This window comes from Xanthobacter oligotrophicus (assembly GCF_008364685.1).
Taxonomy (GTDB): Bacteria; Pseudomonadota; Alphaproteobacteria; order Rhizobiales; family Xanthobacteraceae; genus Xanthobacter; species Xanthobacter oligotrophicus.
In genome coordinates this window covers 320,543-377,742 of record NZ_VTTL01000004.1, presented here as the reverse complement: position 1 = coordinate 377,742, position 57,200 = coordinate 320,543, and the positions used below count along the sequence as shown (strand labels likewise).

The window sequence follows — 57,200 nt, the reverse complement described above, 5'->3', positions numbered from 1 at the left end:
GTGGTGGAAGAGGTGATTGGCGCGGTGCACCGCCATCTCATCCAGTATCCCGAAGGGACCCGTTCCATGTCCGCCCCCCTTGGCCCCGCCTCCCTTGGTCCCGCCGATCTGGCCCATGCCGAGCCCGAGCCCCTGCCCATGGGCGACATTACCCGCAGCACCGTGCGCGTGGACCTGGCCGGGCGGCCCTACGACATCTATATCGGCCCCGGCCTGCTGGCCGAGGCGGGCACCCATGTGACCGCGCTGCGCAAGGGCGCGCGGGTCGCCATCGTCACCGATGCCAACGTGGTGGCCGCCGGGCACCTGAAGACGGTTCAGGAGTCGCTATCCGCCGCCGGCATCGACCATACCGCCATCGTGGTGGAGCCGGGCGAGAAGACCAAGGGCTGGCCCGGCCTCCAACAGGTGGTGGAAGGGCTGATTTCCGCCCGCATCGAGCGGCGCGACCTGGTGCTAGCGCTGGGCGGCGGCGTGGTGGGCGACCTCGCGGGCTTCGCCGCCTCTGTGCTGCGGCGCGGGGTGGACGTGGTGCAGGCCCCGACCACCCTGCTCAGCCAGGTGGATTCTTCCGTCGGCGGCAAGACCGGCATCAACTCGCCCCAGGGCAAGAACCTCGTCGGCGCCTTCCACCAGCCGGTTCTGGTGCTGGCCGACACCGCAGCCCTCGATACCCTGCCCGTGCGCGAAGTCCGCGCCGGCTATGCGGAAGTGGTGAAATACGGCCTGCTCGGCGACCGCTCTTTGTTCGAGACGCTGGAGCGCGACTTTGCCGGCGTGATCGGCGGCGGACCGGAGCGCATCTCGGCTGTGGCGGCAAGCTGCATGGCCAAGGCCGCCATCGTCGCCCGCGACGAGAAGGAAACCGGCGACCGCGCCCTGCTCAATCTCGGCCACACCTTCGGCCATGCGCTGGAGGCCGGCGCCGGCTATTCCAGCCGCCTGCTCCACGGCGAGGGCGTCGCCATCGGCATGGCGCTGGCCTTCGCCTTCTCGGCGCGGCTCGGCCTGTGCCCGGGGCAGGACGTGACGCGGGCGGTGCGGCACCTCGAAGCCGCCGGCCTACCCACGAAGATTTCCGACGTGCCGGGCGAATTGCCGGACACCGACGGGCTGATGACCCTCATCGCCCAGGACAAGAAGGTGAGCCGCGGCGCGCTCACTTTCATCCTGGTGCGCGGCATCGGCGAGGCCTTCGTCGCCAAGGACGTGAATCCGGACGAGGTCCGCGCCTTCCTCGCGGAAATGCGCTGAGGCGCTCCCCTTCTAAAACCGCTTCTCCGGCCAGCGGCACAGATCGGCGATGATGCAACGGCCGCATTCGGGCTTGGCCGCCTTGCAGATGTAGCGGCCGTGCAGGATCAGCCAGTGGTGGGCGTGCAGCTTGAAGCGGTCGGGGATGCGCGCCTCAAGGCCCAGCTCCACCGCCAGCGGCGTCGGGCCGGGCGCAAGGCCGGTGCGGTTGGCCACCCGGAACAGATGGGTGTCCACCGCGATGGTGGGCGCCCCGAAGGCGATGTTCAGCACCACATTGGCGGTCTTGCGGCCCACCCCCGGCAGCGCCTCCAGCGCCTCGCGGTCGCGCGGTACCACACCTGCGTGGCGCTCCAGCAGCAGGCGGGACAGCTCCACCACATTCTTCGCCTTGCCGCGATAGAGGCCGAGGGTGCGGATGTGGCGGGCCACCTCCTCCTCCCCGAGCGTGACCATGGCGGCGGGCGTGGCGGCGGCGGCGAACAGGCCGGTGGTGGCCTTGTTGACCCCCGTATCGGTGGCCTGCGCCGAGAGCACCACCGCCACCAGCAGGGTGAAGGCATCGGTGTGGTTGAGTTCGCCCTTGGGCTCGGGATCCTGCGCCTCGAAGCGGGTGAAGGCCTCGGCGATCTCCTCCTCGCTCCAGGCGACGAGCGTCTTGCCGTGGGCGGCAGCCGCCGCATTGGCCACTGCCTTGTTGCGGCGGGGCGCGGGGCTGGGCGGCAGGGGCACGGCCGGCTTGCGCTTGCCGGAGAGGGCGGGTTTGGCGGCCAGCTCGGCCGGAGCCTTGGTGGTGCCCTTGGTCACGCCTGTGGTTGCGCCGGTCCCTGCCTTGGCCTTCGCTCCGGGCTTGCTCCCCCCCGTCGCGGCTTTCGCCGCCGGCGAGACCGGCGCCTGTCCGGAGGGGGCGGCCTGCGCGCCACGTGGCTTGGCCGATGCGGGGGCACCGGACTTGGCGTCGCCGGACTTGGCGGCCCCAGACTTGGGAGCACCAGGTTTGGCGGCAGCTGCCTCGGACGCAACGGAAGGTTTGGGCGGGGAGATCTTGCGCGGCATTTTTCCGGTATACTGGTCGCCAATGCCCCAAGCCAGCGACCGTGATACCGCACCCGAAGGGGATGCGGGCTCGCCCGAAGAGCCCGTCGTCTATGCGGTGACGCTTGCCCCGCATCGCTCGCTCACCCCGCGTGGCTTTCGCCTGGTGATGATGGGCGTGGGTGGCGTCAGCCTCGTCACCGGGCTCGCCTTCCTCGCCATGGGGGCATGGCCCATCTTCGGCTTCTTCGGCCTCGACGTGCTGCTGATCTATGTGGCCTTCCGCGCCAGCTTCCGCTCGGCGCGGGCGCGCGAGCACATCCTGGTCACCCCCAGCGTCATCGAGGTGCGGCGCGAGCCGGCGCGCGGACGACGCACCATCACCCGACTCAACCCGTTCTGGACCCGCCTGACGCGGGAGGACGACGAGGACCATGGCACGCTGGATGTCGCCCTCGTCAGCGGTCCGCGCACAGTGCCGGTGGGGCGCTTCCTGGGGCCGGACCAGAAGGCCGAGCTGGCGAGCGACCTGTCCCACGCCCTGTCGGTGGTGAAGAAGGGCGTGCCGCGCAATTCGTTCTGAGCGCGCTCAAAGGAACGGCCGCAGCACAACGCCCAGCAGGCCGCGAAAGCGCAGCCGGCCCTCGAAGGCGGCAAGGCAGATGCAGGTGCCGTCGTCATCCACGCGGGGCGAATGCTCCACGTCCCCGTCCGCCTCCACCAGGTCGCCGGCACCGTAATGGCCGGACGGATCGCTGAAGCCGCCGCAGATGACGTGGGTAAATTCCGTTCCAACGTGGGTGTGCCGGGGAATGGCCCGGCCCGGCCCGATCTGGAACAGGAAGACATTGGACTGCCCGTCCTCGGGCACATGCACCCGCCCCATGCGCACGCCGGGCGCCACCGGCATCATGGCACCGATGCGGCGGGAGGTGAGCGGCCGGGGCAGGCGGACGCCCTCCGGCAGCATCAGCCCTTCCGGAAGGCGCGGCACGGCGGCCGGGCCGGAGAATGCGGCCTCCAGATGATCGCGCCGCGCATCTCCGCCCCTCAGGTCCCCGGACACGGGCGGGGGACCAAGCCGCGCCAGGGTACGGGCGAAGGCGTCGCCGGCGAGGGCCGCCGGCTCGGCCGCATCGAGCAGCGCCCCGCCCACCGCCTCGAAACGGCGCACCGCCGCGCGGCAGTGCGGGCAGCCCTGGAGATGGATCTCCACCAGCAGGGCCGGCCCGGCCGGCAGCGTGCCGGCCGCATAGCGCAGCAGGGCCGCATCGCCGGGATGGGAATGGACGCTCATTTCAAATCTTCCAGCAGCGTGCGCAGGCGGCTCAGCGCCAGGCGGACGCGCGACTTGGCGGTGCCGAGCGGAATGCCCAGCTCCTGCGCGATCTGCGAATGGGGCTTCTCCTGAAAGAAGGAGAGCCGGACGATGGTGGCCTGCTCCTCGGAGAGCTTGGCAAGGGCCGCCCGCACCCGCGCCTCGCGCTCGGCGCTCATGAGGATGGTCTCGCCGGAGGTCTCGTCGGCCTCCTCGTCCGCAGCGTCCACATCCACCGTGCTCATGTGGCGCTCGCGGCGCTTCAGGTCGATGGAGAGGTTGCGGGCGATGGTGAAGATCCAGGTGGAGGCGGCGGCGCGCGTGGGGTCGAAATAGGACGCCTTGCGCCACACCATCAGCAGCGTTTCCTGCGCCAGCTCCTCCGCCGCGTTGGCGGAGAGGCCGCTGCGCATGAGGAAGGCCTTCACCCGTGGCGCGAAGTGGCGGAACAGGAGGGCGAACGCCTCGCGGTCCCCGGTGCGGGCGATGGCGACGACGAGAGCGCTCATGTCGGCTCCGGCGCGGGGCTCGGGTGCGGCAGCGCTCATGGCTGGCAACCCGGCAGGGGTTCCGGCCGCCGCGACCGCAAACAGTGCGCCCGCACGCGCGCTGCCGAGCGAACGCGCCCGGGGCGACGGCAGGAGAGGGGAAACCAACAGGCTGGGCTCGGCGACATCCATGCACTCGATACGAAGCCCGGACGCGATCGGATGATACGAGCCCCCGAATGCGCCGCGCGCGCTTCGACCTTAGCCGAGACCCCGAACGGCCTCCATCAACGTCAGCGTGACCCAAAGCATTTTCCGGCCAATGGGATGACGCCCTCATGAGACTGGAGCACTCGCCGCAGGTAGCGGACGACGGCAACAGCGCCAGCTCGCGTGTTGACATTACTGTCCGACGCGAACCGGAGACCCTGCCCACCCGAGGCAGCGCCTGATCGGGCCACGGCTTCACGCCGGCAAAGATTCCAGCACAGCCCCGGACCCCGCGCGGCGCGGCGGCGTTGCCTCCTCGCGGGCACCTTGAGCCGGGCTGGTGCCGCACGTCCCGCTCGGGCACAAACACACCGCTGCGGCAATGAAATCGGGGGGGCGATGCTGGATCAGGTTCATGGTGTGCAACTGGAGGACGCCTCGGGCGGTCCCCAGGCCGGCGGCCCCTCCCGCCGGGCGGCCTTCGGCCTCGATACCCTCAACCTGTTCCTGGCGGATGTGCGCGACGGCCTCGGGCCCTACCTCGCCATCTATCTCATCGCCGTGCGCGGGCCGGACCAGGGGTGGAACGAGGCCACGGTGGGCCTCGTGATGACCATCGCCGGCCTCGTCGGGCTCATCGCCCAGACCCCCGCCGGCGCCCTGATCGACAACAGCCGGAACAAGCCGGCCATCATCATCGGCGCGGCGCTGGCGGTCACCCTCTCCTGCCTCGCGCTGCCGCTGACCTCCAATTTCTACCTCGTCACCGGCACCCAATCCCTCGCCGCCGTCGCCGGGGCGATCTTTGCGCCCGCCCTGTCGGCCATCACACTTGGCCTCGTGGGGCCGAAGGCATTTTCACGGCGCATCGGGCGCAACGAGGCCTTCAACCACATGGGCAATGCCCTGGCGGCGGCCATCGCGGCGGGAACCGCCATCCTGTTCGGGCCCATCGTGGTGTTCTGGCTGATGGCCGCCCTCGCCGTGCTGAGCATCGGCGCCATGCTGGTGGTGCCGCGGGCGGAGATCGACGACACCCGGGCTCGCGGCCTCGCCCACGAGAGAGACGACGCGGAGAAGCCCTCCAGCCTCGGCGTGCTGCTGGCCAACCGCACGCTGCTGCTGTTCGCCGTGCTGTGCTTCCTCTTCCACCTCTCCAACGCCGCCATGCTGACCTCCACCGGCCAGTTGCTCACCAAGGTGGTGGGGAGCGAGCAGGCGACCTCCCTGATCGCCCTGTGCATCGTGGTCGCCCAATGCGTGATGGTTCCCGTCGCCGTCATGGTGGGCGCCAAGGCCGACGCCTGGGGCCACAAGCCCATCTTCCTCGCCGCCTTCGGGGTGCTGGCCCTGCGCGGCGCCCTGTATCCGGTCTCCAACGACCCGTACTGGCTGTTCGCGGTGCAGTGCCTCGACGGCGTCGGCGCCGGCATCTATGGCGCGCTGTTTCCCGTGGTGGTGGCCGACCTGACCTACGGAACCGGACGCTTCAACATCAGCCAGGGTGCCATTGCCACCGCGCAGGGCCTCGGCGCCGCCCTGTCGGCGTCGCTGGCGGGGGTGACCATCGTGTGGGCCGGCTATTCCGCGGCCTTCCTCACCCTCTCGGCCATCGCCGCCCTGGGCTTCGTGATCTATGCCGTGCGCATGCCCGAAACCGGCCGCAGCATCTGAGCGGGGCTGTGGCCGCGCGCCGGTGCATTCCGCCCGGCGAGGCAAGAGGAGGCCCCGCCTCCTCCCGCCTTGGACAGAGCGCGCTATGCGACCAGATCGCGGCGCAATCCGATCGGCGCGCGCGCCGGCGTCAGTATTCGATCACGCCTTCCAGAGCGTAGTGCTTGACGCTCTTGCGGTTGGCGATCAGCTCGTCGATGGAGGGCTCGCCCTTGATGGCGCGGGAGATGGCGAGCTTGGTCGCCTCGTAATTGGTGCGGTAGAGGTCGGCCTTGTCGAGGTCCGGGTCCTCGGCACAGCGCGGATCGAGCCACACCATGATGATCATGGCCAGTTCGTCCACCTCGTCCTTGGGCAGGATACCCTCGCTGACGCAATCGATGATGGCGTCCCCCATGGCCGCCTGCACCACGCCGCCGAGGAGATCCACATACTCGGCGGTGTGGATGGTGGCCTTGGTGGTCATCATGGTCAGCGGGCGCACCAGCTGGTTCAGGTCGCGCACCACGAACATGCGGGTGTGGCCCTGCACCTGCCCCATCATGGAGGCGACCGCCTGCCCCACCGGGCCGCGCACGGAGCCGATCAGCACTTCCGGCATGGCATCGGTGGCCTGCCCCTCCGCCGCCAGAACCGTCGCTTCACCCGCCTTGAACCAGATATCGGTCATGTTTTCCTCCTGTTTGGGACGGCACAGAAGCACCCCGCTGCCGCCCCGTCCACGGCGACCCAGCGTCGCTGCGCCCGATGGCACCCGGACGCTTTGTCCACCGGCCCAAAACCGGCGAAAACCAAGGCGTGGCCGTATTTATTCGCCTCTTGACTCGGCTGGACTCTAGACAACAGCCCTCCGATTCGATTCCAATGGGCTCGATTCGGAGAGATGCGGCACGTCCCTCCAGATCTAGGACGTGGGGGCTCAAGAGCAGTAGGCCGCTCGACGCCCCCGGACACCCGGAGGAGACCGGCGATGGCACGCGCCAACGCTGCGAGCGTAGGCGCGCGCGACCAAGCCATTCGAGGTCTGGCACGGTCGATCGCGCGCCCTGCCTACCAGCGCCTGCTCGATGCGGAGCCGGTCCTGCGCAGGATCGTCCCGGCGCTCATCGTCACCTTCCTGGTGGTGATCGGGGTCGGCGCGGTGGTGCAGATCCACGCCCACCGGGTGGCCGAGCTCAACAACGCCAAGGACGATCTCTCCCTCCTCGCCCTCGCCACCGCCGAGGGCCTGACCCTGCGCGCCGGCAATTCCCTCGCCCGCGTGCCCTCCGCCCTGGAGGAGAGCCTGCCGCCCCGCGCCACCGAGAGCGGGCGGCGCGCCTATGTCACCGACGCCCAGGGCCGCATCATCGCCTCCGCGCCCCGCACCGAGGCGCCGGCCAGCCTTGCCGACCTGATCGACCCGGCCCAGCCCCTCGTCATCTTCGCCGAGCGCGCCGGCGTGCTGGAGGTGCCCTTCGGCACCGGCACGGCGCTGGCCACCGTGCGCAACCTCAACGCCCCGCTGGGGCAGATCGTGTTCCTCCAGCCCACCGAGCGGGCGCTGGCGGCCTGGTCGGATTCCACCACGCTGACGGTGACCCTGTTCACCACCACCGGCACCGTGCTGCTCATTCTCGGCTTCTCGTTCCACTGGCAGGCGAGCCGGGCGCGCGAGGCGGACGCCATCTACGACACCGTGCGCCGGCGCATCGACACCGCGCTCAACCGCGGCCGCTGCGGCATGTGGGACTGGGACATGGCCCGTGGGCGCATGTACTGGTCCGACACCATGTTCGAGATCCTCGGGCTGGAGCGCAAGGACGAGCTGGTGTCCTTCGGCGAGATCGCCAAGCTGGTGCATCCCGACGACGGCGACCTCTACGAGCTGGCCCAGGAGCTGGCCGAGCGGCCGGGCACGCCGGTGGACCGGGTGTTCCGCATGCGCACCGCCAAGGGCGACTTCGTATGGCTGCGCATGCGCGCCGAAGTGGTCCAGCAGCAGGGCGAGGACGGCCCCCACCTCATCGGCATCGCCATGGATGTCACCGAGGCCCAGCGCATGGCCGAGCGCACGGTGACCGCCGACATGCGCCTGCGCGACGCCATCGAGAGCATTTCGGAAGCCTTCGTGCTGTGGGACAGCCAGAACCGGCTGGTGCTGTGCAATTCCAAGTTCCAGTCCCTGCACGAGCTGCCCGACGAGGCCATCCACGCAGGCACCCCGTTCGAGACCATCGCCTCGGTGGGCCGCCACCCCATCACCCGCACCCCGCTGAAGCCCGAGGACAAGCCCGAGGAGGGCTCGCGCGCCTTCGAGGCCCAGCTCTCCAACGGCCGCTGGCTGAAGATCGCTGAGCGCCGCACCAAGGACAACGGCTACGTCTCGGTGGGCACCGACATCACCACCATGAAGCGCCATGAGGAGCGCCTCATGGACAACGAGAAGCGCCTGATGGCGCTGGTGGCGGACCTGCGCAAGTCCCAGCAGACCCTGGAGCACCAGGCCCAGCAGCTGGCGGAACTGGCGGAAAAGTATTCGGAAGAGCGCAACAAGGCCGAGGACGCCAACCGCGCCAAGAGCGAGTTCCTCGCCAACATGTCCCACGAGCTGCGCACGCCGCTCAACGCCATCATCGGCTTCTCGGAGATTATGGAGAGCGGCATGTTCGGCCCGCTCGGCTCGGAGAAATACGCCGAATACTGCACCGACATCAAAGGCTCCGGCACCTACCTCCTCGACGTCATCAACGACATCCTCGACATGTCGAAGATCGAGGCCGGCCGCATGCAGCTGGAGGTGGAGGACCTGGCCCTCGACGACATCATCGCCGACGCCCTGCGCGTCACGGCCGTGAACGGCGACGAGAAGAACATCGACATGACCATGGCGGCGGCGCACAACCTCGCCATCAAGGGCGATCGCAGGGCACTGAAGCAGATCCTGCTGAACCTGCTCTCCAACGCGGTGAAGTTCACCCCCGAGGGCGGCAACATCGCGGTGAAGGCGCGCATCAACGGCGCGGCGGCGGTGATCGCCATCGAGGATACCGGCATCGGCATCGCCAAGGACGCGCTGGCGCGGATCGGGCGGCCGTTCGAGCAGGTGGAGAGCCAGTTCACCAAGACCCACAAGGGCTCGGGCCTGGGCCTCGCCATCGCCAAGTCACTGGTGGAGCTGCACGGCGGCGCCATGCGCATCCGCTCCGTCGAGGGGCGCGGCACCACCGTCATCGTCCGCCTGCCGGTGAACGGCCGCGCCGCCAACTCCAACGAGACGCCGCGGCTGGCCGCGGTGATGTGAGCGGACGCTCGGACCGACGGCCCCGGTCTCAACCGTTGTCGTTGCCGCCGCGCCCGATCCCGCCCGCCAGAAGCCGCAGCAGGAAGCCGAGGCGCGGCAGGTAATCCAGCGTCCCGTCCGCCCCACCGGCCCGGCGGACGGTCCGAGACCACCAGCGCCGGCCCCTCCACCGCCAGCCCCGACATCCCGCTCGGCTCCCGGCCCTGCCCCGCTCCATCCGCCCCTTGCGGGCCGCCCGCCCCTGCCGTTAAGCCTGGAGCCATAAGCAGCCTGCGCCGGCGCGCGCGGGCGGATGGAGGCAGCACCGATGGCCCACAGGCGTTTCCCACGAACCGGCCGGCGCGCCGGCCTTCCCTCCACAGCCCTCGCCCTCCTCCTCCTCGCCTCCCCCGCCCTCGCCCAGACCCAGATCGACGCCTCCCGGCCGCCGCCGCAGACGTCGGGCGTGCCCATCCCCAAGGGGCAGATCGAGAGCGCGGTGGGCAAGGTCGATGCCCTCGCCCGGGACCTCATGGCGCGCAGCGGCGTGCCCGGCCTCGCGGTGGCCGTGGTGCACGAGGGCAAGACGGTGTTCCTCAAGGGCTATGGCGTGCGCAAGGTGGGCGAGAGCGCGGCCATTGACGCGGACACCGTGTTCCAGCTCGCCTCCCTGTCCAAGTCGGTGGGCGCCGGCGTTGTCGCCCATGAGGTGGGCAAGGGCACGGTGAAGTGGGACACGCCGGTGGAAGACCTGCTGCCCTGGTTCGCCCTGAACGATGATTGGGTGTCCGAGCACGTCACCATCGCCGATCTCTACAGCCACCGTTCCGGCCTGCCGGACCATGCTGGCGACGAACTGGAAGACCTCGGCTACGATCGGCGGCAGGTGCTGGAGCGGCTGAAGAAGCTGCCCCTCGCCCCGTTCCGCGTCTCCTACGCCTACACCAATTTCGGCGTCACCGCCGCCGCCGAGGCTGTGGCCACCGCATCGGGCAGGGACTGGGAGACCCTGTCGGACGAGGTGCTCTACAAGCCGCTGGGCATGGCCTCCACCTCCTCGCGCTTTTCCGACTACATGGCCCGGCCCAACCGCGCCGTGCCCCATGTGCGGGTGGGCAAGATCGGGGAGAGCAAGACCTTCGCCGCGAAGTTCCAGCGCGATCCGCAGGCCCAGTCCCCGGCGGGCGGGGTGAGCTCGTCCGTGCGGGACATGGCCCGCTGGCTCGGCTTCGTGCTGGGCGGCGGCACCTACGAGGGCCGGCAGGTCGTGCCCGAGAAGGCGCTGCTGCCCGCCATGCGGCCGGAGATGATCTCCTCGCCCGCCTATGCCGCTGACGCCCGCGCCGGCTTCTATGGCTATGGCTTCGCGGTGAACGTGTCGCCGGCGGGCCGGGTGATGGTCGACCATTCCGGCGCCTTCATTCTCGGTGCCGGCACCAATTACGTGCTGCTGCCGTCCGAGAAGCTGGGCATCGTGGTGCTCACCAATGCCCAGCCCACCGGCGTGCCGGAAGCCCTCTCCGCCAGCTTCATGGACCTTGCCCAGTTCGGCACGGTGACGCGGGACTGGCTCGCCGCCTATGGCCCCCTCATCGATCCGCTCTACACGCCGCTCGGCGCTCTCGCGGGCAAGATCGCGCCGGCCAAGCCGGCGCCGGCCAAGTCCCTGTCCGCCTATGTGGGCACCTATGCCAATGCCTATTTCGGCGAGGCGCGGGTGAGCGAGGACAAGGGCCGCCTCGTCCTCACCGTGGGACCGAAGCCCCGGGTCTTCACCCTCGACCACTGGAGCGGGGACGATTTCATCTTCCGGCCCGAGGGCGAGGAGACGGCGCCGGCGGGATCGGTGTCGCAGGTCACCTTCTCGGACCGGCGGATGAAGGTGGAATTCTTCAACGACAACGGCCTCGGCACCTTCGAGCGGCGGTGAGGGGGAGCGGATTTCAGGGGGCCATGTCCCGCGTCCCGAACCGGCGCGGCCCCCTCTCCCGCCCTAACTCGGCTGTTGCCGAGTTCGGATCCCCAAGGGTCGAAGCCGGAAACATCCGGCTTCGATGCGGGGGAGGGTTGGGGTGGGGGCAAGACGCCGGAGGCTGAGCCAAAGGCCCCGGAAAGAACAAACCAGGAAACGATAGCAATAACCGATTCGGACACGCTGCGTTCCGACTGCGTGTGGTCCCGGGGCGCGGAGTGTACCGGAATGGGACGTGGCCGTGCCCCCGAAGGGCGGGATTGCGGCAGCCGCCAGCCCCCACCCTGCCCTCCCCCGCAAGCGGGAGAGGGTTCAGCGGCTCGACACTCCCAAGAGCCCCCCTCACGGCCCCAGATAGACCGCGAGGCGGGCGGCGGCGTTGCGCAGGTGCTCCTCGGCGGCGGCGCGGGCGGCGACGGGGTCCTTCTTCTCGATGGCGGCGAAGATGGCATCGTGCTCGCGCTGCACCGCCTGGGCGAGCCCGCCATGGCGGGCCGTGTTCGCCCGCGCCGTGCGGATGAAGTGGCGCACCCGGTGATCGAGGAACTGGGACAGGTCGCGGAAGTAGGGATTGCCCGTGGCCTCCACGATACTGCGATGAAACGCCATGTCCTCGTCCACCCCCGGCTCGCCGCGGACGATGGCATCCTGCATGGCTTCGAGCTGTTCCCCGATGCGGGCGAGATCCTCTTCCGAGCGGCGCACGGCGGCATGGGCGGTGGCGGTGGCCTCCACCGCCATCAGCAGCTCGACGATGGCGCGCATCTCCACCTTGTCGCTGAAATCGGCGATGTCGAGCCGGAAGGTGGAAGCGGCGCCCGGCTCGGCCACGAACGCGCCGGCACCCTGGCGGGTGGTGACCAGGCCGTCATGCTTCAGCCGCCCCACCGCCTCGCGCACGATGGGCCGGCTGACGCCGTAGGTCTCCGCCATCTGGTGCTCGGTGGGCAGCCGCTCGCCCGGCTGGAGGCGGCCGGAGGCGATCTCCTCCCGGAGCCGGTGCGCCAGCGTCTCGGCGAGGGAAGGCGCCCGGCCGATGATGTCGCGGGGTTGGGCCATCCGTTGCTCCTAGCTCAGCCGACCGAGCCGCGCGCAAAATCGCGCGACTCTATCTGCAAACTCAACTCGCAATATAAAGACCACCGTTCACATGGACCGTCTCGCCGGTGACGAAACTGGCCCAGTCGGAGGCAAGGAAGGCCACCACGCGTGCGACCTCCTGCGGCGTGCCGAGCCGCTTCGCCGGCGTTCCCGCGATCAGCGCCGCCCCGTTGGCGTCCATCAGGCCGCGCACCATGGGCGTGTCGATGAGGCCGGGGGACACGGAATTCACCCGCACCCGGGGCGCCAGCTCCATGGCCAGCGTCCGGGAAAAGTTGAGCACCGCCCCCTTCGCCGCCGCATAGTCCGCATGCCCCACGCTGCCGCGATGCCCCGCCATGGAGGCGACGTTCACGATGGCGGCGTTTTCGGAGAAATGGGGGATGGCCGCCCGGCAGGTGTAGAATACCCCGTCGAGATTGACCGCGATGCCGGTGCGCCAGTGGGCATCCGACATCTCCGCCACCTTGCGGTCGCGGTAGAGGCCGGCGGAGGTGACGAGCACGTCCAGCGCGCCGAAGCGCTCCTTCACCAGCGCGAGGGCGCGGTCGGCGTCGGCAGGGTCGGCCGCATCCTGCCGGATGCCGACGGCGCGGGTGCCGCTGGGGTCCAGCTCCCGGGCGAAGGCGGCGATGCCAGCCTCGTCCAGGTCGGTGAGCACGCAATTGGCGCCGAGCGCGAAGAAGGTCTCCGCGATGGCGCGGGAGATGCCGCCGTTGGCGCCGGTGAGCAGCAGGGTCCGGTTCCTGAAGTCGAACATGGAGATCCTCCCGAACTTCAGGTCATCAGCCAGCCGCCGGCCACGTCGATCACCTGGCCGGTGACGAAGGCGGCAGCGTCCGACGACAGGAAGCGGCAGACCTCCGCCACCTCCTCCGGCTGGCCGAGGCGGCGCAGGGGCGTGACGAGCCGCACCGCCTCGTTGGCGGCGGTGGCGGTGCCCCGCACCATGGGGGTGTCGATGCGGCCGGGGGCGATAGCGTTGACCGTTATGCCGTAAGGCCCCAGCTCCCCCGCCAGATGCTTGGTGAAGCCGATGAGGGCGGCCTTGGAGGCGGCATAATGCACCCCCACGATGTCGCAATAGGTGCGCCCCGCCACCGACGAGATGTTGATGATGCGCCCGCGCCCCAACGCCTTCATGCCCGGCGACAGCGCCCGCACGCAATTGAAAGCGCCGGTGAGGTTGACGTCGATCACCCGCCGCCATTCGGCCGGGTCCATGTCCGGCGCCTCGGCCCGGCGCCCGTCGGCCCCGCCCTTGGGCGAGATGCCGGCATTGTTGACCAGCACGCTCACCGGCCCAAGCGCCTCGGTGGCGGCGCGGGCGGCGGCTTCCACGGCCGCATAGTCGGCCACGTCGGCGGCAAGGCCAATGGCCTTCACCCCGCGCTGGATGGCGGCGTTGGCGGCCTCCTCGGCGAGGGCGGGATCAAAGTCCACATAGGCGACGGCGGCGCCAGCATCCGCATGGGCGTCCGCCATGGCGCGGCCGATGCCGCGCCCTGCTCCGGTGACGAAAACGACGGGGGAAGACGACAAGTTCACCGTCCGGTCTCCAGCATGATCTTGCCGAGGTGGGCGCTCGATTCCATGAGCGCATGGGCCTCCCGCGCCTGATCCAGCGGGAAGGTGGCGTGGACGAAGGGCTTGATCTTGCCCGCCTCCAGCAGCGGCCACACGTCCCGCTTCAGCGCTTCGGCGATCTCGGATTTCAGCGCCACGGAGCGGGCGCGCAGGGTGGAGCCGGTGAAGGTCAGGCGCTTCAGCATCACCGGCATGAGGTCGATCTGGACCTCGCTCGGCTGGAGGAAGGCGATCTGCACGAGGCGCCCTTCCACCGCCAGCGCCTGGAGGTTGCGCGCCACGTAGGGACCGCCCACCATGTCGAGGATCTCGTCAACGCCGCGCCCGTCAGTCAGCGCCTTCACCTCGGCGACGAAGTCCTTGGCGCGATAGTCGATGGCGGCGTCCGCGCCCAGCTTCAGGCAGAAATCGCACTTCTCCGGCGAGCCGGCGGTGGCGATGACACGCGCTCCGGCATGGTGCGCCAGCTGGATGGCGGTGGAGCCGATGCCGCTCGACCCGCCGTGGATCAGGATGGTCTCGCCCGACTTCAGGCGTCCGCGGGTGAAGACGTTGTCGTAGACGGTGTAATAGTTTTCCGGCAGTCCGGCGGCCTCAAGCAGCGAAAGCGGCTTTGGAATCGGCAGGCAGAGCGGGGCTTCCGCCACGCAATACTCGGCATAGCCACCCGAGATCACCAGGGCACAGACTTCATCGCCGATCTTCAGAGACTCAACACCCTCGCCGAGCGCGACGACGCGGCCCGCAATCTCGAGGCCCGGAATTTCCGTGGCGCCGGGGGGCGGGGGATAATTGCCGGCGCGCTGGAGGCAGTCGGGGCGATTGACACCCGCGGCCACCACCTCCACCAGCACCTGCCCCGGCCCGGGGCAGGGCACCGGCGCGGTCTCGATGGCAATGACCTCCGGTCCGCCGGCTCCGGTGAATCGGGCATGGCGCATGGAACTGGGAATTTCAACCACCGGCATTCCTCCCTCGGGCCTTCCGCGAGGCGTCTTGTCGGCGCCTCTTCGCGGCGGGCACCTCGATGCGGGAAAACTACAGAAGTCCTACTTGTCAGGCAACTTGGTTATCTGCATTATCCGCAGCGCCAGACGGGCGGCAATGTCCGCCCCACCGCCGTCGGGCACTTAAAAATCGTGCCCGCATAACGGGTTGCAAGAGCCGGCCTCCGATGCGCCGGACGAGGGAGGAGACGATGAAGAGTTTCGCGCGGGCGGCATTGGCCGCCGCACTGCTTGTTGCCGTCTCCCCCTTCGCGGGACCCGCGGCGGCCCAGGGCACGGTCAAATTTGGCGCCCTCTATCCCTTCTCGGGCGGCCTCGCGCTTCTGGGCGACGAGAGCTTCCGCGGCTTCGAGCTGGCGGTTGAAGAGCGCAACGCAGCCGGCGGCATCGACGGCAAGAAGATCGAGTTCATCAAGGGCGACGCGGTCGATCCCAACCAAGCGGTGGGCGAGGCCCGGCGCCTCACCTCCGTGGACAAGGTCTCGGCCATTTTCGGCACTTACTCCTCGTCCCTGTCGCTGGCGGCGACGCAGGTGACCGAGCTCGCCGGCGTGCCCTATTTCGAGCTGGGCGCGGTGTCCGATCCCATCACCGAACGCGGCTTCAAATACGTCTTCCGCACCAATGCCACGGCCCGTGACTTCGCCAACCGCATGGTGGATTCGGTGATCGAGGCGGTGGCTCCGGCCCTCGGCGTGAAGGCGACGGACCTCAAGGTCGGCATCATCCACGAGGACAGCCTCTACGGCCAGACGGTCTCCGGCTATCAGAAGACCCGTGCCAAGGAGAAGGGCCTCAACGTAGTCGAGGTCCTGCCCTATTCGGCGAAGTCCGTGGACCTGACCCCGGTCATCCTGCGCCTCAAGTCGGCCGGTGTGGACGTGGTGCTGCAGACCTCCTACCAGAACGACACCGTGCTGTTCTTCCGCCAGATGAAGGACCAGGGCTACAAGCCCAAGGCGGTGATGGGCGCCGGCGGCGGCTATTCCACCCGGGACACCATGCAGGCCGTGGGCGCGGAGAACATGGAAGGCGCCCTCGACGTGGACTTCACCCAGTTCAACACGAACCCCAAGGCCACTCCCGGCCTCACGGAATTCGTGGCGAAGTACAAGGCGAAGTACGGCATCGATCCGCGCTCCGGCCATTCGCTGGCCAACTATATGGGCGCCAAGGTGTTCTTCGACGCCATCGCCAGCGCCAAGAGCACGGACGCCGACAAGGTGCGCGCCGCCGTGCTGAAGGTGGACATCCCCGTGGGCGAGACCGCCACCGGCTGGGGCGCCAAGTTCTCCGAGCAGGGCCAGAACACCCGCGCCCAGCCCTTCCTCATGCAGTGGCAGGGCGGCAACCTCGTCACCGTGTTCCCCGAGGCGGCCGCGGTCGCCAAGCTGAAGACCGGCGTCGGCGCCAACTGACGCTTTTCCGATTGCCTGCGGCGCCCCCGTCGGGTCGCCGCGCAGCCCCCGCGCGATCTGGCCTCGCGCGGGGGCAAGCATCCCCAAAGCATTCACCAAGCTATTCACCCCATGTCCGGCCCCGTGCCGAAAGACCCCGCGAACACAACTGGAGCGGAGCGCGATGGACGTTCTCATTCAGCTGGTGCTCAACGGCATCCTGCTCGGCAGCATGTATGCCATCATCAGCGTCGGCCTCACCCTCATCTTCGGCATCGTCCGGGTGGTGAACTTCGCCCATGGCGAGTTCCTGATGGTCGGCATGTATGCGGCCTACCTGCTCGCCGCGAAGTTCGGCCTGCATCCCTATGCATCCGCGATTCCCGTGGTGCTGCTGCTGTTCGCCCTCGGCGCGCTGGTGCAGCGCTTCATCATCCAGCCGCTGCTTTCCGCCGACGAGCATATCCAGATCTTCGCCACGGTGGGCTTGTCCACCGCGCTGGTGAATCTCGCGCTGCTGCTGTTCGGCGCCGATCTTTATTCGGTGCCGCCGTCTTCGGCGCAGGGCTCGGTCCAGGTCGCCGGCTTCACCCTGGTGAAAGGGCAGATCGTGATGTTCGTCTGCGCGCTGGCGCTGGTGGCGGGGCTGCACCTGTTCATGCAGTCCACCGCGCTGGGCCGCGCCATCCGCGCCACGGCGCAGAACCGCAACGCGGCGCTGCTGATGGGCGTGAAGGTGGACAAGATCTACGTCATCGCCTTCGGCATGGGCGCGGCCTGCGTGGGCCTTGCCAGCGCGCTGGTGATGCCGCTTTATCCGGTGACACCCACCATCGGCACCTATTTCGTGCTCACCGCCTTCGTGGTGGTGGTGCTGGGCGGCATGCGCTCCATGTACGGCGCCTTCTTCGGGGCCATGATCATCGGCCTCGTGGACAGCCTCTCCGGCTATTACATCGCGCCCGACCTGAAAGAGGTCGTCTACTTCGCGCTGTTCCTCCTGATCCTCATCTTCAAGCCCACCGGCCTGTTCGGCCTCGGCCGCGGCACGGAGTGACACGATGAGCCTTCACGACTCCTCGCTCAAGGACTCCCGGACCGCCCCTACCCCCGGCGGGCTCTCGGTCCTGTCCCGGCTCACCGATCCGCGCGTCTATTGCGCGCTGATCGCCCTGTCGCTGCTGGTCATCATCCCGGCCTGGTCGGGCTCCACCTTCATGGTGCATGTGTTCGTCACCATCTGCGTGTTCGGGGCGCTCTCCACCGCCTGGAACATCCTGGGCGGCTATGCCGGGCAGCTGTCGCTGGGCCACACGGTGTTCTACGGCCTGGGCGGCTATACGGCAGCGCTGCTGCTGACCCATTTCGGCCTGTCGCCCTGGATCGGCATGATCGCTGGCGCGGCGCTGGCGGCCCTCGTCAGCCTGGGCATCGGCTATCCCTGCTTCCGCCTGCGCGGGCCGTTCTTCTCGCTGGCCACCATCGCCTTCCTGGAGGTGGTGCGGCTGTTGTCCATCCACTTCAACGGGGTCACCGGCGGCTCGGCCGGCCTCGTGGTGCCGCTGCAGATCGGCTGGCCGTGGATGATCTTCCGCGACAAGATCAACTATCTCTACATTGCATTCGGACTTCTGGTGCTCTGCCTGGCGGTGTCCTACGCGATCCGCCATTCCCGCCTCGGCTATGCGCTCACAGCTGTTCGTGAACGCGACAGCGCGGCCCAGGCGGCGGGCATCAACATCAACGGCGTCAAGCTCTGGGCCATGGCGATCTCGGCGGCGCTCACCGCATTGGTGGGCACCTTCCACGCCATGTACATGACCTTCCTGGAGCCCGCGACGCTGTTCTCCCTCGCCACCGCCATCGAGATCGCCATGTTTGCCCTGATAGGCGGCCTCGGGACGGTGGCGGGGCCCCTGCTCGGCACGGTGCTGGTGGTTCCGCTCGCGGAACTCGCCCGCGGCTGGCTCGGGGCCTCGGCCAACGGCCTGCATGGCTTCGTCTATGGGTCCGTGCTGGTCATCATCACGCTGACCCTGCCGGGCGGCCTCGTGGGCACCTTCGGCCCGTTCGTGGTGCGCCTCATCGACAGGCTGCCCGGCGGCGGACGGACGCGCGCGGATGTGGTCGCGCCCGCCACCAAGATCATCACCGGCACCCCCGGCGAGGTGGTGCTGAAGGCGCAGAACCTCGTCAAGCGCTTCGGCGGGCTGACCGCCACCGACAACGTCTCCCTCACCCTGAAGCGGGGCGAGATCCTGGGCGTGATCGGCCCCAACGGCGCCGGCAAGACCACCGTCTTCGCCCAGCTCTCGGGCTTCCTCACCCCCAATGCCGGCACCATCGAGATCCTCGGCCCCGACGGCAAGTGGCACCAGCCCAGTTCGCCGGACGCTTTCGCCCGGCTCGGCATCGGCCGCACCTTCCAGATCGTCCAGCCCTTCGGCAAGCTGAGCGTGCTGGAGAACATCATGATCGGCGCCTTCCTGCGCCATCGCTCCGTGGACGATGCCCGCGCCGTCGCCTTGAGGGTGGCGAAGCTCATGGGCCTCGACGACGTGAAGGACCTGGAGGCGGGAACCCTGCCCATCGGCGGCCTGAAGCGGCTGGAGGTGGCGCGCACGCTCGCGACCGAGCCCGCCATCCTGCTGCTGGACGAGGTGATGGCCGGCCAGAGCCAATCCGACACCCTGAAGATGGTGGAGCTGATCCGCGCCATCCGCGACACCGGCGTCACCGTGATCGCCATCGAGCACAACATGCAGGCCATCATGAGCCTGTCCGACCGCATCGTGGTGATCGACAGCGGCAAGGTGATCGCCGAAGGCAAGCCCGACGCCGTGGTGCGCGAGAGACGGGTGATCGAGGCCTATCTCGGAGAGGATTTCGTCGATGCTCAAGGTCTCTGAGATCACCGCCGGCTACGGCCGCACTGTCATCCTCCAGGACGTGTCGCTCCGGGTGGGGCGCGGCGAGGTGGTGACCATCATCGGCTCCAACGGCGCCGGCAAGACGACGCTGCTGCGCGCCATCTCGGGCCTCGTGAAGCCGACCGCCGGCAGCATCGAGTTCGACGGCCAGCGCATCGACCGCCTGCCCCCGGACGAGATCGTCGGCGCAGGCCTCATCATGGTGCCGGAAGCACGCCAGCTGTTCCCGGTGATGAGCGTGCGCGACAACGTGCTGATGGGCGGCTACCACCCCAAGGTCCGCGCCGGCATGGCCCAGCGCTTCGACGAGGTGCTGGACATCTTCCCTCGCGTGCGCGAGCGCCTCGACCAACTCGCCGGCTCCCTCTCCGGCGGCGAGCAGCAGATGGTGGCCATCGCCCGCGGGCTGATGGCGAAGCCCAAGCTGCTGATGCTGGATGAACCCTCGCTGGGCCTTGCCCCCATCATCGTGCAGCAGATGTTCGACGTCATCGACCGCATCTGCAAGACCGGCACAACCGTGCTGCTGGTGGAGCAGAAGGCGTTCCACGCCCTGAAGATCGCCGACCGCGCCTATGTGATCGAGAACGGCCAGATCGCCCTCGAGAACACCGGCATCGGCCTTTTGTCCGACCCGCACATCAAGACCGCCTACCTCGGCATCTGAGCCTTCGGGCCACCCCCGGAACCTGCCCCATGACCACTGCTCCGACCACCCGCGAGATCACCGGCCTGACCCGGGTCTACGGCATCCTCGCGGACCCCATCCATCACGTGAAGACGCCGCAGATGCTCAATGCGCTGATGGCGCGCGAGGGCCGCGACGGGGTGATGGTGCCGTTCCAGGTCGCCCCGGACGACCTCGCGACCCTGGTCGCCGGCCTCAAGACCATGAAAAGCCTCGGCGGCTTCGTGGTGACGGTGCCGCACAAGACCGCCATCGTGGACCTGTGCGATGCCGTCTCCGACAGCGCGCGCCGCATCGGCGCCGTGAACACCGTGCGTCGCGAGGCGGACGGCCGGCTCATCGGCGAGATGCTGGACGGCAAGGGCTTCGTCGGCGGCCTACTGGCGGCGGGCATCGATCCGAAGGGCAAGAGCATCTATCTCGCCGGCGCCGGCGGGGCAGCCAACGCCATCGCTTTCGCCTTCGTGGAGGCCGGCATCTCCCGCCTCACCATCGCCAATCGCACCCGCGCCAAGGCGGAGGACCTTGCCGCCCGCCTGGCCGAAGCCTATCCGGCGGCGCAGGTGGACATCGGCACCCCTGACCCCTCCGGCCACGACATCGTGGTGAACGGCACCTCCCTCGGCCTCAAGGACGGCGATGCCCTGCCGCTCGATGCCGCGCGCCTTGCCCCGGAGCAGATCGTGGCCGAGGTGATCATGCAGCCGGAGGAGACCGCCCTCCTCACCGCCGCCAAGGCCAAGGGCTGCCGCATCCATTTCGGCAAGCCCATGCTGGCTTGCCAGCTCGACCTCATGGCCGACTTCCTCGGCATGCGCGCGCTTCCGGGAGCCGGCAAGTGAGCGGGTCCCTCGCTGGTCGCTGCGCCCTCATCACCGGCGGCGCCTCCGGGCTTGGCCTTGCGGTGGCGCAGGCGTTCCGGGCGGAGGGCGCGGCACTGGTGCTGCTCGACCTCGACCCCGCCGCCGAGGCGCGGGCGCAGGAGCTGGGCGAAACCATCGCGGTCAAGGGCTCAGTCACGCGGAAGGCGGATATCGTCCGCGCCTTCGACGCCGCCGAGGCCCGCTTCGGCCCGGTGGACATCTGCGTCGCCAATGCCGGCGTCTCCCAGAACGCGCCCACCCTCTCGGTCACCGAGGAGGAATGGGAGCGCGTCATCGACATCAACCTCACCGGCACTTTCCTCACGGCGCAGGAGGCGGGGCGCCGCATGATCGCCCAGGGCGGCGGCTCGCTGCTGCTGATGGCCTCCATGTATGGCGTGGTCGCCGCGCCCGAGCGCATCGGCTACTGCGCCTCCAAGGCGGCCGTCGCCATGATGGCGAAAGCCCTCTCCTGCGAATGGGCGCGGGACAAGGTGCGGGTGAACGCCATCGCCCCCGGCTATGTGCGCACCGCGCTGCTGGACGACCTCGCCGCCCGCGGCCGCCTCGACCTCGACCGCCTGAAGGCCCGCACCCCCATGGGCCGGCTGGTGGAGGCGGAGGAAGTGGCGCGCATGGCGGTGTTTCTCGCCTCCGATGCTTCGAGCGCGGTCACCGGGCAGGTGATGGGCGTGGACGGCGGCTGGTCCGCCTACGGCTATGTGTGACGGCATGCCGTGTCCGGGCTTTCCACGGCAAGGACACGGCCTTTGCGGGAGAAAGGGGCTTGCGGCGCGCGGCCAACGGATGCATCCGCTTCGCCACCGCGCGGGCGGGGCCATCCGGCTCAAGCCCGCACCCGTTTCATGCCAGATGTCTTGAGGGCTGCCTCATGAGCGCCGATCTTGTTTCCCGCCTTGCCGCCATTCTCGGCCCCTCCGGCCTCCTCGCCGACGAGGCCGACATGGCATCTTATGCCATCGACTGGCGCCGCCTCTTCCCCGGCCGCCCGCTGTGCGTCGCCCGCCCCGCCTCCACCGCCGAGGTCGCCGAGGTGGTGAAGGCCTGCCGCGCGGCCGGCGCCGCCATCGTGCCCCAGGGCGGCAATACCGGCCTTGCTGGCGGCGCAGTACCGGACGCCTCGGGCGGACAGGTGGTGCTTTCGCTGAACCGCATGAACAAGGTGCGCGCCGTGGACCCGGTGGGCCTGACGATCGCGGCCGACGCCGGCTGCATCCTCAAGGTGGCGCAGGATGCCGCCGCCGAGGCCGGTCGCCTCCTGCCCATAAGCCTTGCGGCGGAAGGCTCGGCGACCGTGGGCGGGGTGGTCTCCACCAATGCGGGCGGGGTCAATGTGGTGCGCTACGGCATGGCCCGCGCGCTGGTGCTGGGCCTTGAGGTGGTGCTCGCCGATGGCACCATCGTGGACATGGCCCGCCAGCTCCGCAAGGACAATGCCGGCTACGACCTGAAGCAGCTCTTCATCGGCACCGAGGGCACGCTGGGCATCGTCACCGGCGCCGTGCTGCGCCTCGTGCCCCGGCCCCGGAATACGGTCACCGCCCTGCTGTCGGTGCCGAGCCCCCAGGCGGCCCTCGACCTGCTGGCGCTGGCCCAGGACGAGCTGGGCGACACCCTCTCCGCCTTCGAGCTGATGAGCGGCTATTCCTTCGACCTGCTGAAGCGGCACCTCAACCTCACCCCGCCCATCGCCTCCGGCGACTGGTTCGTTCTGCTGGAGGCCGGCGCCAGCCTCTCCGGCCTGCGGGAGGCGGCTGAGGCGGCATTGGCGGCGGCGCTGGAGAACGGCACGGCGCTGGACGGCGTCATCGCCGAGACCGGCGCCCAGGCCACCCAGCTCTGGGCCCTGCGCGAGCACATCACCGACGGCGAGGCCCGCGAGGGCAAGAGCATGAAGCACGATGTCTCCGTGCCCATCGTCGCCGTGCCCGCCTTCCTGGAGGCCGCCGACATCGCCATCGCGACCGGCGCGCCGGGCGCAAAGGTCAATGCTTTCGGGCACTTGGGCGACGGCAACATCCATTACAACGTGGTGCTTGCGCCGGGCCAGGACGGCGCCGCCATCAACACCCTGGTCCACGACGTGGTGGCAAGCTTTGCCGGCTCCATTTCCGCCGAGCACGGCATCGGCCAGTACCGGGTGGACGAGCTTCTCATCCGCCGCGCGCCGGCGGAGATCGCCCTCGCTCGCACCCTCAAGAGAGCCCTCGATCCGGACGATTTCCTGAACCCCGGAAAGGTCCTGCCGGCTGGGGGCTGACCCCCGGGCGCACAAAAAGGCACGCTGGAACAAGGCCATGGACAGCTTCGACTATATCGTCGTGGGAGGCGGAACCGCAGGCGCGATCCTTGCGGCCCGCCTCTCGGAAGACCCCCGCCGCACCGTCCTCCTTTTGGAGGCAGGGGGCACGGACCGCGGCTTCTGGGTGCCCATTCCGGCCGGCTTCTCCAAGCTTCTGGCCGGCAGCGCCTTCAACTGGCGCTTCCACACCGAGCCAGAAAATAATACCTACGACCGCCCCATCGTGGTGCCGCGCGGCAAGGGGCTGGGCGGCTCAACCCTCATCAACGGCATGATTTTCGTGCGCGGCCAGCGTCAGGATTACGACGGCTGGGCGCAGCTCGGCGCCACCGGCTGGGGCTGGGACGACGTGAAGCCCTACTTCAAGAAGTTCGAGACCTTCGAGGCCTTCGACATCGACACCGACGAGCGCGGAACCGACGGCCCCATCAACATCGTCCGCGTGGGTGAACGCCCTGTTCTGTCGGAGGTTTTCATCAAGGCCGCCGAGCAGGCGGGCTTCCCGCGCAACCCCGACTACAACGGAAAGGTTCAGGACGGGTTCGGCTATTATCAGGTGAACCAGAAAAACGGGCGCCGCTGGACCGTGGTGGACGGCTATCTGCGCCCCGCTCTGTCGCGCCCCAACCTCAAGGTGGCGACCCATGCCCAGGCCCTGTGCCTCACCCTCGACGGCCGGCGGGTCACCGGGGTGACCTACCGGCAGGGCGGCCGTGAGGTGGCGGCCACCGCGCGGGGCGAGGTGCTGCTCGCCGCAGGCGCCGTGCAGTCGCCCCAGCTCCTGGAGCTGTCGGGCATCGGCCATCCGGACACGCTGACGGCGGCGGGCATCCCGGTGGTGCATGCCCTTTCCGGGGTCGGCAACAATTATCGCGACCATTTCGCCACCCGCATGAACTGGCGGGTGAAGCAGCCGGTGACCCTCAACGAGCAGACCCGCGGCCTCGCCCTCGCCAAGGCGGTGGCGCAGTATTTTCTGACGCGCAAAGGTATTCTCACCCTCGGCACCGGCCTTGCCCATGGTTTCGTGAAGACGCGGCCGGGGCTGGAGGGACCGGACGTGCAGTATTTCTTCATGCACGCCAGCTATGCCAATGCCGCCGACCGTTCCCTCGACCGCCAGCCGGGCATGACCATCGGCGTCACCCAGCTGCGCCCGCAATCCATCGGCTCCATCCACGTGACCTGCGCGGACCCGTTCAAGGCCCCGGCCATCCGGCCGAATTTCCTTGCGGTGCAGGAGGATCGCGACTGCCTGGTGGAGGGCATGAAGCTGGCCCGGCGCATCGTCGAGCAGCCGGCCATGGACCCCTACCGGGCGTTCGAGATGAACCCCGGCCCGGATGTCCAGAGCGACGCCGATTTCCTGGAATTCGCCCGCCGCACCGGCCAGACCATCTACCACCCGGTGGGCACCTGCAGCATGGGCACCGGCCCTGCGGCGGTGGTGGACCCGCGCCTCAAGGTCATCGGCCTTGAGGGCCTGCGCGTGGTGGATGCCTCGGTGATGCCCACCATCGTCTCCGCCAACACGGCGGCGGCGGTGATGATGATCGCCGAGAAGGCCGCCGACATGATCAAGGCCGACGCACGGTAGGCGCCGGGCGCCCGCCCTGCCGGCTCCCTCTCCCGCGTGCGAGAGCATTGCGAAAGACCTTGGGCTGCCGCGCTCCCCTCTCCCCTCGCGGGAGAGGGCCCGTGTGGTCAAGCGGTCCTCCATTTGGGTTTTGCGCGCGGCCTGGCGTTCAGGATGGGGCGGGGGCGGCGCCATAAGACGAGAGACCACCGCCGCCGTCCGGCTTGACCGGACGGCCCATGGAACGGCCAGGACACCATGGCGGCGGATTGCAAAGCGGCGCGATGGACCCTCCGGTCAAGTCGGAGGGCGACGATGGTGAGATGGGCGGGGAAGCGCCGGCTCCCCCCTCCCCGCCCCCGCAAGGCACAAGCCGCTGGAGCCGATCGCCCGCGCAATGGTATAAGAGCGTTTTAGCCCGTTCTCAGCCATTGCGAACCGCCTTCATGATTGCCACGCCGGCCCACGAGATCCCCCTGGACATCCGGCGCAAGGCGGTGGCGGTCCACGAGGCCGGGCATGCCCTTGTGGCCCTTCTCCACAAACGCAACGTGACCGGGGCCGCGCTTCACCCGCCCCATGGCCTGAGCGGGGAAACAAGGTTCGAGGGCGCGGGCGAGCTGTTGCTGGACCTGAACGCCAAGGCCGACCGGCACTTCATCGAGGATGCCATCGTCATTCTTCTGGCCGGACAGATCGCCGAGGCGCACTACTGGAAGACGCTTGCCCCGCTCTACATCCCGCGCATCGACTCCCACCGCACCGACGACGCCGAGATCCACGCGCTGAGATCCCACTTCGCTTTGGGCCCCGAGCAGCAGGCCATGTTCATGGGCTATTGCACGGACAAGGCGAGCCGCATCGTCCTCCACCCCAACGCCCAGGCCGCCATCGCGGACATCGCAACGCGGCTGTTCGACACCCTCTCCATCGACCGGGAAGCATTGGACGAGATCCTTGCGCGGCATGATGTGGGGGAAGGGAGGCTGAAGTTTCCACGGCATCCCTGGGAGAGACGGGTTTAGGGGGGATTGAATGCGCCCCTTGAATGCGCGAGGAAGCGACATTGCTTCACTGCTATGGAAGTGCCCCTCATTTAGACCGTCACACCCTGATGCCGCCATCAACGACACGGTATAGATTATATTTTAAGCGTAATATAAAGTTGAGCCTTGGCCATATTGTCCGTTAATTTTTGAGGTGGTGCCGTGGATCAGATACTGTACCATTATTGTTCGACCCAGACGGGGTTTGCAATTCTGCAATCCCGAACGTTTCGATTATCGCCGCTTTCTGCCGCCAATGACAGTTTGGAAGGTAGGGTCCTAAGCAGGCTTTTCGCACAGTTGCTCAGGGAGACCGGGTTGCCGCAGGGCGTAGTTGATGTCGCGTCTATAATTGTAGAGGGATATGCAGATGCAACGGAGGGCTTCGCATTATGTCTTTCGGAGAATGGAGATCTCCTCAGTCAGTGGCGGGCTTATGCTGGCGACGGGACTGGAATTTCGATCGGATTTTCCCCCGATTTGCTGATGCGCGACTACGGCCACGTCAATTTCGGAAAGGCTTTCTATGAGCTAATAAAAGTCGACTACGGTGAAGCGGCACTGCGGGAATCTCTAGCTCCACTCGCGCGACAGATGGAAGATAAATTCGGGTCAAGCGGTGAATTTGTGTCTCTAAAAGCCGGGCTTTCACGCCAAGATGCCTTACGCGCGCTTGCAGACCGTGAAGCAGATAGCCATGGCCTTTTTCTGGCTCGCGACGAGTCATCGCCAGCGCTTTTGTCCGAACTAATGCACGCGTTGGCTCCTCTGCACTTTCGGATCTACGGCACCAAAACACAAACTTTTCATGAGGAGTGTGAGTGGCGTCTCTTGCGTTACCGGCATCGGGCAAGCCTCCCTGAGATCGATTTTTTTGCAACCGGAACATCAGTCAGGCCGTTTATCTCATGCCTAATAGCGGATCCTGCTCGGGAGGTCGTTAGAGAGGTGATTTTAGGCCCAAAACACCAATCTAATATCAACTGGATGCGATCATTTCTCCATAAAGTCGGCCTCGGGCACGTGAAAGTTATTCCATCTGCACATGAAAACTATCGTTAACGATTTTGAATAATCATAATATTATTATAATAATACCATATATATTGGTATAAATCAGATTATATCACTAATTAAAAAATATATCGAACGTTGATATTCCAGTTTTGCACCGTTCACTCTGAACGAATTAATTTTATCTTAACCGATTATTATTCCGCTCCTCAAGAAGAATAGCTGCTATCCCACCGTCGCCTCCTGAAAGCGGTCCGTCTGGAACCTGCCCATACCATTCGTACAAGCCAAGTGGGCGAACTGCCCAAGCCGGACGCTATCGGGGTCGGCTCAGAGGCCTCCCCGTTGACATTCGCCCCCAACGGAGTCTTTTTATAAGAACAAAAGAGGAACATCATGCATGAGCGCGAAAGGATCGGGCGCGAGGGCATCGGGCGGCAGGGAAGCGAGGGGGGTCCCTTGGCCGCGCTGCGGCGGCGGGTGGAGGAGATCCAGCACGCCGGCGCCCCGGCGGCGGGGGCGGCGCGGGGGCACATGGCCCTTGGCGCGCCGCTGGATGGGGCGCTGGGCGGCGGGCTGGCGCTGGGCGCGCTGCACGAGGTGTTTGCGAGCGACAAGGGCAATGGCGCCGCCGCCCTCGGCTTCGCCCTGGCGCTGGCCGCCGGCACACGGCGGCCCGTGGTGTGGGTGCGGCAGGACCTCGCCGCGCTGGAGGGCGGGGACCTCTATGGGCCGGGCTGCGCCGCCTTCGGGCTCGATCCGGCGCGGCTCATCGTGGTCCAGGGGGCGGATGCCACCGACACCCTCGCCGCCGCCGAGGAGGCGCTGCGCCATGCCGTCCTCGGCTTGGTGGTGGTGGAGCCCTGGGGCATGCCGTCCCGCCTCGACCTCACCGCCACGCGCCGCCTCGCGCTGAGGGCCGAGCGCTCGGGGGTGCCGGCCCTGCTGCTGCGCGCGGCGGCAGAGCCCGTGCCTTCCGCCGCCGCCACCCGCTGGCTGGCCTCGGCCGCCCCCTCCGGCGCGGCGGGGGCGCCGGCCTTTTGCCTCGGGCCGCCCGCTTTCGCCCTGGAGCTGGCCCGCAACCGGGCCGGGCCCACCGGCCGCTGGATTGTGGAATGGAATGCCCATGCCCGACGCTTCGCCCCGGCGCCTCGCCGCCCTGCTGCTGCCCCGCCTGCCCACCGACCGGCTGCATCGCAAGGCCCGGCACCCGCGGACGGCCCGGCACCCGTGGTCGTCGGCCCCTTCGAGCGCCGCGCCGGATGAGGCGCCGCAAGATGCCCCCCTCGCAGTGGTGCACACCCTCGCCAACGCCCGCCGCCTCCACGCGGTGGATGCGACGGCGGCGCGCCTCGGCCTCCATCCGGGACTGACATTGGCGGATGCGCAGGCCCGCGTGCCGGAGCTTCAGGCGGTGGAGGCCGACCCTGCGGCGGACGGCGCCCTGCTCGCCGCCATCGCCTGCTGGTGCGAGCGCTGGACCCCCTTCGTGGCGCTCGCGCCGCCTCATGGCATCGTGCTCGACATCACCGGCTGCGCCCATCTGTTCGCGGGCGAAAAGGCCATGCTCGCCGCCATGGTCGCGCGCCTCACCGCCCAGGGCTTCGCGGTCCAGGGCGCGGTGGCCGGCACCGCCCGCGCGGCGCTGGCCCTCGCCCGCTGGCGCCCCGGCCTCGTGGCCGCGCCGGGGACGGAGGGGGAGGCCGTAGCCGGCCTGCCGGTGGCGGCGCTGGAGCTTGATCCGGAGGCCGAGCGCAGCCTCGCCTATCTCGGCCTTGCCACCATCGGCGACCTTTCGGGCAAGCCCCGGGCCGCCCTCGCCGCCCGCTTCGGCAGCCGGATCGTCAGCCGGCTGGAGGAGATCACCGGCGCGGCCGATGCCCCCATCTCCCCCCTCAATCCCCTGCCAATCTACGTGGCGGAGCGGCGCTTCGCCGAACCCATGGGGGATGAGGAAACCGCCCGCGCCGTGCTCGCCGACCTCGCCCGCGAGCTTGCCGCCGTGCTGGAGCGGCACGGGGAAGGCGGGCGGCGCTTTGCGGCGGCCTTCTTCCGCAGCGACGGCGCCGTGCGGCGGGTGGAGGCGGGCACCGCCGCCCCCCTGCGCGATGCCGCGCGCCTTGCCGGCCTGTTCCGCGAACGGCTTTCGGCGCTGGCCGACCCGCTGGATCCCGGCTTCGGCTATGACGTGATCCGCCTGTCGGTCACCGCCTGCGAACCACTTGCGGCCACCCAGGCCACCTTCGGCGCGGCGCCTGAAGAGGCGGCCCTGTCGGAGCTGGTGGATGTGCTCTCCGCCCGCCTCGGCCCGCGCCGGGTGATGTGCCTTCAGCCGCAGGACAGCCATGTGCCCGAGCGAGCGGCGGCGAGCGTGCCGGCGCAGAAGGGCTGGACCGGGGCCGGCCTTGCCGCATGGCCCGCCCCGACGGCGGAGGGCGCGCCCCTGCCCCGCCCGCCGGCCCTGTTCGCCCATCCCGAGCCGGTGGAGACCCTGGCCGAGGTGCCCGACGGCCCGCCTTTGCGCTTCCGCTGGCGGCGGGTGCTGCACGAGGTGGTGCGCGCCGAGGGGCCGGAGCGCATCGCCGCCGAATGGTGGACCGGGGCGGAAGCGCTGACCCGCGATTATTTCCGCGTGGAGGACAAGGAGGGCCGCCGTTTCTGGCTCTATCGCGCCGGCACCTACGGGCGGGAAACCTCGGAGCCGCGCTGGTTCCTGCACGGGCTGTTCCCATGAATGCCATCGCCCCGGCGCCGGCCTATGCGGAGCTTTGCGCCGCCTCCCATTTCTCCTTCCTGCGCGGGGCGAGCGCGCCGGCGCGGCTGGTGGAGGTCGCGGTCCGCCTCGGCCACTGCGGCCTCGGCATCGCCGATCGCAACACCGTCGCCGGCGTGGTGCGGGCCTATAGCGCGCTGGAAGAGCTGCGCCGCCTGGATGCGGAGGAGAACGCGGGGGATGAAGACGACGCGGAAACCCGCGCCGCCAAGGCCCGTCTCGCCGCGCGGGCACGCGCCTTCCGCCTCGCCACCGGCACCCGCCTCGTCTTCTCAGATAACACGCCGGACATCCTCGCCTATCCGGCGGATCGCGCCGGCTGGGGGCGCCTGTGCCGGCTGCTCACCACCGGCAACCGCCGGGCCAAGAAGGGTGAATGCCACCTCGCCCTCGCCGACCTGCTCGCCGATCCCAGCGACCTGCTGCTGGTGCTCATGCCCGGGCCGGGGGTGGATGGGCTGGCGGAGCGGCTTTCCCCCGCCCTCGCCCGCCTCAAAGAGGCCGTCCCCGGCGCGGTGTGGCTCGCCGCCGACATGCCGTTTGCCGGCGACGACCGGCGCCGCCTCGCCGCGCTGAAGGCATTGGCCGGCGCCCATGGCGTGCCGCTGCTCGCGGTCAACGACGTGCTGTGCGCCACGCCGCGCGAGCGCGACCTGCAGGACATCCTCACCTGCATCCGCGAGGGCACCACCATTTGCGAGGCCGGCCGCCGGCTTCAGGCCAATGCCGAGCGGCACCTGAAGCCCGCCGCCGAGATGGCGCGCCTGTTCAAGGATGCGCCGGAGGCCATCGCGGAGAGCGGCCACCTCTTGTCCCGCATGGATTTCAGCGTGGGCGAGCTGAAATACGAATATCCGGAGGAGCCGGTGCCCCCCGGCTGGACCCCGCAGGCCTGGCTGGAGGAGCTGACCTGGCGCTGCGCGCGGGTGCGGTATCCGGCCGGCCTCCCCCCAAAGGTGGAAAAGCTGTTGGTCGACGAGCTGGCCCTCATCCGGCAGCTTGAATACGCGCCCTATTTCCTCACCATCCACGATATCGTCCGCTTCGCCGAGAGCCGGGGCATCCTGTGCCAGGGGCGCGGCTCGGCGGCCAATTCCGCGGTGTGCTACGTGCTCGGCATCACCGCCGTGGACCCCGCCGACAACGACCTGCTGTTCGCCCGCTTCATCTCCACCGAGCGGCGCGAGCCCCCAGACATCGACGTGGATTTCGAGCACGCGCGGCGCGAGGAGGTGATCCAGCACATCTATGCGAAATACGGCCGCCACCGCGCCGGCATCGTGGCCACCGTCATCCATTATCGCCCGAGGAGCGCCATCCGCGACGTGGGCAAGGCGCTGGGCCTCACCGAGGACATCACCGCCCGCCTCGCCTCCACCCAGTGGGGCAGCTGGGGCCGCGACATCGCCGACAGCCAGATCCGCGAGGCCGGGCTCGACCCCTTAAACCCGCTCATCCGCCGGGCGGTGGACCTCGCCCGCCGCCTCATGGGCGCGCCGCGCCACCTCTCCCAGCATGTGGGCGGCTTCGTGCTCGCCCGCGAACGGCTGGACGACATGGTGCCCATCGGCAACGCCGCCATGGCGGACCGCACCTTCATCGAATGGGACAAGGACGACATCGACGCCTTGCGCCTCATGAAGGTGGATGTGCTGGCGCTCGGCATGCTCACCTGCATCCGCAAGGCCCTCGACCTCATGCGCGACCATGAGGGCATCGACTTCGGCCTCGCCGACGTGCCGGGCGAGCAGAAGGATGTCTACGCCATGCTCTCGCGCGGGGATTCCATCGGCGTGTTCCAGGTGGAGAGCCGGGCCCAGATCAACATGCTGCCGCGCCTGCGCCCGCGCGAATTCTACGACCTCGTCATCCAGGTCGCCATCGTGCGGCCCGGCCCCATCCAGGGCGACATGGTCCACCCCTACCTGCGCCGCCGCAACGGGCAGGAGAAGGTGGACTACCCCTCCCCCGCGCCGGAGCACGGGCCGCCGGACGAACTGCGAGAGGTGCTGAAGAAAACCATGGGCGTGCCCCTGTTCCAGGAGCAGGCCATGAAGCTTGCCATGGTGGCGGCCCGCTTCTCGGATGCGGAGGCCAACCGCCTGCGCCGGGCCATGGCCACCTTCCGTAATCTCGGCACCATCCACGAATTCGAGGCCATGATGGTGGAGCGCATGGTGGCCCGCGGCTACAAGCGCGACTTCGCCCAGCGCTGCTTCGAGCAGATCAAGGGCTTCGGCAGCTATGGCTTTCCCGAGAGCCATGCCGCCTCCTTCGCCAAGCTGGTCTACATCTCGTCCTTCATCAAGTGCCGGCACCCGGCGGTGTTCGCCTGCGCGCTGCTTAACGCCCAGCCCATGGGCTTCTACGCCCCCGCCCAGATCGTGCGCGACGCCCGCGAGCATTCCGTGGAGGTGCGCGCCATCGACATCAACCACAGCCACCACGACAACACGCTGGAGCGCCGCGCCGACGGCGCGCTGGCTTTGCGGCTGGGGTTCCGGCAGGTGGACGGCTTCCATGAAGAATGGGGCGAACGCCTCGTCGCGGCGCGCGACTTGGAGGGGAAAGGACCGGGTTTTTCCAGCGTCGAGGTGCTCGCCCGGCGCGCCCGCCTGCCCACCCGCGCGGTGAAGCTGCTGGCGGATGCGGATGGGTTCCGTTCCCTCGGCCTCGACCGGCGCGCGGCCCTGTGGCACGCTCGCCGCCTGCCGGACGACGACGCTTTGCCCTTATTCGCCGCGGCGGACGCCCGCGAGCTGGGCACGGAGGAGGAGGTGCGCCTGCCGGAGATGGCCCGCTCCGAGCACATCGTCGCCGACTACCAGACGGCGCGTCTTTCCCTGAAGGGGCATCCCATGGGCGAGCTGCGCGACCATTTCCGGGCCGAGCGCATCCTCTCCTGCGCCGAGACCGGCGCGCTGAAGGACGGCGCCTTCGCGCGCACCGCCGGGGTGGTGCTGGTGCGCCAGCGGCCGGGCAACGGCAAGGCCATCTTCATCACGCTGGAGGACGAGACCGGCATCACTAACATCGTCCTGTGGGAGCGCACCTTCGAGCGCTTCCGTCGCGCGGTGATGGGATCGCGCCTGCTCTTGGTGGAAGGCCGGGTGCAGAAGAGCCCGGAGGGGGTGGTGCACCTGATGGCCGAGCGCCTCGTCGACCGCACCGCCGACCTCGCGCTGCTCTCGCGCGTGCGCAAGCCGCAGATGGAGCTGTCGCGGGCCGACGAATTCGCCCATCCCCAACCTCCGCGCCAGCATCCGCGCGACGTGCGGGTGCTGCCGAAATCGCGGGATTTTCATTGACGGCCGAGCCGGGAGGGGTCACACAGCGCGCCCCCCTCCCGGCTCGCGCGCTCAGAAAAAGCCCTTCGACGGCAGGGGCGTGCCCTTCACCAGAAGGGCGCCGATGGCCTGCGCCTTGTAGCTCGCCGGGTTGTGGGCGGCGATGGTGCGGGCGTTGCGCCAGTGGCGGTCGAGGTTGACGCTGCGCTCGGTGGCGGAGGCCCCGCCCGCCTCGAACAGGAGCGTGCCGGCGCGCAGGGACAGCTCGTCCACCACGATCTTGGCCTGCGCCGCCGCCCGCGCCGCATCGGCGGCAAGCGCATCGGCCGGCTCGTTGCGGTCGCGGGCGCGGCTCACCCGATCCAGGGCGTCGGCGGCGGCCAGCACGATGGCCTCGGCGGCAAACGCGTGGCTCGCGATCTGGCCGATGGTCTGCTGCAGGAAGGGGTCGTCCACCGGGTTCGGCGTGGGCGCGTAATAGAAGCTGCGCTTGCGCCGGGTGACCAGCGCGATGGCATCCTCCAGCACGCCGCGCACGATGCCCGCCACCACGGTGGTGAGGAAGAGCTGGGCCTGGGTGTTGGAATAGGCGAGGCCATAGCCGCGGTCCGGCGTGTCGAAGATAGCCTCGTCCGCCTCCACCCGCACGGAATGGAAGCGCGTGGTGCCCGAGCCGGTGAGGCGCTGGCCGGCGCCGTCCCAGTCGTCCACCACCTCCAGCCCCTCGCGCTTGGTGGGGATGATCACCGAGGCGACGCGGCCGTCCCTGGTGCCCGCGCGCACCAGCATGGCGTCGGCGAACAGGGTGCCGGTGCTGTAATATTTCACGCCGTCGAGGCGGAAGCCGTCGCCGTCCGGGCTCAGCACGGTGTCGGTGGGCACGCCGCCGCCGGCGGGGCTGGCATTGGCCTCGGTGCTGGCGAGGCCGAAGATGGCGCCGTCGCGCACCGCCTGCTGCCACGAGCGGCTGCGGCCATCCGTAGGGATGCGGGTGAACTGCTCGGCCACGGTGAAATGATTGCGGAAGATGTGGGCGACGTTGGCATCCGCCGCCGCCAGTTCCAGCGCCAGAGCATAAAGCTCACGGAACGAGGCGCCGGCCCCGCCGTCCTCCTTCGCAAGGCGCAGGGCACCGAAGCGGGCCTCGCGCAGCAGGTCCAATGCCTCGAACGGCAGGATGCGCCGGTGCTCGCGCTCCGAAGAGCCACGCCCGATATGTTCGATAAGGCGCCGCCAGGGCGCAGGATCAGCCACGGGCGGCCCCGAGAGGCGGACGGACACATCGGTGACGGGCTTGTTCATAAGGTCCTCGAAGACTTGAAACGGGCAGAGTGAAGGGGCCCGGCGAAGGGCTCGAAATCAGAATTGCGCGAGATGATCTGACACGGTGATGGGCTCGGGCAGGATCTTGCGCGCCACCAGCCAGTCCGCCGCCTTCTGCAGGTCGGCAACGAAGGTCTTGTCGGTGACGGGGATCAGCTTGTAGGTGCGCCGGCGCTCGATGAACTGGTCGCGGATCACGTCGGAATAGCCGGCGCGCTTCTGCACGATGGTCTCGGCCTCCACCACGTTGGCGTTCACCCACTTGGCCTCCTCCTCATAGGCGGCGGCCACGGCGCGGACGATCTGTGCGTTTTCCTGCGAGAACTTGCGGCTGGTCACATACGAGCTGTAATCGATGTAGAATTCGAGGTCGCGGCCCTCGAGGAAGATGTCGTGGGCCTTGTATTCGAGCCGCGCGATATCGACGCCGGGGCTCCACATGGACCACGCGTCCACCTTGCCGGAGGCCAGCGCCGGGGCGGCGTCCGGCGGGTTGAGATAGACGAACTTCACCTTGGAACGGTCGATGCCGTTCTTCTCCAGCGCCGCCACCAAAAGGAACTCGCCGAGGCCCGAGCGGTTCACCGCCACCGACTTGCCGACGAGGTCCTCCACCTTGTCGATGCCCGAGCCGTCCTTGGCGATGATGGCGGTGGTGCGCGGCTCGTAAAGCACGAACTGGCTGAACACCAGTGGCGAGCCGGCGATGATGGCGGCCAGCGCCGGCGTGGTGGAGCCGCCGAAGCCGAAATCCGCGCTGCCGCCGGTCACCGCCTGCAGGGTCGGGGCGTGGTTGGGGAACGGGCCGAGCCATTCCACCTTGATGCCCTTTTCGGCCAGCGCCTTCTCGAAGGTGCCGCGCTCCTTGGCGATGAGGGTCAGGCCATGAAAGCCCCAGGTCAGGCGCACCGTGTCGGTGTTGCGGGTGTCGGGAGCAGCATTGGCGCCGAACGGCAGCAGGCCGGCGGCGGAGGCGGCGCCTGCAAGGGCAAGGAACTGGCGGCGGGAGGGGGTCAGGAAGGCGGACATGGCTTCTCTCAAAAAAGGGATCAGGCGCTCTTGAGGTCGTCGACGACCCCAAGCTCGGCGAGGAGAATGGCGCGGGTGGCGGCGGGCAGGCCCGGCGCCGACGGCCGGTGCTCGGCCGCGATGGCGCCGCCGCGCATGACCAGGATGCGGTCGGCCAGCGCGATGGCCTCCGCCACGTCGTGGGTGACGAGGAGCACGCCCGGCCGATGCCGCGCGACGAGGTCCTTCACCAGCACATGCATGCGGATGCGGGTGAGCGCGTCGAGCGCCGCGAAGGGCTCGTCCAGCAGCAGCAATTCGGGCTCCTGCACCAGCGCGCGGGCCAGCGCCACCCGCTGGGCCTGCCCGCCGGAGAGGTTGCGCGGCCAGTCGTCGAGCCGGCCGCCGAGGCCCACCTCGGCGAGCGCGGCGGCGGCCTTCTCGCGCGCGCCCTCGGCGGGCAGCCCGAGGGCCACGTTGCGCCACAGGCTGTCCCACGGCAAAAGGCGCGGTTCCTGGAACACCACCGCCGGGCGCTTAGGTGCCTCGATGCGGCCGCCGTCGATGGGGTCGAGGCCGGCAAGCGCCCGCAGCAGGGTGGTCTTGCCGCAGCCGCTCTCGCCCAGAAGCGCCACGAACTCGCCGCGCCTGATGGTGAGGTCGAGCCGGTCGATGACAACCCGCGTCCCATAGGCCCGGCGCAGGCCGGACACGCGCACCGCGGCGGCGTCCTGAAGGGCGCTCATCGGGCCGCTCCGCTGAAATTGGGATGCCAGGCCAGCAGCCGCCGCTCCAGCAGCCGGGCGATGGAATCCGCCACCACGCCGATGAGCGCGTAGATGACGATGGTGAGCACCACCACGTCGGTGCGCAGGAATTCGCGCGCATCCATGGCGAGGAAGCCGATGCCGGCCTGGGCGCCGATGGTCTCCGCCACCACCAGCGCCAGCCACGCGGTGGCCAGCGAATAGCGCACGCCGGTGAGGATGGAGGGCAAGGCCCCCGGCAGGATGATGCGGGTGATCATCTGCGCCGTGGACAGGCCCTGCACCCGGCCCAGCTCCAGCAACTTGCCGTCCACCTGCCGGATGCCGAGCGTGGTGTTGATGTAGATGGGGAAGGCGACGCCCAGCGCCACCAGGAAGATCTTCTGCCCCTCCCCCACGCCGAACCACACGATGACCAGCGGCAGCAACGCTAGGAAGGGAATGGCGCGCACCATCTGCACGCTGCGGTCGATGAGCGCCTCGGCGAGGCGGGAGAAACCCACCAGAATGCCCAGCACGAAGGCAATGCTGCCGCCGAGGACGAAGCCCACCGCCGCGCGCAGCAGGCTGGTGCCGAGATCGGTCAGCAGCGAGCCGGCGGTGGCGAGGCGCCACGCCGTGCGCACCACCTTGCTGGGAGCCGGCAGCACCTGCGGGGTGACATAGCCGGTCTGGGCGAGGATTTCCCACACCGCCACCAGCAGCAGCGGCGCCAGCCAGGACAAAGCCAGCAGGGCGCGCGGGCTGAACACACGGGCCTGCCGCATGGGCGGCGCGGCGGGCGCAGTGGGCTCCCTTGCGGCAAGGCCCGGCAGGGCGAGGGTTGCGGTGTGGTCGGCTTGGCTCACGATGACCTCGGGCACAAAGAGAGGGCGACTCAGACCGCCTGCGACTGGCGAAGCTCGATGCGCGGCGGCGCGGCGCGGCCGAGACGCGGGAACACCTCCTGCGCGAAGCGGGCAAGCTCGACAGTGAGCGGCTGGAACTGCAGCATGAACAATTCGATGCCGGCGGCATGGAAGGCGCGGATGCGCTCGGCCACCTGGTCGTAGCTGCCCACCAGCCCGGCCGCCGTGCCGCCATTGGTGCCCACGCGTTCCGACTTGGCGAAGGTCTTCACCATGACCACGTTGGGATCGGTCCGGGCGGCCTGGGCGGCGCGCACGCTCGCATCCCTGGCGGCCAGCGCCGCGAGCCGCTGGTATTCCTCCTGCGCCTCCCGCTCGGTGTCGCGGGCGATGACGAAGGCGGCAAGGCCGAACGACAAAGGCGCCAGCGTGCGCGGCCGACGCCTCAGGTCGGCGATGAAGGCGGTCACGTCCTCCAGCGGCTGGCCGTTGATGAAGAACACGTCCGCCGCATCCGCCGCCAGCGCGCGGGCGGGCTCGGATTCCCCGCCGAGATAGATGCGTGGGCGGGCGCGGTGGAGGTCCTTCGGGGTCAGCAGATAATCGGTGAGGGCGAAATTCTCGCCCTTATGGGTCACGCTCTCGCCGCGGATGAGCCGCTCCACCACGGTGATCCACTCGCGGCCATAGGCGTAGCGCTCGTCATGCTCGCCGAAGGGGATGCCGGCCTTCTCGAATTCCGCCCGGTTCCAGGCGTTGACGAGATTGAAGGCGAACCGCCCGCGCGAGATGTTCTCGATCTGCAGCGCCATCTTCGCCAGCACCACCGGGTGGTAGAGATAGGGCTTGATGGCGGCGATGATCTCGATGCGGCTGGTGAGGGCCGCCAGCGCGGCGGAGGCGGTCCAGGCCTCGAGCTGGTCGTGGTCCGGCAGGTGCGGGTTCACCGTGTGCTGCGCCACCAGCGTCGCGTCATATCCCAGCGCCTCGGCCTGGAGCACGGTGTCGCGATTGTGCTCCCACGATGCATTGAACGGCTCGGCCGGATCCTGCAGCGCCGCGCGCGGCCCGTGGACGGGCGCCCAGACGCCGATGCGGAGGGGAGGGACGGACATGGCTTACCCTTTAGTCAATTATTTTTATAAAAAAGATCGATATAAAGAATGTGTCAAGCCGCAACGGCGTCACAGCGCCTTCAGGAAGGCCACCAGCGCCGCCTTTTCCCCAGCGGTGAGGCCCAGCGGTCGCAGGTGCGGGGAGCGCCGGGCGGCCTCGCCGTAAAGCGGGCGCGCGGCCTCCCGGGCGTTGCGCGCCCACACCTCGCCGCCGCCCCGGTCGTAGAGGTTCACCACCCCCTCCAGGGTCGGGAACAGGCCGTTGTGCATGAAGGGCGGGCTCTCGCTCACATGGCGCAGGGACACCGTGCGGAAGCGCCCCGCATCGTCGGCAGCGCCGGTGACGCTGAAGCGGCCGAGGTCCTGCGCCGGCTCGCCGAAGAAGGAGAGGCGCAGATTGTGGAAGCCCTCGTCGGTGAGGCGCGGGCCGAAATGGCAATTGGCGCAGCGCGCCTTGGTGCGGAAGAGGTGGAGGCCGGACACTTCCGTATCGCTCAGCGCGGCGCGGTCGCCGGCCATGAAGCGGTCGAAACGGGTGAGCGTATCCAGCGTCTCCAGATAGGCGACCAGCGCAGCCGCGAGCGTGCGGGGGGAAGCGCCCTCCGCCCCGAACAGGCGCGTGAAATCGGCGGTATGGGCACTGGCCCCAAGACGCGCGATCACCGGGGCGAGGCTGGTGTTTCCCATCTCGTCGGCGGCGGTGAGGGGGGCGAGGACGCGGGCGGAAAGGTTCCCGCCGCCGCCGTCCCAGTCGAGGCGCGGACGGCCGGCGACGGCAAACAGCGCCGGCGGATTGCGCCGCCCCGGCGCACCGCCGATGCCCCGCCCCACCGCCTCCGGCACGCTGAAGCCGTGGGCGGGATCATGGCAGGAGGCGCAGGCGATGCGCCCGTCGGCGGAAAGCAGCGGATCGCGGAACAACCGCCCGCCCAATTCCGCCTCAGGCGAGTGCCGCGCAGGCGGCGGCGCGGCGGCGAGTTCCACGAAGGCAACGCCGGGATCGATCCACGGCGCCGGCCATGTCTGGGGCGGGCCGGCATAGGCCACGCGCACGCTTTCCCGACCGCGGTCTTGCGCCAGCGCGGGGAGAAGGCCGGCCAGCGCCACAAGACCCGCCGCGATGGCCGCCGTACAGGTGAGCCGTCGCCTCAATGGCAATCCGCCGCCACCTGATCGCGATAGACCTCGAACGATACGGTGGAGGCCCATTTCTCGCGCCGCGCCTGCCATGTCTGGGAATTCGACAGGGGCTTGAGGGCGCCTTCAACCGCCTCGGCAAGGCCCGCCGCGTCGGGAGCGACGGCGACGACCAGGTCCGTGGGCTCCACCGCCGGCAGGGTCGCGGAGAATTTCTGCCACGACATCTTGCCGAACAGAGGATCGAGCAGCGCCCGGTCATGCAGGGCGGCGTCGCATTCGCCGGTGCGCACCGACATGAGCGCCTGCGCCGGGGCGCGCAACACCCGCACCTGCGCCCCCAGCCGCACGGCCAAAGCGAGGCCATGCGCATTGGCCTCGGTCACGCAGACGGTGCGGCCCTGAAGCGCGCTCCACGCCTTGAGCGGCCGGTCCGAGCGCATGGCAAGGCTGAGGCCGGAGGAGAAGCCCGTCTCCACCACCCGGGCGCGGCGGCGCAGGGGATCCTCGGCACCGGCGCGGGTCACCACCAGATCCACCTCGCCGGTCTTAAGCGCCTGCTCGGCGGCCTCGGGCGCGACGTGCACGAGTTGGAGTTCGGCCGCGAGCGCGCCGGCGAGCACGGCGGCCAGATCCAGCTCGAATCCCTCCTCCACGTAGAGCCGCATGTCGGGGGTGTCCGGCGGCGGCAGCCAGGCGACGCCCACCCGCAGCGGCCGGCCGGAAAAATCCGGTACCGGGCCGCGCGCCCCCGCCGGGACCACGGCAAATCCCGCCGCGACCAGCGCCGCCGCGACGAGGCAAACCAGCGCGACACCCCCGAGCAGCAGACGGAAAACGGACCGGCGTGGACGCAGGATCAAGGACATGAGCACGGGCACCCGAAGCGAAAATTCGCGAAGCGACAGAAGAGATTGCGGACCGCCTCCCCGCCCCGTCCACCGCCCCGGCGCCAGAATGGACGCAGGGGCGGTGGAGGGCTTGAAAGCCGGATTGCTATTTTATATAAAATCTGTCGATTATATGTACATTGCAAGCCATTCTTGGCCTGCCCGCCTCATTTCATCCCCGAGAGACGCTCATGCCCCACCAGCCCTCCCATGCCCGCGCCGTCCGGCCCGGCCTCCTCGCCGCAGCCCTGGCCCTGACCCTCGCCGCACCGACCCTCACCCCGGCGCGCGCCGAGGAGGTGCTGCCCTCCATCAATCTCCAGCTCACGCCCTGGACCGTGATCGCGCAGGAGAAGGGTTTCTTCAAAGACGCCTTCGACAAGATCGGCACCACCAAGGTGAACCTCATCGCCTCAGGCGCGGCCGACCTGCTCGGCGCCGAGGCGGCGGCGGTGAACGGCGGGGCCATCGCCATCGCCCAGCGCATGATCTATCCGGCCACCGTCCACCGGGCCAACGGCCTCGACGGCGTCATCATCTGGGCGTCCGAGCCCTCCAACCGCTACCGCGCGCCCATCCTCGCCCGCGCCGACAACGACAAGATCAATTCGGTGGCCGACCTCGACGGCAAGAAGTTCGGATCGAGCCGCATCTCCTGCTACTGGTCCTCGCCGTTCGAAGTGACCACCAAGGCCGGCCTGCCCTTCGATTCGCGCGACAAGCCGGGCCGCATCCGCTACACCTCCATCGACAATGCGGCGGTGGCCATCTCTTCCGTGCTCTCGGGCGCGACGGACGCCACCACGGCGCATCTGGCCGCCGGCGCCTTCGCCGGCGCGTGGCTCTCCGGCAAGCTCAAGGTGGTGGGCCGCTCGCCCGACGACGGCGTCTATGTGAACAACGCCGGCCGCGTCACCTACTTTGCCCGCCGCGATTTCGTGAACAAGTATCCGCAGGTGGTCAAAGCCTTCCTGGCCGCCCGCGAGCGCACCCGCGAATGGGCCTCCGACCACGTGGACGAGGCGGCCGAGATCGTCGCCGACAAGACCCGCGTGCCGCTGGAAGTGGCCAAGTTCCAGATCACCCACGCGGGTGAGTGGGAATTCATGGCCGGCGAGCCCAATGCCGACCGCGCCCGCACCGCCATCAAGACCTTCCAGGCCTGGTACGTGGAAAACGGCGACGACATCCTCGCCGAGCGCGGCCTGACCAGCGCCCAGATCGACGCCTTCATCGACGGGCGCTTCTTCGTGGGCGGCCAGTACTCCATCTACAACTGACGAAACGGCGCCGGGACACGCTCCCGGCGCTCTTCCTTGAAGATATTTGCGCGATCCGGACATTCAGCACATGGCCAATACATCGGAGACCATCGAAGCCGCGGCGGTCGAGGCCGGCACGGTCGATCGCCCGGCGCCGCGGTTCGCCGGTGGCCTGTTCGGCGCGCGGCGGCCCAATTTCATCGGCTTCATCCTGCCCTTCGCCATTCTGGTGCTGTGGCAGACCGCGGCGGCCAACAAGTGGATCGATCCGGTCTTCCTGCCGGCGCCGGTCACCGTGGTGACAGCGTTCTGGAAGATGCTGACCAAGCAGCATCTGGCCTTCGACTTCCTCGCCTCCATCAATATTGTGGGGCAGGCTTTCCTCTACGGCTCGGTGGCGGCGATCATCCTCGGCATCGCGGCCGGGCTCTCGCGCAAGGTGGAGCAGTTCTTCGGGCCCACCTTCGACACCATCCGCCACATTCCCGGCATCGCCTGGCTGCCGCTGATCGTGCTGTGGCTCGGCATCGGCGCCCCCGCAAAGGTACTGGTCATCGCCAAGTCGGTGTTCTTCCCGGTGTTCCTGAATACGCTGCAGGGCATCCGCAACGTGGAGAAGAACTATATCGAACTGGCCAAGGTCCTCACCCTCACCCGCTGGCAGCTGGTGCGCAAGGTGATCGTGCCCGCCGCCATGCCCTCTATCATGGTCTCGCTGCGCTACGCGGCGGGCCTTGCCTGGGCGCTGGTGGTGGTGGCGGAAGGCCTTTCGGGCCTCGAGGGCCTCGGCTTCCTCATCTTCCGCGCGCAAGGCCTGCTGCTCACCGACCAGTTGCTGGTGTGCATGGTCATCATCGGCCTCGTGGGCTTCGCCATCGACCGCTCCATGTATATCGCCCAGAAGCGGGTGCTGAAGTGGAAGCAGGGCTACGACGGCTGACCCCAGAACCTTAGGAGCCAGACCATGGCCACCCCCGGACATCTTGAATTCCGCAACGTGTCGAAGACCTATGCCCTGCCCGGCCGGCCCCTCGTCAACGTGCTCTCCCATGTGAGCTTCGACGTGGAACCCGGCGCCTTCGTCACCATCGTGGGGCCGAGCGGGTGCGGGAAATCCACCCTGCTGCGCCTCGTGGTGGGGCTGGACGAGGATTATCGCGGCGACATCCTGCTCAACGGCCGGCGCATCACCGGCACCTCGCTCACGCGGGGCATCGTGTTCCAGGACCACCGCCTCCTGCCCTGGCTGACGCTGGAGCAGAACATCGGCCTCAGCCTCGAGAATTCCGGCTGGAGCCAGAAGGAGAAGGCCGAGGCGGTGGCCGAGCATATCGCCCTCGTGGGCCTTTCCGGCTTCCAGAAGGCCTATCCGCATGAATTGTCCGGCGGCATGGCCCAGCGCGGCGCGATCGCCCGCGGCCTCGCCAGCCGGCCGGAAATCCTGCTGCTCGACGAGCCTCTGGGCGCGCTCGACGCCCTCACCCGCGTGCATCTGCAGGCCGAGATCCAGCGCATCTGGGAGACCGAGGGCACCACCATGATCCTCGTCACCCACGACGTGGAGGAGGCGGTCTATCTCAGCCACCGGGTGGTGGTGATGAGCGCCAATCCCGGCCGCGTGGTGGAGGACCTCACCATCGACCTGCCCTTCCCCCGCGACCGGGCGGATGGCGAATTCGTCGCGCTGAAGCGGCGCATCCTCGCCGCCATGGGCGAGGATGGCGGCTCCCGGCGGGACGCGGCGTGATGGGCGCCGCCCTCCGAAGTGCCGCATTCGCCGCCATGCTGCTTGCCGCCCTGCCGGCCGCCGCCATGGACACCGCCCCCTCCACCGACCTGCCCGACCTCTCGCAGAGCCGGGCGGCCATCTATGCCGGGGATTATGAGCGGGCGCTGGCGCTGTTGATGCCGCTGACGGCCACGGTGCGCCATGCCGATCTCTACAATCTCATCGCCTTCGCCAACCGCAACCTGAAGCGCTACGACGAGGCGGCGCGCTGGTACAAGGAAGCCCTCTACTACGATCCCGCCCATCGCCCGGCGCTGGAATATCAGGGCGAGCTTTTCATCGCGATCGGCGACTTCAAGAAGGCCGAGAAGAACCTCGAGCTGATCCGCCTGCTCTGCTACCCGAAGGGCTGCGAAGAGGCCGACAAGCTGCGCGACGCCCTGCGCGCGGCCGGCAGAAACCCTGCATCCTGAACGCCCGTGCGCCTGCAAACGGCTGCGACGGCACGGCTCACACCTGATTTAACAAGTTCTATTGACATTATGCATAATTACCCGTCATTTTCAGGGAAATGACGGAGCTTCCCATGAGTCATCCCACCCCCGCCGCGCAGAGCCCGGACATCTTCTGGTTCATCCCCACCCACGGCGACGGCGCCTATCTGGGGTCGGAGACGCGGCAGCGCCCGCCGGAATTCGCCTATTTCCGGGAGGTGGCGCAGGCGGTGGACCGGCTCGGCTTCAAGGGCGTGCTCCTGCCCACCGGCCAGAGCTGCGAGGACAGCTGGATCACCGCCGCCGGCCTTGCCACCGCCACCGAGCGGCTGAAATTCCTGGTGGCGCTGCGCCCCGGCGTCACCACCCCGGCGTTTGCCGCGCGGCAGGCGACGGCTCTCGACCGGCTCAGCGACGGGCGGCTCCTGCTTAACGTGGTGGTGGGCGGCAATCCGCCGGAACTCGCCGCCGACGGCATCTTCCTCGACCATGACGCCCGCTACGCCCAGGCCGACGAATTCCTCTCCATCTGGCGCGATCTGGTGGCCGGCAAGGTCGTGGACCATACCGGCCCCTATTATCGGGTGGAGCACGGCCGGCTGGACTTCCCGGTGGTGCAGCAGCCCCACCCGCCCCTGTGGTTCGGCGGCTCATCGGAAGCCGGGCACGAGGTGGCGGCCGAGCACACCAGCGTCTACCTCTCCTGGGGCGAGCCGCCCCATGTGCTGAAAGACAAGCTCGCCGACGTGCAGGCGCGCGCCGCCCGGCGCGGGCGCACGCTGAAGTTCGGCCTGCGCATCCATTTCATCGTGCGCGAGACCGAGGCCGAGGCCTGGGCCGCCGCCGACAGGCTGATTTCCCAGGTCTCCGACGAGCAGATCGAAAGCGCGCAGCAGCGCTTCAAGGTGGAGATGGATTCTGTGGGGCAGGCGCGCATGGCCGCGCTGCAGCCCGGCGATCGCAACAAGCTGGAGATCGCGCCCAACCTGTGGGCCGGCATCGGCCTGGTGCGGCGCGGCGCCGGCACCGCGCTGGTGGGCGACCCCAAGAGCGTCGCCGCCCGCATCCGCGAATATCAGGAGATCGGCATCGAGACCTTCATCGGCTCGGGCTATCCGCACCTGGAAGAGGCCTATCGCGTCGCCGAGCTGCTGTTCCCCGAGCTTGGCATCGACGGTCGCCGCCGCAAGGTTTCCGACAATATCGTCAATGAGTTCGCCGTGGGCTCCCACCGCGCGGAGCGGCGTCGCGCCGCCGTGTCCTGAGCCTCGAGGAGATGAAGATGACCACCCGCACTTTCACCCGCAGTCCGCTCACCCGCCGCACCTTCGCCCGCCTCGCCGCCGCCGGCGTGGTGCTGTCCGCAGCCTTCGCCGCCGTGCCGGCACGCGCGGAAGGCGTGCTGCGCATCGCCCAGCAGTTCGGCACCCTCTACACGCCGTTCCACGTGCTGCGCGAGAAGGGCCTCATCGAGAAGCACGGCAAGGCACTGGGCATCGACATCAAGGTGGAGTGGATCCGCCTCTCCGGCGGCGGCGCGGTGAATGATGCGCTGCTCTCCGGCAGCATCGACATCGCCTCCGCCGGCATCGGGCCGTTCCTCACCATCTGGGACAAGACCCGCGGCACGGCGCAGGAGGTGAAGATCGTCGGCGCCTTCGGGGCCCAGCCCAACTTCCTGCTCACCAACAACCCGAACGTGAAGACCATCAAGGACTTCACCGAGAAGGACAAGATCGCGACGCCGGCGGCGGGCGTGTCGGTGCAGGCGCGCATCCTGCAGATGGCGGCGGAGCAGGCCTTCGGCCCCGGCAATGCCAAGAAGCTCGACCCGCTGATGGTCACCCTGCCCCACCCGGACGCCACCGCCGCCCTGATCGCCGGCGGCACCGAGATCACCTCCCACCTGTCCAACCCGCCGTTCCAGAACCAGGCGCTCAAGGACCCCAAGGTGCACAAGGTGTTCTCCTCCTACGACATCCTGGGCGGTCCGGCGACGCCCACGGTGGCCTACACCACGGTGAAGTTCCGCCAGGAGAACCCCAAGACCTACAAGGCGTTCCAGGACGCCTTCGCCGAGGCCACCAAATGGGTGGACGAGAACAAGAAGGAAGCCGCCGAGATCTATGTGAAGGTGGAGCAGTCCAAGCTTGATCCCGCCTTCATCGCGGAAGTGCTATCGGATCCCGAGGTGACCTATACGCTGGTGCCCCTCGGCACCATCAAGTTCGCCGATTTCATGAACCGGATCGGCGCCATCAAGAACAAGCCCGCCAGCTGGAAGGAATTCACCTTCGAAGAGCTGCATTCGGCCTCCGGCAGCTGAGGGCGCAGCCATGACCGCCACCGTCGCCCGCCTTGACGGCGCCCAGCAGCTCCACCCCGTGTCGGCACCGGCTGCGGCGCAGGCCACCCCCGTGCTTCAGGCGCGCGGCCTCACCCTCGACTATGCCGGCGCCAAGGGGCGCCACCGGGCAGTGGAGGACGTGAGCTTTTCGGTGGCGTCGGGCGAGCGGCTGGTGCTGCTCGGCCCCTCGGGCTGCGGCAAGTCCTCCATCCTCAAGGCGCTGGCCGGCTTCCTGAAGCCGGCGGCGGGAACGGTCGAGATCCGCGGCAAGGCCATCACCGGGCCGGGGCCGGACCGCATCGTGGTGTTCCAGGAATTCGACCAGCTGCTGCCCTGGAAGAGCGTGCGCGACAACGTGGCCTTCCCCCTGCGCGTCGCCCGCAAGATGTCGCAGAAGGAGGCCCACGCCCGGGCCGAGGCGGCGCTGGTGAAGGTGGGCCTCGCCCGGGCGCTGGACGCCTATCCGCACACCCTGTCCGGCGGCATGAAGCAGCGCGCCGCCATCGCCCGCGCGCTGGCCACCGACCCGGACGTGCTGCTGATGGACGAGCCGTTCGCGGCGCTCGACGCCCTCACCCGCCGCACCTTGCAGGACGACCTGCTGGCGCTGGCCGAGGAACAGGGCTTCACCCTGGTCTTCGTCACCCACGCCATCGACGAGGCGGTGCTCATCGGCACGCGCCTGCACCTGCTCGCCGCCCATCCGGGCCGCACCCTCGCCACCTTCGACACCGCCGCCTTCGGCATCTCGGCGCGCGGCACCCCGGCCTTCGAGGCGGTGGTGCGCGATGTCCACAATCTCATCTTCGCCGACGGAGGCCACCATGTCTGACACCACCGTGTCCGGCTCGGGCCTGGCGGACACAGCGCACGCACGCAGCGCCGAGCCCGCCCGCCCCCGCACCGAGGCGCCCGCGCGGTTGTCGCCGCGGGCCGCCCTCGGCTGGCTGTGGGGCTTCACCGTGGTGCGTCGCGCCGTGGTGCTGGCGGCGCTGGCCGCCATGTGGCAGACGGCGGCGGTGTGGCAGAGCAATCCGCTGCTGTTCCCCACCTTCACCGACACCATGTCGGCGCTCGCCTCGGCGCTCTCCGAGGGCGACCTCTTGCCCGCCGCCCTCGCCTCCCTCGCGGTGCTCATCAAGGGCTATGTGCTGGCGGTGGCGCTGGCTTTGGTGCTGGTCTCGGCGGCCATCGCGGTGCCGTTCCTGAAAGAGGTGCTGCTGACGCTGACCGCCATGTTCAATCCCCTGCCCGCCATCGCGCTCTTGCCGCTCGCCATGCTGTGGCTCGGCCTTGGGGAAGCCAGCCTGCTGCTGGTGATGGTGCATGCGGTGCTATGGCCGTTCGCCCTCGCAGCCCTCACCGGCTTCGAGCAGGTGCCGGAGACCCAGCGCCTCGTTGGCCGCAACTACGGGCTGAAGGGGCTGTCCTACGTGGCGCTCATCCTCATTCCGGCGGCGCTGCCCTCGCTGCTGTCGGGGCTGAAGATCGCCTGGGCGTTTGCCTGGCGCACCCTGATCGCGGCGGAGCTGGTGTTCGGTGTCTCCTCCCGCGCCGGGGGGCTCGGCTGGTTCATCTACCGCAACCGCAACGAGCTGCTGACGGATCGCGTCTTCGCCGGGCTGGTCACAGTGATCCTCATCGGCCTTGCGGTGGAAGTGCTGTTCCGCGCGGTGGAGCAGCGCACGGTGCGCCGCTGGGGCCTCCAGCGCTGACGTAACGGCATTCCGGATCGAAGTACCCTTGCCGGTATTCCGCACCGTCACGGGCGAGAATAAAGTGCCGTTGCGGAGGAAAAGACGTCTGTGACGGCTGCGCTTCACGATTTATCCACAAAAACGCGTGAGGCTGTACCCAGATAGAAATTACAGCTGGGAAGCCGCCACCGTGAAGCCGCTCCTGATCGTCTCTGGTATTCTGGTCGCGAGCGCCGTTGGCGCAGGCGTGGCAATCTCCCCCATGCTCACGTCCGCCAAGGCCGTGAGGGACGATGGACCTGCCACCACGCAGTCCATCTCCCAGAACGGCCCCGGCGGGCAGGCCAAGGGGGCGCAGGGCAAGGCCGCGCAGCAGGCTGAAGCCGTCGCCCCGGCGCCGGATCCGGCCCCCGCGCCGGCCGTGACCCCGCGCAAGAACTACACCTACAAGTCGTTCAACGTGGATGGCAATTACATCGCCATGACGTTCGACGACGGTCCCAATCCGGAGACGACGCCCCAGTTGCTCGCCATCCTGAAGGAGCGCGGCATCAAGGCCACCTTCTTCGTGCTCGGCAACATGGTGGCCAAGCACCCGGAAGTGCTGAAGATGATCTCCGACGAGGGCCACGAGATCGGCAACCACTCCTGGAGCCACCCGCAGCTGACGCGTATCAGCCAGGCGGGGGTGGAGAAGGAGTTGGGCAATACCTCCGAGGCCATTTTCCAGGTCACCGGCAAGCGGCCCATGTATCTGCGCCCGCCCTACGGCTCCATGAAGCCGACCCTGCGGGCCATGATCGAGGAAAAGTACGGCCTCACCACCGTCAACTGGGCCGTGGACCCCAACGACTGGAAGTTCCGCGACAGCCAGAAGGTGCATGACGCCATCATCGCGCAGGTGACGCCGGGCGCCATCGTGCTGTCCCACGACATCTACCCCACCACGGTGGCGGCCATGCCGCGCATCCTCGATGAGCTGATCGCCAAGGGCTACAAGTTCGGCACCATTTCCGAGCTCATCGCCCGGGACAAGACGCCGAAGGTCCAACTGATGGCGGCCCTGCCCAACGGCAAGCCGCAGCAGGCCAATCAGAAGGACAAGAAGCCCAAGCCCGCCACCGCATCCGCCAAGCCGGATGGCGCCAAACCCGCCAAGCCCGCGGCCAATGCCGCCCCGCAGCAGCGCGCCGGCGGCGTCTACTGATACCAACGGCCCCGGTCTTTGACCGGTGCCGAGAGGGTCGCGCTCAGGCGCCGCGCGGGCTTCACCAAAGGCCCGTGAGTCGCGCTCACGGGCCTTTGGTGTGAGTCAGCCAGCCCTTTCAAACCTGAGAGCCCGTTCCCCTGGAACGGGCTCTTTTCATTTGTGCGTGTGGCGGGCCGCCGGCCCGGCTGAAACGATTTGAAGGTTCCAGCCCGCGCTCCTACAAAGACCAAAAGCAAGATGCGCCGGCAGTCGAGGCCGGCGACGCGAAAAGGGAGCAGGCCATGAGCAGCACCGGGGAAACGCCGAATACCACCAAGCGTGCCGGCGTCGTGGGGCTCGGCTCCATGGGGTTCGGCATGGCGCAGTCCCTGTTGCGGGCGGGGATCGATGTGGCCGGCTGCGATGTGGGTCCCGAAGCCGTGGCCCGCTTCGTGGCGCAGGGCGGGCGCGGGGCTGCGTCCGCCGCCGAGGTGGCGCAGGGCGCCGACATGGTGGTGAGCGTGGTGGTGAATGCCGCGCAGACCGAAGCCATCCTGTTCGGCCCCGAAGGCGTGGCGCAGACGCTGCCGGAAGGCGCCGTCTTCATCTCCTGCGCCACCATGGACCCGGACGTGGCCCGCGCCCTTGCCGCGCGGCTTGAGGCCACGGGACGGCTTTATCTCGACGCCCCCATCTCGGGCGGCGCGCAGCGGGCGGCGGAGGGCGCGCTCACCATCCTCGCCTCCGGCAGCCCGGCGGCCTTCGCCAAGGCCCGGCCGGCCTTGGATGCCATGGCGGCCAAGCTCTACACCCTGGGCGATGCGGCGGGGGCCGGCGCGGCCTTCAAGATGATCAACCAGTTGCTTGCCGGCGTGCACATCGCCGCCGCCTGCGAGGCCATGGCCTTTGCCGCCCGCCAGGGGCTCGACCTGAAGAAGGTGTATGAGGTGATCACCGCCTCCGCCGGCAACAGCTGGATGTTCGAGAACCGCATGCCCCACGTGCTCTCCGGCGACTACAGCCCGAAAAGCGCGGTGGACATCTTCGTGAAGGACCTCGGCATCGTCCAGGACATGGCCCGCAGCGCCAAATTCCCGGTGCCGGTCTCTGCCGCCGCCTTGCAGATGTTCCTCGCCGCTTCCGCCTCCGGCATGGGGCGGGACGACGACGCCTCCGTGGCGCGGCTCTATGCGCAGATCACGGGGACGAAGCTGCCGGGTGTTTGAGGGGACGCCGTGGTAAGGCGGGGCCCTGAAGGCCGCCTTGTCCGACGCGCTATATGGGGCGGAGCGACGGGCGGCTGAAGCTGTGGAGCAAGATCATGTCCCGTAACCGCCTCGCCTGCGTCCTCGCCCTGCCGCTCCTCGCGTTCGGCCTCTCGCTGGGCGCGCGGGCGCAGACACCGGAGCAGGCCAAGGCGCTGCGCACCGCCTGCGAGGCCGACGTGACGAAGCTGTGCGGCAGCATCGAGCCGGGCGCCGACCGCCTCTTCCAATGCCTCAAGGATCACAGGGACGAGGTGACGCCCCCCTGCCAGGCGACCCTCGGTGCGCTGATCGCCAGCCAGCGCAAGAAGTAGGGCGTTCAGGCGAAGGGGTGCCTCAAGCCACGGCCAGCAGGCTCGCATTGCCGCCCGCCGCCGCCGTGTTCACGCTCAGCGAGACCTCTTCCAGCAGCAGCTGCGCCGGGAAGGCGAAGGGCGAGGCGGCGATGTCGTCCGGCGTCGCCCCATGGAGCGGCACGATCGGCCCCGGCAGCGCGGCGAGGCGCCCGGCAACGGCCACGAGTGCCGCCCCCTCCCCTTCCGCCAGAGCTGCCGCGAACGGGCCGCCCTCCGCCCCCATAGCTTGCCCGCCCATGCGAAGGCGCGCCGCCACCGCCGGCGGCACTCCCGCGAGCTGGCTCAAGAGCCCCGCCTCGGCCTCGATGACCGCCCGATTGCCGGTGGCCAGGGCGGTGCCGATCTGGCGCATCAGCCCCGTCTCGCTGGTCGGCAACAACAGCAGGGTGCCGCGCGGGCGCAGGCGCCAGCTGTTGCGCTCGCCCACCGGACCGGGCAGATCCAGCGACAGGCCCAGCGGCACGGCCTCCGCCAGCGCCCGCACCGCCGTCGCGTCATCCACTCGCCCGCGCCCCTCCAGCCAATCGGCGAAGGCCAGCGCCGCCCCGTCCGCCGTGCCGGCGCCAAGGGCGAAGGCCGGACCGGTCACCAGCCGGCCGAGATAAAGCGGCCCGCTCGCCTTCGGCCCGGTGCCGGAGAGGCCGTGGCCGCCGAAGGGCTGCACCCCCACTACTGCGCCGATCATGTTGCGGTTCACATAGAGGTTGCCGGCCGCCACCTGGTCCATCACCGCCGCGATGGTCTCGTCCAGCCGCGTGTGCAGGCCGAAGGTGAGGCCGTAGCCCGTGGCGTTGATGTCGGCGACGAGGCGGCGCAGATCCGCCCGCCGCCAGCGCAGCACATGCAGCACCGGGCCGAACACCTCTGCCGTGACATCCGCCATGGATGAAATCTCGATCAGCGTCGGCGCAACGAAGGTGCCGTTCGCCGCCTCAGCCGGCAAAGGCAGGCGATGGACGCGAAAACCGCGCGCTGCCATGGCCGCCACATGGGTCTCGATGCCCGCCTGCGCCTCGGCGGTGATGACCGGCCCCACATCCACGCACAGGCGGTCCGCGCGGCCGATCTCCAGCTCCGCCATGGCGCCCTTCAGCATGGCGAGCATGGGGTCGGCCACCTCCTCCTGCAGGCAGAGCACGCGCAGGGCCGAGCAGCGCTGGCCGGCGCTGTCGAAGGCGGAGGCCAGCACATCCGCCACCACCTGCTCGGGCAAGGCGGAACTGTCCACGATCATGGCATTCTGCCCGCCGGTCTCGGCGATGAGCGGCACCGGTCGCCCCGCAGGCGACAGGCGTTGGGCGAGCACCCCGGCGATGCGTCGCGCCACATCCGTGGAGCCGGTGAACATGACCCCCGCCACCTCCGGCGCCGCGACCAGCGCCGCACCCACCGTTCCATTGCCGGGCAGCAGCTGGAGCACATCCTGTGGAATGCCGGCGGCATGCAGCAGCCGCACCGCCTCGGCGGCGATGAGCGGTGTCTCCTCCGCCGGCTTGGCGAGCACGGGATTGCCCGCCGCCAGCGCCGCCGCCACCTGCCCGGTGAAGATGGCGAGAGGGAAGTTCCACGGGCTGATGCAGGCCACCGGCCCCAGCGGGCGATGGTCGCGGGTGAGGCGGGCTGTCGCCTCGTCGGCATAATAGCGCAGGAAGTCCACCGCCTCGCGCACCTCGGCCACCCCGTTGGCGGCGGACTTGCCCGCCTCGCGCATGATCAGGCCGAGCAGGTGGGGCACCTGCGCTTCCAGCATGTCGGCTGCGGCGCGTAAAGGCGCCGCGCGCTCGGCGGGCGAGAGCGCGGCCCAGCCGGGCGCGGCGCCGGCAGCCACGGCCACCGCCCGCACCACATCTTCGGCGCCGGCCTCGCGCACGGCGCCCACCTCGTCGCGATGGTCGCCGGGATTGCGCACCGCCCGCGCCGGCCCGCCACCGCCCGCAGGATGCGCCCGCCATGGTGTGGCCCGACCCGCAGCGAGGACCTGGCCAAGGGCGGCCAGCACGGCGTCGCTCGACAGGTCGAGGCCGGCGGAATTGGCCCGCGTGCTGTACAGGTCGCGCGGGGCGGCGATGGCCGGGCTGGGGGCGCCGGCGTCGGGCATGGCGGCCACCGTCTCTGCCGGATCGGCGATCAGCTCGGCCAGCGGCACGCGGTCATCGGCAAGGCGGTGGACGAAGGAGGAATTGGCGCCGTTCTCCAGCAGCCGCCGCACCAGATAGGCGAGCAGCGTCTCATGGGTGCCCACCGGCGCATAGATGCGGCAGGGCCGGCCAAGCGGCCCCACCACCTCCTCGTATAGCGGCTCGCCCATGCCGTGGAGGCACTGGAACTCGTAGTCGCCGGCGCGGAAATCCGGCCCCGCCAGCTCAAAGATGGCGGCCAGCGTCTGGGCATTGTGGGTGGCGAACTGGGGAAAGACCGCATCGCGCGCGGCAAGCAGCTTGCGGGCGCAGGCGATGTAGCAAAGGTCCGTGTGCACCTTGCGGGTGAAGACGGGGAAATCCGTCATCCCGTCCACCTGCGCGCGCTTGATCTCGGCATCCCAATAGGCGCCTTTCACGAGGCGCACCATGATGCGCCGGCCGGTGCGACGGGCGAGATCGATGACGAAGTCGAGCACCGCCGGGCAGCGCTTGCCATAGGCCTGCACCACGAAGCCGATGCCGTTCCACCCCGCAAGGCCGGGATGGGCGGCGAGCGCTTCCAGAAGATCGAGGGAGAGTTCCAGGCGGTCCTGCTCCTCCGCATCGATGTTGAAGCCGATGTCGTAGCCCCGGGCCAGCAGCGCGAGGCGTTCAAGGCGCGGCAGCAGTTCCGCCATCACCCGGCCCGCCTGCGCGCGGGCATAGCGCGGATGGAGCGCGGAGAGCTTCACCGAGATGCCCGGCCCTTTGTGGATGCCCCGCCCCGCCGAGGCCTTGCCGATGGCCTCGATGGCGGCGCCATAGGCCGCGAAATAGCGTTCCGCGTCGGCCGTTGTCATGGCCGCCTCGCCCAGCATGTCGAAGGAATAGGAGAAGCCCTGCGCCTCGCGTTTGCCGGCGCGGTGAAGCGCTTCCTCGATGGTGCGGCCCATGACGAACTCGGCGCCCATCAGCCCGATGGCCATGTCCACCGCGCGGCGGATCAGGGGTTCGCCGCAGCGCGCCACGAGGCGGGTGAGCGCGGTGGTGAGCCGCCCGTCGTCGGCGGTGGCGGTGAGCTTGCCGGTGAGGACGAGGCCCCAGGTGGCCGCATTCACGAACAGGGAGCGCCCGCCGCCGAGATGCGCCTGCCAGTCGCCATGGCCGATCTTGTCGCGGATGAGGGCGTCGCGGGTCTCGTTATCAGGAATGCGCAGCAGCGCCTCGGCAAGGCACATGAGCGCGACGCCCTCCTGGCTGGAGAGGGCATATTCCTGCACCAGCGCCGCCACCACCGATCCGCGCGGCTTCGCCCGCAGCCGGGTGACGAGATTCCCCGCCCGCGCGGCGATGCGGGCGCGCAGCTCCGGCGGCAGGCGGGCGTCGGGCAAAAGATCGGCGATCACCTCCCGCTCCGGGCGGCGATGCGCGGCGGCGAGGGCCGCACGCAGAGGGGTGGGCGGGCCGGCCGGCGGCGCGAAATCGGCGAAGAGCGGAGCGGGTTCAGGGGCGGCCCAGGGCGCGGCGGCGGCGGGGATCATGATGTGTTTCCTCGTCCCCCGGCAGGCGGATCACCGCGGCACGGGACGGTTTCGACGGCTGTTCACATGCTAATCCAGAGGCGTCAGGCATTCCGGCTTTTCATCTGCCGAAGAGCCACTCATACTGACTTTAAATGACTGCCATATTGGATCATTTTTATGGATAATGGCGCATCTGACAGTCAAATCGACGCCTTCGATGCCCGCATCATCGCCGCGCTGGTGGAGGATGGCCGCATGTCCGTCACCGACCTTGCGGCGCGGGTGGGCCTGTCGCGCAGCCCGTGCCAGGCGCGGCTGAAGCGGCTGATGGACGAGGGCTACATCCGCGGCTTCCGCGCGGTGCTTGATCCGGTGAAGCTCCGGCTGGAGCACATCGCCTTCACCGAGGTGAAGCTCTCCGAGACCACCGAGAAGGCGCTGTCCGCCTTCAATGCGGCGGTGCTCCGGATCAAGGAGGTGGAGGCCTGCCACATGATCGCGGGCTCGTTCGACTACCTGCTGAAGGTGCGCACGCGCGACATCCGCCGCTATCGCGCGGTGCTGGGGGAGAAGATCTCCGCCCTGCCCCATGTGGCGAGCACCTCAACCTACGTGGTCATGGAGCCGGTGAAGGACGACGGGGCCTGAACTGCGGCAATCGTGGACCTTGACCCTTCGTCGCCCTTTACAAGGGGCCGATGCGACCTCACTCTCTCAACAAAACATAAGAGGCCCGATGTGGCCTTCAGGGAGTGACATATGGCCACTGTTCTTGATCGGCCGGTGCAAGCTGGGCCGGTGGCGCCCGTTGTCCGCGCCATTTCTTTTGCCGACGTGAAGGAGGCCCTCCTCGCGGGGGTCGAGGATTTCAATCGCGCACCCGTCATCGGCGCCCTTCTGGGCGCGGTCTACGCCTTCGGCGGCATCTTCCTTCTGTCCTGTGTGTTCGCGCTGGACCTGGGCTATCTCGCCTATCCGCTGCTGGCTGGCTCGGTGCTCATCGGCCCGTTCGTGGCCGCCGGCCTTTATGACGTGAGCCGGGAGATCGAGGCCGGGCGCCAGCCGACGCTCAAGGGGGTGATGTCCACCGTGTTCGCCCAGCGCCAGCGGGAACTGGGCTGGATGGCCTTCGTCACCATCTTCGCCTTCATCATCTGGATGTACCAGGTGCGCCTGCTGCTGGCGCTATTCCTCGGCTACTCCTCGTTCGGCACCCTCAACGAGTTCCTGCACGTGGTGTTCACCACGCAGGACGGCCTGACCTTCCTGGCGGTGGGCCATGTGGTGGGCGCGGCGCTGGCGCTGGGCCTGTTCTCCATCACCGTGGTGTCGTTTCCGCTGCTGATGGATCGCGACATCGACGTGGTCACGGCCATGATCACCAGCGTGCAGGCGGTGCTCGCCAGCCCCGGCCCCATGATCGCCTGGGGCCTGATCGTGGTGGCGCTGCTCGCCGCCGGCTCGGTGCCCTGCTTCCTGGGGCTCATCGTGGTGCTGCCGGTGCTCGGCCACGCCACCTGGCACATCTACCGCAAGGCGGTGGTCCCCGCCGCGTAGAGCGCCTTCAGGCAGAGTGGACACTCGCGGCGCCGGTTCATCGACCGGCGCCGCGCGCATTTCGTCCACGCGCCGGACGTGGTCTTACAGCCCGGGCAGCCTCCCTTGCCGCGATCGTTCAGGACCCGGGCTTCTCCGGCGGAGCCGGCGTTTTCGACTTGCGCTTGTCGGCTGACGCGCCCTTTGGCACGCTCCGCGACACGCCCTTGGCGGGTTCGCCGGCCAACGGCTTCGCAGAGGGCTTTGCGGGGACTTTGGCCGGAGCTTTGGCCGGAACCATGGCCGGCGCGGCTTTGCGCACCGCGGTCCCCTTCTTCACCGTCGATGCCTTTTTCAGCGATGTCACCTTCTTGGCCGACGGCGCCTTCTTCTCCGGCATCCATCCCGGCTTCGTGACCGTCTCCGCCCTTTTGGCCACGGCTGCCTTGCGGATCGGCCGGCCATGGGCCTTCGCCGCCGCGACCGGCGCCACGTCCCGGCCAACCTTCGCGACGACAGGCGGCGGCACATCGGGGGCCGCAAGGAGGCTGACCTGAGCGCCCTTGCGGGCCGCCTTCCCGCCCTTGCCCTTGGCCGCCTTCTTCGTGGCGGCAGCCGGCTCTGAAGCACTGCCGGCGGCAGCCGTCTCGTCCCCGGCAGCTCGGGCCTTCGCCTTGGCCGCCTTCTCCGACTTGGCCTTCACCCCCTTTGCCGGAGGGGCCTTTTCCGCCTTGATCTTGTCGGGCTTCGCCTTTTCGGTCTTGCCCTTGTCCGGCCTGACCTTGCCCGCCCTGGCCTTGCCCGCGGATTGAGGTTCGACAGCCGTGTCGCTGTCCGCGTCGGCAGCAACCTGCGCCGCCTTCTGCGATCTGGCTTTGTCCGGCTTGGCCTTGGTGCCCTTTGCCTTGGTCGGGTTCGCCTTGGTCGGGTTCGCCTTGGTCGGGTTGTCCTTGGACTCGCGCTCCCCGGCCGGCATTTCAACGCCGGGCACGGCGCTCGCCGACTTGTCCTTCGAGGCCTTGGCCTTGGTCTTCTGCTCGGCTTCGAGGCGCTCGGCCTCCCACCTGCGGGCCATGATCTCGCCGAAGCTGCGGATCAGCTCGGAGAGGTCCTCCTCCTGGACCGCCGCGGCGGCGCTGTCGATGGAGAACCAGAAGCCGTAGCGCTGGAACCGCTCGGGCCATTTCTCCAGCAACCGCTTGACCTTGAGGGGGAACACCAGCACGTCGCACAGCACCGAGCGGGTGCCGAGCCGCTTCTCGTAGGTGTACATGCCCAGCGGTTCGCGCGAGATCACCCCCACCAGCCCGGCTTCCTCATAAGCCTCGCGCGCCGCCGCCTTGGGCGGGGACAGGCCCTTCATGGGCCAGCCCTTGGGGATGACCCAGCGCCGGGTCTCGCGGGAGGTGATGAGGCGGATCTGCACTTCGCCGTCGCGCCGCACGCGATACGGCAGCGCCGCATACTGCACCCGCCGGCCGGATGGCCCGCCGGTGGCGACCGGAAGCGCTGGCCATACCGGGGGTGGCGACATGGGCGGTCCTGCGGCAGACGCGAAGGCAGATCTAGGGAAACACGGCGAAACACACGACCGATCCGGGCGCGTGCCCGAATCGGTTACCTTTCCTGATCTATCACAGCGCCGGACACGGACAAGCTCCGCGCCTTTGCTCAAGGCCCCGCCGGGACGCCGGCACCGCGTGTTCCGCGCCCCCCTGACCCTGGCGGATCCGGAGGGCCAACCGGTGGACGATGGCCCTACATGGGCTCGGCGCTACATGGGCCCGGC

The 57,200-nt window shown here is 69.0% G+C and carries 48 protein-coding genes (1 of these 48 cut by a window edge); 31 read left to right on the top strand and 17 right to left on the bottom strand.

Annotated features, from left to right (window positions below):
• A protein-coding gene (gene aroB / locus FZ033_RS08705; protein WP_149575814.1) for a 3-dehydroquinate synthase crosses the window boundary here: on the top strand, positions 1–1,254 show its 3' portion. It extends 486 nt beyond the left edge of the window; 1,254 of the gene's 1,740 nt are visible here — the last part of the coding sequence; its start codon lies off the left edge, out of view; its stop codon occupies positions 1,252–1,254.
• Positions 1,255–1,266: 12 nt separating this feature from the next.
• On the opposite strand, the gene nth is transcribed toward aroB, so the two are convergent.
• Entirely contained in the window at positions 1,267–2,061 is a 795-nt protein-coding gene (gene nth, locus FZ033_RS24280; protein WP_408068470.1) for an endonuclease III, read from the bottom strand.
• A gap of 271 nt (positions 2,062–2,332) precedes the next feature.
• Between nth and FZ033_RS08695 the strand changes: the two genes are divergently transcribed.
• On the top strand, positions 2,333–2,872 hold the full coding sequence (locus tag FZ033_RS08695) for a DUF2244 domain-containing protein (protein ID WP_149575748.1): 540 nt from the start codon (positions 2,333–2,335) through the stop codon (positions 2,870–2,872).
• 6 nt (positions 2,873–2,878) lie between these two features.
• Here FZ033_RS08695 and FZ033_RS08690 read toward each other — a convergent pair whose 3' ends face one another.
• Entirely contained in the window at positions 2,879–3,586 is a 708-nt protein-coding gene (locus tag FZ033_RS08690) for a ChrR family anti-sigma-E factor (RefSeq protein ID WP_149575747.1), read from the bottom strand.
• On the bottom strand, positions 3,583–4,116 hold the full coding sequence (locus FZ033_RS08685; protein ID WP_232847385.1) for a sigma-70 family RNA polymerase sigma factor: 534 nt from the start codon (positions 4,114–4,116) through the stop codon (positions 3,583–3,585). The genes FZ033_RS08690 and FZ033_RS08685 overlap by 4 nt, the downstream gene beginning before the upstream one ends.
• A 588-nt stretch (positions 4,117–4,704) precedes the next feature.
• On the opposite strand from FZ033_RS08685, the gene FZ033_RS08680 reads away from it, so the two are divergent.
• Positions 4,705–5,979, top strand: coding sequence for an MFS transporter (locus FZ033_RS08680; RefSeq protein WP_232847384.1), 1,275 nt, complete (start codon positions 4,705–4,707; stop codon positions 5,977–5,979).
• A 130-nt stretch (positions 5,980–6,109) separates the two neighbouring features.
• Here FZ033_RS08680 and fae read toward each other — a convergent pair whose 3' ends face one another.
• Positions 6,110–6,649 carry a formaldehyde-activating enzyme gene (gene fae / locus FZ033_RS08675; RefSeq protein WP_149575745.1) on the bottom strand — a complete coding sequence of 180 codons (540 nt, stop codon included), beginning with the start codon at positions 6,647–6,649 and terminating at the stop codon, positions 6,110–6,112.
• A gap of 300 nt (positions 6,650–6,949) precedes the next feature.
• Here fae and FZ033_RS08670 point away from each other — a divergent pair, with 300 nt between their 5' ends.
• Both FZ033_RS08670 and FZ033_RS08665 read left to right on the top strand, forming a co-directional pair.
• Positions 6,950–9,262 carry a sensor histidine kinase gene (locus FZ033_RS08670; RefSeq protein WP_188079387.1) on the top strand — a complete coding sequence of 771 codons (2,313 nt, stop codon included), beginning with the start codon at positions 6,950–6,952 and terminating at the stop codon, positions 9,260–9,262.
• 307 nt (positions 9,263–9,569) lie between these two features.
• A complete protein-coding gene (locus FZ033_RS08665; protein ID WP_149575744.1) occupies positions 9,570–11,171 on the top strand; it encodes a serine hydrolase in 1,602 nt (533 codons plus the stop codon).
• A 384-nt stretch (positions 11,172–11,555) separates the two neighbouring features.
• On the opposite strand, the gene FZ033_RS08660 is transcribed toward FZ033_RS08665, so the two are convergent.
• From FZ033_RS08660 to FZ033_RS08645, 4 genes are all read right to left on the bottom strand, one after another.
• Positions 11,556–12,272, bottom strand: a complete 717-nt coding sequence (locus FZ033_RS08660) for a FadR/GntR family transcriptional regulator (RefSeq protein ID WP_149575743.1) — start codon at positions 12,270–12,272, stop codon at positions 11,556–11,558.
• A 61-nt stretch (positions 12,273–12,333) separates the two neighbouring features.
• The gene (locus tag FZ033_RS08655) at positions 12,334–13,074 is read right to left on the bottom strand and encodes an SDR family NAD(P)-dependent oxidoreductase (RefSeq protein ID WP_149575742.1); all 741 of its coding nucleotides are present in this window, start codon (positions 13,072–13,074) and stop codon (positions 12,334–12,336) included.
• Between the two features lie 17 nt (positions 13,075–13,091).
• Positions 13,092–13,862: an SDR family oxidoreductase gene (locus tag FZ033_RS08650; RefSeq protein WP_149575741.1), complete on the bottom strand. Its 771-nt coding sequence runs from the start codon at positions 13,860–13,862 to the stop codon at positions 13,092–13,094.
• The gene (locus tag FZ033_RS08645; RefSeq protein ID WP_149575740.1) at positions 13,859–14,869 is read right to left on the bottom strand and encodes an NAD(P)H-quinone oxidoreductase; all 1,011 of its coding nucleotides are present in this window, start codon (positions 14,867–14,869) and stop codon (positions 13,859–13,861) included. The genes FZ033_RS08650 and FZ033_RS08645 overlap by 4 nt, the downstream gene beginning before the upstream one ends.
• 230 nt (positions 14,870–15,099) lie before the next feature.
• Here FZ033_RS08645 and FZ033_RS08640 point away from each other — a divergent pair, with 230 nt between their 5' ends.
• From FZ033_RS08640 to FZ033_RS08580, 13 genes are all read left to right on the top strand, one after another.
• Positions 15,100–16,326: an ABC transporter substrate-binding protein gene (locus tag FZ033_RS08640; RefSeq protein ID WP_149575739.1), complete on the top strand. Its 1,227-nt coding sequence runs from the start codon at positions 15,100–15,102 to the stop codon at positions 16,324–16,326.
• Positions 16,327–16,489: 163 nt separating this feature from the next.
• Positions 16,490–17,362: a branched-chain amino acid ABC transporter permease gene (locus tag FZ033_RS08635; protein WP_149575738.1), complete on the top strand. Its 873-nt coding sequence runs from the start codon at positions 16,490–16,492 to the stop codon at positions 17,360–17,362.
• A gap of 4 nt (positions 17,363–17,366) precedes the next feature.
• A complete protein-coding gene (locus FZ033_RS08630; RefSeq protein WP_149575737.1) occupies positions 17,367–19,214 on the top strand; it encodes a branched-chain amino acid ABC transporter ATP-binding protein/permease in 1,848 nt (615 codons plus the stop codon).
• Complete coding sequence (locus FZ033_RS08625; protein ID WP_149575736.1) at positions 19,198–19,902, top strand: ABC transporter ATP-binding protein; 705 nt, start codon at positions 19,198–19,200, stop codon at positions 19,900–19,902. The genes FZ033_RS08630 and FZ033_RS08625 overlap by 17 nt, the downstream gene beginning before the upstream one ends.
• Positions 19,903–19,931: 29 nt before the next feature.
• Complete coding sequence (locus tag FZ033_RS08620) at positions 19,932–20,765, top strand: shikimate dehydrogenase family protein (protein WP_149575735.1); 834 nt, start codon at positions 19,932–19,934, stop codon at positions 20,763–20,765.
• Entirely contained in the window at positions 20,762–21,514 is a 753-nt protein-coding gene (locus FZ033_RS08615; protein ID WP_149575734.1) for an SDR family NAD(P)-dependent oxidoreductase, read from the top strand. Before FZ033_RS08620 ends, FZ033_RS08615 begins: the two co-directional genes overlap by 4 nt.
• A gap of 164 nt (positions 21,515–21,678) precedes the next feature.
• Positions 21,679–23,067 (top strand): FAD-binding oxidoreductase, encoded by a 1,389-nt coding sequence (locus FZ033_RS08610; RefSeq protein WP_149575733.1) that lies wholly within the window; start codon positions 21,679–21,681, stop codon positions 23,065–23,067.
• 37 nt (positions 23,068–23,104) lie between these two features.
• Positions 23,105–24,706, top strand: coding sequence for a GMC family oxidoreductase (locus FZ033_RS08605; protein ID WP_149575732.1), 1,602 nt, complete (start codon positions 23,105–23,107; stop codon positions 24,704–24,706).
• Between the two features lie 425 nt (positions 24,707–25,131).
• Positions 25,132–25,710 (top strand): hypothetical protein, encoded by a 579-nt coding sequence (locus FZ033_RS08600; protein ID WP_149575731.1) that lies wholly within the window; start codon positions 25,132–25,134, stop codon positions 25,708–25,710.
• 183 nt (positions 25,711–25,893) lie between these two features.
• Positions 25,894–26,793 (top strand): DUF2971 domain-containing protein, encoded by a 900-nt coding sequence (locus FZ033_RS08595; RefSeq protein WP_149575730.1) that lies wholly within the window; start codon positions 25,894–25,896, stop codon positions 26,791–26,793.
• Between the two features lie 348 nt (positions 26,794–27,141).
• On the top strand, positions 27,142–28,011 hold the full coding sequence (locus FZ033_RS08590; RefSeq protein WP_188079386.1) for an ImuA family protein: 870 nt from the start codon (positions 27,142–27,144) through the stop codon (positions 28,009–28,011).
• A gap of 25 nt (positions 28,012–28,036) precedes the next feature.
• Positions 28,037–29,479 carry a DinB/UmuC family translesion DNA polymerase gene (locus tag FZ033_RS08585; protein WP_149575729.1) on the top strand — a complete coding sequence of 481 codons (1,443 nt, stop codon included), beginning with the start codon at positions 28,037–28,039 and terminating at the stop codon, positions 29,477–29,479.
• A complete protein-coding gene (locus FZ033_RS08580; RefSeq protein ID WP_149575728.1) occupies positions 29,476–32,826 on the top strand; it encodes an error-prone DNA polymerase in 3,351 nt (1,116 codons plus the stop codon). The genes FZ033_RS08585 and FZ033_RS08580 overlap by 4 nt, the downstream gene beginning before the upstream one ends.
• A 51-nt stretch (positions 32,827–32,877) precedes the next feature.
• Here FZ033_RS08580 and FZ033_RS08575 read toward each other — a convergent pair whose 3' ends face one another.
• The 7 genes from FZ033_RS08575 to FZ033_RS08545 form a co-directional block, all read right to left on the bottom strand.
• A complete protein-coding gene (locus FZ033_RS08575; protein WP_149575727.1) occupies positions 32,878–34,107 on the bottom strand; it encodes an acyl-CoA dehydrogenase family protein in 1,230 nt (409 codons plus the stop codon).
• Between the two features lie 57 nt (positions 34,108–34,164).
• A complete protein-coding gene (locus FZ033_RS08570; protein WP_149575726.1) occupies positions 34,165–35,157 on the bottom strand; it encodes an NrtA/SsuA/CpmA family ABC transporter substrate-binding protein in 993 nt (330 codons plus the stop codon).
• 20 nt (positions 35,158–35,177) lie between these two features.
• Positions 35,178–35,882 carry an ABC transporter ATP-binding protein gene (locus tag FZ033_RS08565; protein ID WP_149575725.1) on the bottom strand — a complete coding sequence of 235 codons (705 nt, stop codon included), beginning with the start codon at positions 35,880–35,882 and terminating at the stop codon, positions 35,178–35,180.
• Positions 35,879–36,670, bottom strand: a complete 792-nt coding sequence (locus tag FZ033_RS08560) for an ABC transporter permease subunit (RefSeq protein WP_149575811.1) — start codon at positions 36,668–36,670, stop codon at positions 35,879–35,881. Before FZ033_RS08560 ends, FZ033_RS08565 begins: the two co-directional genes overlap by 4 nt.
• A gap of 110 nt (positions 36,671–36,780) precedes the next feature.
• A complete protein-coding gene (locus FZ033_RS08555) occupies positions 36,781–37,866 on the bottom strand; it encodes an LLM class flavin-dependent oxidoreductase (protein WP_149575724.1) in 1,086 nt (361 codons plus the stop codon).
• Positions 37,867–37,935: 69 nt separating this feature from the next.
• The gene (locus FZ033_RS08550; protein ID WP_149575723.1) at positions 37,936–39,024 is read right to left on the bottom strand and encodes a cytochrome-c peroxidase; all 1,089 of its coding nucleotides are present in this window, start codon (positions 39,022–39,024) and stop codon (positions 37,936–37,938) included.
• Positions 39,015–39,872, bottom strand: coding sequence for a transporter substrate-binding domain-containing protein (locus FZ033_RS08545; protein ID WP_149575722.1), 858 nt, complete (start codon positions 39,870–39,872; stop codon positions 39,015–39,017). The genes FZ033_RS08550 and FZ033_RS08545 overlap by 10 nt, the downstream gene beginning before the upstream one ends.
• 212 nt (positions 39,873–40,084) lie before the next feature.
• Here FZ033_RS08545 and FZ033_RS08540 point away from each other — a divergent pair, with 212 nt between their 5' ends.
• The 11 genes from FZ033_RS08540 (at position 40,085) to FZ033_RS08490 (ending at position 50,190) form a co-directional block, all read left to right on the top strand.
• Positions 40,085–41,173 (top strand): ABC transporter substrate-binding protein, encoded by a 1,089-nt coding sequence (locus tag FZ033_RS08540; RefSeq protein ID WP_149575721.1) that lies wholly within the window; start codon positions 40,085–40,087, stop codon positions 41,171–41,173.
• Between the two features lie 70 nt (positions 41,174–41,243).
• A complete protein-coding gene (locus tag FZ033_RS08535; RefSeq protein ID WP_149575720.1) occupies positions 41,244–42,095 on the top strand; it encodes an ABC transporter permease in 852 nt (283 codons plus the stop codon).
• A 24-nt stretch (positions 42,096–42,119) separates the two neighbouring features.
• Positions 42,120–42,902: an ABC transporter ATP-binding protein gene (locus FZ033_RS08530; RefSeq protein ID WP_138397983.1), complete on the top strand. Its 783-nt coding sequence runs from the start codon at positions 42,120–42,122 to the stop codon at positions 42,900–42,902.
• The gene (locus FZ033_RS08525; protein ID WP_232847383.1) at positions 42,902–43,357 is read left to right on the top strand and encodes a tetratricopeptide repeat protein; all 456 of its coding nucleotides are present in this window, start codon (positions 42,902–42,904) and stop codon (positions 43,355–43,357) included. Before FZ033_RS08530 ends, FZ033_RS08525 begins: the two co-directional genes overlap by 1 nt.
• A 113-nt stretch (positions 43,358–43,470) precedes the next feature.
• Positions 43,471–44,643 (top strand): FMNH2-dependent alkanesulfonate monooxygenase, encoded by a 1,173-nt coding sequence (gene ssuD, locus FZ033_RS08520; protein ID WP_149575718.1) that lies wholly within the window; start codon positions 43,471–43,473, stop codon positions 44,641–44,643.
• 17 nt (positions 44,644–44,660) lie between these two features.
• Positions 44,661–45,704 (top strand): ABC transporter substrate-binding protein, encoded by a 1,044-nt coding sequence (locus FZ033_RS08515; protein WP_149575717.1) that lies wholly within the window; start codon positions 44,661–44,663, stop codon positions 45,702–45,704.
• 10 nt (positions 45,705–45,714) lie between these two features.
• Complete coding sequence (locus FZ033_RS08510; RefSeq protein ID WP_149575716.1) at positions 45,715–46,557, top strand: ABC transporter ATP-binding protein; 843 nt, start codon at positions 45,715–45,717, stop codon at positions 46,555–46,557.
• Positions 46,550–47,440, top strand: coding sequence for an ABC transporter permease (locus tag FZ033_RS08505; protein ID WP_149575715.1), 891 nt, complete (start codon positions 46,550–46,552; stop codon positions 47,438–47,440). Before FZ033_RS08510 ends, FZ033_RS08505 begins: the two co-directional genes overlap by 8 nt.
• Positions 47,441–47,612: 172 nt before the next feature.
• A complete protein-coding gene (locus FZ033_RS08500; RefSeq protein WP_149575714.1) occupies positions 47,613–48,629 on the top strand; it encodes a polysaccharide deacetylase family protein in 1,017 nt (338 codons plus the stop codon).
• Between the two features lie 284 nt (positions 48,630–48,913).
• On the top strand, positions 48,914–49,837 hold the full coding sequence (ltnD, locus tag FZ033_RS08495; RefSeq protein ID WP_149575713.1) for an L-threonate dehydrogenase: 924 nt from the start codon (positions 48,914–48,916) through the stop codon (positions 49,835–49,837).
• Positions 49,838–49,932: 95 nt separating this feature from the next.
• Positions 49,933–50,190 carry a cysteine rich repeat-containing protein gene (locus tag FZ033_RS08490; protein ID WP_188079384.1) on the top strand — a complete coding sequence of 86 codons (258 nt, stop codon included), beginning with the start codon at positions 49,933–49,935 and terminating at the stop codon, positions 50,188–50,190.
• 22 nt (positions 50,191–50,212) lie between these two features.
• Here FZ033_RS08490 and putA read toward each other — a convergent pair whose 3' ends face one another.
• Positions 50,213–53,893, bottom strand: a complete 3,681-nt coding sequence (gene putA / locus FZ033_RS08485) for a bifunctional proline dehydrogenase/L-glutamate gamma-semialdehyde dehydrogenase PutA (protein ID WP_149575711.1) — start codon at positions 53,891–53,893, stop codon at positions 50,213–50,215.
• 159 nt (positions 53,894–54,052) lie between these two features.
• Between putA and FZ033_RS08480 the strand changes: the two genes are divergently transcribed.
• Together FZ033_RS08480 and FZ033_RS08475 are read left to right on the top strand one after the other, a co-directional pair.
• Entirely contained in the window at positions 54,053–54,523 is a 471-nt protein-coding gene (locus FZ033_RS08480) for an Lrp/AsnC family transcriptional regulator (RefSeq protein WP_149575710.1), read from the top strand.
• Positions 54,524–54,634: 111 nt separating this feature from the next.
• Positions 54,635–55,432, top strand: coding sequence for a DUF2189 domain-containing protein (locus tag FZ033_RS08475; RefSeq protein ID WP_149575709.1), 798 nt, complete (start codon positions 54,635–54,637; stop codon positions 55,430–55,432).
• A 118-nt stretch (positions 55,433–55,550) separates the two neighbouring features.
• On the opposite strand, the gene FZ033_RS24605 is transcribed toward FZ033_RS08475, so the two are convergent.
• On the bottom strand, positions 55,551–56,945 hold the full coding sequence (locus FZ033_RS24605) for an NUDIX hydrolase (protein WP_210247872.1): 1,395 nt from the start codon (positions 56,943–56,945) through the stop codon (positions 55,551–55,553).
• Positions 56,946–57,200 lie beyond the last annotated feature (255 nt).

What these genes read in the sequence shown, in the direction of transcription:
- FZ033_RS08695 (WP_149575748.1), top strand. Translation starts at nt 2,333, where the DNA reads ATGCCCCAAGCCAGCGACCGTGATACCGCACCCGAAGGGGATGCGGGC.
- FZ033_RS08690 (WP_149575747.1), bottom strand. Translation starts at nt 3,586, where the DNA reads ATGAGCGTCCATTCCCATCCCGGCGATGCGGCCCTGCTGCGCTATGCG.
- FZ033_RS08685 (WP_232847385.1), bottom strand. Translation starts at nt 4,116, where the DNA reads ATGAGCGCTCTCGTCGTCGCCATCGCCCGCACCGGGGACCGCGAGGCG.
- FZ033_RS08680 (WP_232847384.1), top strand. Translation starts at nt 4,705, where the DNA reads ATGCTGGATCAGGTTCATGGTGTGCAACTGGAGGACGCCTCGGGCGGT.
- fae (WP_149575745.1), bottom strand. Translation starts at nt 6,649, where the DNA reads ATGACCGATATCTGGTTCAAGGCGGGTGAAGCGACGGTTCTGGCGGCG.
- FZ033_RS08670 (WP_188079387.1), top strand. Translation starts at nt 6,950, where the DNA reads ATGGCACGCGCCAACGCTGCGAGCGTAGGCGCGCGCGACCAAGCCATT.
- FZ033_RS08665 (WP_149575744.1), top strand. Translation starts at nt 9,570, where the DNA reads ATGGCCCACAGGCGTTTCCCACGAACCGGCCGGCGCGCCGGCCTTCCC.
- FZ033_RS08660 (WP_149575743.1), bottom strand. Translation starts at nt 12,272, where the DNA reads ATGGCCCAACCCCGCGACATCATCGGCCGGGCGCCTTCCCTCGCCGAG.
- FZ033_RS08655 (WP_149575742.1), bottom strand. Translation starts at nt 13,074, where the DNA reads ATGTTCGACTTCAGGAACCGGACCCTGCTGCTCACCGGCGCCAACGGC.
- FZ033_RS08645 (WP_149575740.1), bottom strand. Translation starts at nt 14,869, where the DNA reads ATGCCGGTGGTTGAAATTCCCAGTTCCATGCGCCATGCCCGATTCACC.
- FZ033_RS08640 (WP_149575739.1), top strand. Translation starts at nt 15,100, where the DNA reads ATGAAGAGTTTCGCGCGGGCGGCATTGGCCGCCGCACTGCTTGTTGCC.
- FZ033_RS08635 (WP_149575738.1), top strand. Translation starts at nt 16,490, where the DNA reads ATGGACGTTCTCATTCAGCTGGTGCTCAACGGCATCCTGCTCGGCAGC.
- FZ033_RS08630 (WP_149575737.1), top strand. Translation starts at nt 17,367, where the DNA reads ATGAGCCTTCACGACTCCTCGCTCAAGGACTCCCGGACCGCCCCTACC.
- FZ033_RS08625 (WP_149575736.1), top strand. Translation starts at nt 19,198, where the DNA reads ATGCTCAAGGTCTCTGAGATCACCGCCGGCTACGGCCGCACTGTCATC.
- FZ033_RS08620 (WP_149575735.1), top strand. Translation starts at nt 19,932, where the DNA reads ATGACCACTGCTCCGACCACCCGCGAGATCACCGGCCTGACCCGGGTC.
- FZ033_RS08610 (WP_149575733.1), top strand. Translation starts at nt 21,679, where the DNA reads ATGAGCGCCGATCTTGTTTCCCGCCTTGCCGCCATTCTCGGCCCCTCC.
- FZ033_RS08605 (WP_149575732.1), top strand. Translation starts at nt 23,105, where the DNA reads ATGGACAGCTTCGACTATATCGTCGTGGGAGGCGGAACCGCAGGCGCG.
- FZ033_RS08600 (WP_149575731.1), top strand. Translation starts at nt 25,132, where the DNA reads ATGATTGCCACGCCGGCCCACGAGATCCCCCTGGACATCCGGCGCAAG.
- FZ033_RS08590 (WP_188079386.1), top strand. Translation starts at nt 27,142, where the DNA reads ATGCATGAGCGCGAAAGGATCGGGCGCGAGGGCATCGGGCGGCAGGGA.
- FZ033_RS08580 (WP_149575728.1), top strand. Translation starts at nt 29,476, where the DNA reads ATGAATGCCATCGCCCCGGCGCCGGCCTATGCGGAGCTTTGCGCCGCC.
- FZ033_RS08575 (WP_149575727.1), bottom strand. Translation starts at nt 34,107, where the DNA reads ATGAACAAGCCCGTCACCGATGTGTCCGTCCGCCTCTCGGGGCCGCCC.
- FZ033_RS08570 (WP_149575726.1), bottom strand. Translation starts at nt 35,157, where the DNA reads ATGTCCGCCTTCCTGACCCCCTCCCGCCGCCAGTTCCTTGCCCTTGCA.
- FZ033_RS08565 (WP_149575725.1), bottom strand. Translation starts at nt 35,882, where the DNA reads ATGAGCGCCCTTCAGGACGCCGCCGCGGTGCGCGTGTCCGGCCTGCGC.
- FZ033_RS08560 (WP_149575811.1), bottom strand. Translation starts at nt 36,670, where the DNA reads ATGCGGCAGGCCCGTGTGTTCAGCCCGCGCGCCCTGCTGGCTTTGTCC.
- FZ033_RS08555 (WP_149575724.1), bottom strand. Translation starts at nt 37,866, where the DNA reads ATGTCCGTCCCTCCCCTCCGCATCGGCGTCTGGGCGCCCGTCCACGGG.
- FZ033_RS08545 (WP_149575722.1), bottom strand. Translation starts at nt 39,872, where the DNA reads ATGTCCTTGATCCTGCGTCCACGCCGGTCCGTTTTCCGTCTGCTGCTC.
- FZ033_RS08540 (WP_149575721.1), top strand. Translation starts at nt 40,085, where the DNA reads ATGCCCCACCAGCCCTCCCATGCCCGCGCCGTCCGGCCCGGCCTCCTC.
- FZ033_RS08535 (WP_149575720.1), top strand. Translation starts at nt 41,244, where the DNA reads ATGGCCAATACATCGGAGACCATCGAAGCCGCGGCGGTCGAGGCCGGC.
- FZ033_RS08530 (WP_138397983.1), top strand. Translation starts at nt 42,120, where the DNA reads ATGGCCACCCCCGGACATCTTGAATTCCGCAACGTGTCGAAGACCTAT.
- FZ033_RS08525 (WP_232847383.1), top strand. Translation starts at nt 42,902, where the DNA reads ATGGGCGCCGCCCTCCGAAGTGCCGCATTCGCCGCCATGCTGCTTGCC.
- ssuD (WP_149575718.1), top strand. Translation starts at nt 43,471, where the DNA reads ATGAGTCATCCCACCCCCGCCGCGCAGAGCCCGGACATCTTCTGGTTC.
- FZ033_RS08515 (WP_149575717.1), top strand. Translation starts at nt 44,661, where the DNA reads ATGACCACCCGCACTTTCACCCGCAGTCCGCTCACCCGCCGCACCTTC.
- FZ033_RS08510 (WP_149575716.1), top strand. Translation starts at nt 45,715, where the DNA reads ATGACCGCCACCGTCGCCCGCCTTGACGGCGCCCAGCAGCTCCACCCC.
- FZ033_RS08505 (WP_149575715.1), top strand. Translation starts at nt 46,550, where the DNA reads ATGTCTGACACCACCGTGTCCGGCTCGGGCCTGGCGGACACAGCGCAC.
- ltnD (WP_149575713.1), top strand. Translation starts at nt 48,914, where the DNA reads ATGAGCAGCACCGGGGAAACGCCGAATACCACCAAGCGTGCCGGCGTC.
- FZ033_RS08490 (WP_188079384.1), top strand. Translation starts at nt 49,933, where the DNA reads ATGTCCCGTAACCGCCTCGCCTGCGTCCTCGCCCTGCCGCTCCTCGCG.
- putA (WP_149575711.1), bottom strand. Translation starts at nt 53,893, where the DNA reads ATGATCCCCGCCGCCGCCGCGCCCTGGGCCGCCCCTGAACCCGCTCCG.
- FZ033_RS08480 (WP_149575710.1), top strand. Translation starts at nt 54,053, where the DNA reads ATGGATAATGGCGCATCTGACAGTCAAATCGACGCCTTCGATGCCCGC.
- FZ033_RS08475 (WP_149575709.1), top strand. Translation starts at nt 54,635, where the DNA reads ATGGCCACTGTTCTTGATCGGCCGGTGCAAGCTGGGCCGGTGGCGCCC.
- FZ033_RS24605 (WP_210247872.1), bottom strand. Translation starts at nt 56,945, where the DNA reads ATGTCGCCACCCCCGGTATGGCCAGCGCTTCCGGTCGCCACCGGCGGG.